The sequence below is a fragment of the Mycobacterium sp. E2238 genome (genome assembly GCF_001672665.1).
Lineage (GTDB): Bacteria > Actinomycetota > Actinomycetes > Mycobacteriales > Mycobacteriaceae > Mycobacterium.
Genome location: NZ_LZKF01000139.1, coordinates 1 through 47,790 on the forward strand (window position 1 = coordinate 1; position 47,790 = coordinate 47,790).

A 47,790-nucleotide genomic window follows, 5' to 3' on the forward strand; every position below is an offset into this window, starting at 1 on the left:
GGCCACGGTGATTGGGGCGTCACAGCGGATCCGGCGCCACCCCCGCCGCCTCCGCCGCCCGAGGGCGGGGGCGCCACGGCCGCCTCCAACGGGCCGCCGGACCCGCAGACCGAGGACGAACCCGCGGTGCCCCCGCTTCCGCCCGGAGCGCCCGACGGGGTGGTGGGCGTGGCCCCGCACGCGACCATCATCTCAATCCGCCAGTCGTCCAGGGCGTTTGAGCCGGTCAACCCTGGCCCGGGGGATCCCAACTCCGACGAGAAGGTCAAAGCCGGCACGCTCAACACGGTGGCGCGCGCGGTGGTCCACGCGGCCAACATGGGTGCCAAGGTGATCAATATTTCCGTCACCGCCTGCCTGCCGGCGGTGGCCCCCGCCGACCAGCGGGCGTTGGGCGCCGCGCTGTGGTACGCCGCCACCGTGAAGGACGCGGTGGTGGTGGCCGCCGCCGGAAACGACGGGGAGGCGGGCTGCAACAACAACCCGATGTACGACCCGCTCGACCCGTCGGATCCGCGGGACTGGCATCAGGTGAAGGTGGTTTCGTCACCCTCGTGGTTCTCCGACTACGTCCTGTCGGTCGGTGCGGTCGATGCCACCGGCGCCGCGCTCGACAAGAGCATGTCGGGCCCGTGGGTGAGTGTGGCGGCGCCGGGCACCCACATCATGGGTCTCTCGCCCCAGGGTGGCGGGCCGGTCAACGCGTACCCTCCGTCGAGGCCGGGTGAGAAGAACATGCCGTTCTGGGGCACCAGCTTCTCGGCCGCCTACGTCAGCGGCGTCGCGGCGCTGGTCCGGGCGAAGTACCCGGACCTGAGCGCTCATCAGGTGATCAACAGGATCGTGCAGTCAGCGCACAATCCGCCTTCGGGAGTGGACAACAAGGTCGGGTACGGGTTGGTCGATCCCGTTGCGGCACTGACGTTCAACATTCCGCCTGGTGACCGGATGCCCCCGGGTGCGCAGAGCCGGGTGATCAGGCCGGCCCCGCCGCCTCCGCCGGCGGACCACCGGGCGCGCAACATCGCCATCGGGTTCATCGGCGCGGTGGCCGCCGGTGTGCTCGTGGCCGCGATCGCGGCGCGGCTGAGGAGGGCGCGGTGAGCTCCACGCTGACCGGCTTCAGCCGGGGCAGCAATCGGCGGGTCCTCGGGGTGTGGGTGGTGTTCTTGCTCGCGGCCGCGAGTTGGGCGGTGGCCGGCTACATCGGTGCGGCGATCGCCGCGGCGGTCGGCGTCGCGACGGTGTTCGTCCGCTGGTGGGGTCAGCCGGCGTGGTCATGGCTGGTGTTGTGGCGGCGGGGGCGGCGCCCGATCCGCTGGGACGCCCCAATCACCGTGGCCAACAACCGATCCGGCGGCGGCGGGGCGCCGTTGGCCGGCGGCGGTCCGGCCGGCGGAGGGAACGCCGGGGTCGGCGGTATGGGCCGCGGCATGGGCAAAGTCCCTTGCGGCGCAGCGGCGATGATCGAGCCCACGATTGTGCCGTGCGCGTCGCAATCCGACAGGCCGTCCTCACCCATGATGTAGTCACCACCGGGTACGGCCGGCAGCCGCGGGTTGGGCGAAATGCCGGTGTCGATGACCGCCACCGGTACGCCGTTGCCGGTGCTGTATTGCCAAGCCTTGCTGATGTTGAGCAGGTTGAAGCCCGGTGCCAGCTGCGCCACGTCGGGATTGCGCACGGTGATGGGCGACGAGCAGCTGTTGGCGCGGCGCATCGGTTGGTCTGGCCTGGGCGGCCCGTCCGGGGGCACCAATCCCGGATCCACCTGTGGGGGTGTAATCGCTTGCGCGGCAGGGATATTCGCGGACAGCGCGACCAGGGTCAGGGCGGCAGTCACCGCCGCCACCCTCTTTAGTGGCGAATCCACGTGAACAGCCCTCCCAGGGCCGCCGCCGCTGGCAGCAGGACGATGAACGCCAACACTTCCACCCATTCCACGGTCAACCGGATGAAGGGCCTGAACCGCACCGTCGGCACCAGAAGCGCCGCGGCCAGCCCGCACGCCGCGAAGGCGGCGATGGCCACCGCTGGCCAAAGCAGGCCGCTCACAACGTCTTTCGGTTCGTAGATGGCGTATTTGACCACTCCGGCGCATACCGCGGCCGCGGCGCCGCAGGCGAGCGCGACGGCCTGGTACTTGGCGGCGAATCCCCGGCCCTGGGTGATGAAGATGCCCACCACAAGCCCGGCGACCACCAGCGCCAGCCACGCCCAGGGACGCCCCGGCGTCAGCACCCCCCACACGGCGCCGGGCAGGACGATCGACACCCCGACGCACACACCGACCTGGACCGCGTTGACCAGCCGCGCCGACGCCGCGATCGCCGCGCCGCGCGCGGTGATGTCGGTCAATTCGTTGTCCTCGTCCTCGGATTCGTCCTCGCTGACGGGAGAGACCGTGTCGACGGGCATGCCCTCGCGGCGCGCGAATAGGTCGCGGCCGGTGATCGATCCGAAGTGAGGTGGCCGCACCCGGGCGACCCACAGCGCGATCAGCGGGGTCATCCTGACCAGGATCAGCAATCCAACCAGCACGCAGATGGCCAGCACCTGAGCCGACGCCGGGCGGAACATCCGAACGACGGCAACGGCGGCGAGGATCCCGCTAACCGTCACCACCGCGGTGACGACGGCGGTCTGCCACCGCTTGCGTGTCATCACGCCGATGGCGATGGCACCCAGGATCACGATCACGAGGCCGATCACCCCGTGCGCCGCCCCCAGGGTGCCCGGCGGCGCGCATGCGCCCGCGACGGCCAGCAACGCCACGGCCAGCCAGCCGAACCCGCTGAACAAGTCGCGGCGCTCCCGCCACCCCCACCAGACCACGGAGGCCCCGACCACCAGCAGGGCCCCGACTGCGCCGGACACCGCGGCCGGAACGGGGCCGTCGGTGAAGGTCCGCGCCCGCAACGTCAGCGCCACCACCACCGCGGCCGCCATCGCGATGATCGCGACGGCGGTGTGCGCGGCCGTCAGCGGCGTCACCGGGGCGAACATCCGGTCCCCGCCGTCGCGGCCGAGCCACTTGCCCATGGCCGCCAAGCCGGTCGACAACGACTCGTACTGCGGTTCAAAGGATTCGCCGGCGACCCGGGGCACCAGCACCAGGGTGTCCCCGTCCTGCACGCCCAGCTCGTCCAGGCTCTTGTTGATGTCCAGCCGGACACCGTTGATCTTGTGCAGTTCGTAGCTGCCCGCAGGCAACGTAATGCCGTCAAAACCTTTGCGCTTCAGATCGGCGTCGAAGAGCTCGACCATTCCCTCGAAGAATCCCTCCACCGGAATTCCGGCCGGGAACACTTGGGAGCAGAGATGCTTCTCGTAGGAAATATTGACCGCGCAGCGCGCCGGGAAAGCGACCTTATGCGCCGATGTCACGGCGCCGTCCGCTCCGCATCCGGAATGTATTTGTCGGCCAGGCCGGCGGTGATTTCAAAAAGCCGCAACCGCGTCTTTTTCTTTAATTCATGAACCGTGTCGATGAGCCCGCCTTTGGCCAGATGCGGATCGAACGGCATCTCTTCGACGGTCGCGCCGACCTTGCTGAACCGCTCGGTCAAGTACGCCAGCGCATCTTTGTCGGCGATCTGATCGGTGTGGTTGATGATCACGGTGCTGCGCGAGACCAGCTCGTGGTAGCCCTGCGACCGCAGGTAGTCCACGGCCCGCAGCACCGGCCGGGAGCGGTCCGCGGTTATCCCGGAAACGAACACGAGCGTGTCGGTGTTCTCCAAAACCGGCTTCATCACCTCGTGTTCCAAATCCGGCGAGGTGTCGACGATCATCACGGTGTGGGTTCGCCGCAACCGCGACAAGACACCCGAGAACATCGCAGGCACCAGCGGCCGGGGCTGATCCGACGTGCGGTTTCCGGCCAGCACGTCGAGTCCGATCGGGTTCTGCCCCAAGTGTTCACGGATGTCCGCGTAGCCCTGGACGTCGGTGTCGTTGATGATGGCGGTGTAGTCGCCCGGCGGCGACTCGTCGATGCGGTCGGCCAGCGTGCCGAAACCCGGGACCGCGTCAATCGCAATCACGTTCTGCGGGCGGCATTCTCGGAACACCCCACCGATGCAGGCGACCATCGTCGAAACGCCGACGCCGCCCTTGCCGGACACCACCGTGATCACGTACTGGCGCCGGATGTGCCGCCGGATACGGTTCTGCAAGTCCCGGTAGTGCCGCTCACTGGGTGATTCACCCGGGTTTATTTTCTTAAAAGAGATGACGTAGATGAATTTCCGCCAACCCGAGCCCGGAGGAATCTTTCGAGGCGCGGCCAGATCGGTAATGCGCATGGTGTCCGACACCGAATCCGGGAAGTTGCGGCCCCCTGACGGATCCCCCCGTCTGAGCGCCCCTTCGTCCGACATATTCGGGTCATTCCAAGGGCTCGTCACGTCGCGATGCTAACACGCTCGGCGATACCGCGTTTACCGATCAAGAAACCCTTCAAGAACGTAAGGGGTTGCTATTCCACGGCATTGGTTAACTGACTTATCTTGCGTCAGTTGAGAAATCGTCCCCCTCCTCAGACCACCCGCCGATACGAGTACCACTCGTCGCCCGCGGGCAAGCGGCGGATGAGCCGCTGCACGGCGCCACTGATGTCGCTGCGCGAACCCGGCGAGACGATCTGGTAGCGCCGCTGCCCCGAGATGACGCACTCGATGCAGACGCGTCCGGACGGGGTGTCGACGATGGACACGGACGAATCGCCGACCGCCACCCGCGCAAGTTCGTCCGGCCCGACCCCGGCCTGCAGCGCGACGATGGACGCGCGCGCCGAGCGCGCCGGGTCGGCGGCAGCGAGCACGAGCTGCAATTGATCGGCGTCGAGGCGCTGGGCGAGCAGAAAGGTCCGCAGGCTGGCGGAGTCGCGCACCGACGCGAGCAATTGTTCGGTGTCCAGGGTGACCGGCCGCAACGGCGCCGCCTCCGCCACACCGCACAACCGCTCGACTTGCCCCACGACGAGTTCGCTGGCCCCACCCTCGTCGTTGGCGGTGCCGGCCGGATACAGGCGAATTAGCTCGTCGTGGCGTTCCAGCACCACCCACCAGCTGGCAAAGCGGCAGATAGACACCCGGGTCGGTTCGCGCCCCGGCACGTCGATGCTGACCATCAGCGCCAAGTCCCGCCGCAACAGCACGGTGAGCCACTCGCGGATCATCGGGTCGACATTGTCGGCCTCGTCGAGGGCGCCGGCAGTCCTCAACTCGTCCGCGATCGGGTGGCTCAGCGCCCGCTCGGCGGTGTCGAGCCTCGGCAGCAACGGGCGCAACCCCAGCTCGGGGCACGTCTGCTCCACCCCTGCAACCGCCTGCAACACCCACAGGCCATCGACCGTCGTCGTCAGCATCTCACTTCGCTTTCAGGGCAGCGCGCCCATCGAACCGGCGGGCCAGACGCCGAAGGGGGGCACATGCGCTCACGCATCTGCCCCACCTTCAATCGCGGTGGTTAGCCGATCTCAGCCGAACAAGTGGCCGATGTTCTGGTCGGTCGCGAGCGCGTTGTCCAGCACGTGCGAGGTCGTCGTCCCGTGCTGGCTCACGGTGTCGATCAGCCCCTGCAGACCGGACAGCATCTGCGCTTGCGCCTCGAAGAATTGCTTCGCACCATGGCCGGCGAAGAATTCCGTCAGCTGGTTGGTCCGGTTCGAGGTGTCGTCATAAATTCCCTGCAGCTGGCCGGCGCGGGAGCCGATGTCGGAGGCGAAATCGGCGACGGCGCCCGGGTTATAAGTGATCGGGTTGGACATTTGCGAGCTTCCTTTCAAAGACCAATAGTGAAATTACGAGCGAGTGGGGCGGTTAGGAGCCGTGGCCGCCGAATAGCGCGCTGAAGGCGTGTGTGGAATCCGCCTCGTGGTGTTCCATCAAGGCCGCCGCCTGCTTGAGGCCCTCGGCCAGGCGGGTTCCGCCGGACAGGACCTTGTTCAGGTCGTTCTGAATTTCGATAGCCGTCGCGTGGGACGCGGTCACCGCTTCACCAGACCAGGTCGAAGGGTTCATCACGTTTTCGTGATTTGCGATGTAGCCCTGAGCGATTGCGATCGCGTGCTCCATGTTCGCCTGAATGTGGTTGGAAGCGTCGCGAAGCACCTGCGACGATACTTGGATTGTTGAACTGTCCACTTGCGGTTTCTCCTAACTACTGCTGCCCTCCCCCGGGAATTACCTGGGGCATGAAACGAAGTGTATGAGGGCTATTTGGACCTGTCGATTCACCCTTGGCCGGGCCGGCTTCACACTCTGGTGTCGACAACCCGCACCGTCGCGGGCTGTTCCGATTTGTCTCGGGATCCGCGCTCTCCTCCCGCCCCATGCCCCACCGGCATGCCGCCCATTGGTGTGCCGCCGCCGACCGTGGTGGTCTGCGGACGGATGGCCTCGGCCCCCAACGCCCCACTCGGCCGCAACCCGACCGGCCGCCCGCTGCTGACGGGCTCGAACGCGCTGACGGGACGGGTGAAGCTGGTCGCGGGCATACCCGCACCGCCCAGGGATGCGGCCCCGCCGCCGCCCGAGGCGCCTACGGCCGACATCTCCGTCGCCGAGACGGCCGAAACTCCCGGCGCCGCCCCTGCCATGGCGCCGGGGTTGGCGAACATGCCCATCATCGATTGCAGCGGCGACATCATCTGCATCGGCGCCTGCATCATCTGCATGGGCGCCTGCATCGCCTGCGGGACCGCGCCCATCATCGATTGCACCGGCTCCATGAACGATCCGGCCTGGCTCATGAAGTCCTGGCCGCCCGATGCCGCCTGGCCCGCGCCCTGCGTGCCCGTCTGCGCGCCCTGAAGAGCGGAGCGCATGCCGTCTCCGGCCGCGACCTGGGCGGCGGACTGACCGATCGCCGAGGCCGCCTCCGCCGGTGCCGCCGGCGACGCACCCATGGTTGCCAGCGGCGGCGGAATGGCGAGGCTTTGGGTCAGCGCGGTGAGAATCGCCCCGTAGCTGGCGCCGACGGCGGAGTTGTTCGGCCACATCGATCCGAAGTACTCGAGTTCCAGCGACGTGATGCGGGGCGTCAAAGCCCCGAGGACGAGGGGGTTGATGCCGTAGTCGGTGGCGCATTCGGTGCGGTTCTCGATGCATTCGGGCGCGGGGCGCATCGAACCGTACGCCATCTGATACGCCGAGACCGCCGTGGAAACCACGGCCGGCTTGACGTCCACCCACCCGGCCAGCCCGTGCAGCGACGCGTTCAGCGCGGTGGCGTTGGCCGCGGAGGCCAGGGAGCCGGTGCCCACCCAGCTCGCCGACGTGGCCACGGTGTTGATCGTCGAGGCGATGCTCGAGCCGTGATGGGTGGCCGCGAGCGCCGTCCACGCAGCCTGGTTGGCCAGATGGGTGATGACGCCGGCGCCCGCCTTGAGCAACAAATCATTGTCCTCAGGCGTACGCGCGGCCCACCCCGGATCGGCCATGCGTACTTCCCCCTTTGTGCGTCGCTGGTCTCAGGCGCCGATCGCCAACGCCAAGCTACGCATGAGCTCGGTGACGACGTACGTTCCCGACGCGAGGCTCTGCGCGCCGGAGAACAGGCCGCGCTGAGCGGCGTGCTCGGAAACCACTCCGAGATAGCTTCCGCCACATGCGTTCAGCGCCGCCGCAAACATCGCCGAGTCGGGGTCCCCGCCCATCGGCAGGACTCCCAACAGCACCGGCGCGGCCGCCGACGCCGCCGCCTGAGTTTCCGCGCTGATGGCCGCCTCCGCGGACGACGACGCCAGCACTGCTTCCGATTGCACCTGCAGCACCATGATTTCCCTCCGATTGCTCAGCGTCTAAAAGACGGGCTTGGCGCATCAGTCTAGTGGGGTTCGACCGTTCGTGTATTCACTAGCTTTACCTCCGGCCACGGGCAGGAAATTACGCGATTGTTCTGACCGCCGGTATTCCCCTTATAAGTCATCCGTCAAACAACCTCGTATGCCACTGCAGACACAGTGGTCACGAAGTCACCGCCGAAAGCTTCAGTGCGAGCGGGTCATGCGAATGCGTGGCAGGAATGGCGGCGCCTAAAAACGGCCGAATTGTCGTCGACTTAACGAAGAATCGGCCAACTGTTTCCACCCGTTCCCGGGGCCGGAAATTGCGACGGACGTTACGCGGGGCCGCGCCCATCGCCGGCCAGGTTGAGCAACAGCCGGGTCCCCCCGAGCGGGCTGGTTTGCAACGCCGCCGTGCCCCCGTGCAATTCGGCCTGCTGGGCGACCAGCGCCAGACCCAAACCGGATCCCGAACGCGAGGCCGTCGAACCGCGCGCGAAGCGTTCGAACACCGTGGCGCGCTCCGATTCCGGCACACCGGTGCCGTCGTCGTCGATCGCTATTTCCACGCCCTCGCTGGAGCTGCTCACCGTGAGCTGGATCTTGCCGGCGTTGCCGTGCTTGACGGCGTTGGCGATGGCGTTGTCGATCACCAGCCGCAGCCCCGTGGGCAACCCCACCATCAACACGGTCGGCGACGGCACCAGCGACACCTCCACTTCGGGGTAGATGCGCAGGGCGTCGTGTGCGGCCCGGTCCAAGAGTTCGGTGATGTCGAACGGGACGAAATCGTCGACGGTGGTGAGCTCGCCCTGCGCCAGCCGTTCCAGCGCCGTCAGGGTGCCCTCGATGCGGCTCTGGGTCCGAATGACGTCACCGATGACCTCCTGGCGCTGTTCACGCGGCAGGTCGAGGGTGGACAGCACCTCCAGGTTGGTGCGCATCGCCGTCAACGGGGTCCGCAACTCGTGCGAGGCGACTGCCGCGAAGTCGCGGGCCGACTCAAGGGCGGCCTTGGTCCGCTGTTGCTCCTTGCCGATGCGCGCGAGCATCCCCTCGACGGCTTCGGCGATCTCCACGGCCTCGCGCACCCCGCGCACCTGGACCTCGTCGGGGCTGGACTGGGCGTTGATGGCGCGGGCCTGCTGGGCCAGCAGCAGGAACGGGTTGACCATGATCAACGAGATCACCCAGCCGACGACCACCGTGCCGCCAATGACGCTGGCACAGATCAACAGCACCCGCAGGTGCAGCTCGTTGATCCGGTGTTGGGCCTCGGCCAACGGTGCGGCCAGCGCGATCGATGCGGGCCCCGCGGAGAAGGTGCGGACGCGGTATTGCACCCCGTTGATGGTGGTGTTCGCGTACCCGTTGGGCAGCTTGGGCAGCACGATATTTCCGGGCGCCGAGACGGTCTCGTCTCCGATCCGTGCGGTGCGCACCAGGTTGCCGTCCGGCATGGGCTGGTCGGGGCTCGCGTGCTCCACGTTGTGCAGCAGTGAATTGATGTCGCCGAGGCTGCTGACCGAGTCGAGCCGGCGGTCGAGCTGGCTGTATTGATCGTTGGTGACACCGACCCACACCCAGGTGCCCAGCAGCACCACGAGGGTGATCACCGACACCGCCGCGACGACGACGATGGTGCGCAGCGACAACACTCGCATCGGGAGATCTACGTGCGGTAACACGCGAATGTCAGGCTCCTCTTGTGCAGCTCGCCGCGCCGGGACGGCGACGGTGTCGACCACCTGACCACAACCTTCACACCGAGATCGATTCGCCGCGCTCAGGCCTCGTGGCGTTTCGCAGAGAATCTAGCGCCAATCTTCGGCCCGGCGTCCCGCGGCTGCGACTGGGGTCATTTTGCCCCTGGGGCAGTGAGTGAGTACTCTCTCACCATGCTCGCCTCCGGACGCGATCGGCTGCTGGCCGAGGCGCTGAAGCTCTTCGCCGCCAAGGGCTACGCGGCGACGTCGGTGGCCGACATCCAGCGGGCATCGGGTCTGGCGCCGGGATCGGGTGCGTTGTACAAGCACTTCGGCTCCAAGCGCGAGCTGCTCGAGGCCGCCGTCGCGCACCGGATCGACAGCATTGTGGCGGCACGCGAGCAGTACGACGCCGGGCAGCCCGGCGGCGTCGAGCAGGCGGTGCGCACGGCCGGCCAGCTGATCTGGAGCAACCTCAAGGAAAGCGAGGACCTGCTCAAGGTCATGTTGCGGGAACCCGACGAGCTCGGCGATCTCGACGAGAAGACCTGGCAGGTCATCACCGACAACGCCTATCAGCGCTTCGCCGACGAACTGGCCGCGTCGAACCGGTCGGGCCGCACCCGCATCCCCGATCCGGAGGCGGCCGCCGCCGTCGCCATCGGGTCGTTGTCCTATGCCGCAACGCTGCAGGCGCTGACCGGCCGCCTGCCGGGCAACATCGACGAGGAGCGGTACTTCGAGGCGTGGGTCAGCCAGACCGTCAGCGTCCTCGCCCAATACGGAAACCGTTGAGAGCACAGATAATTCAGGAGTGAAGCCGTGACTTTTTCATTGCAACTGACCGACGACGTGATCGAGGTGCGCGACTGGGTGCACAAGTTCGCCGCCGACGTCATCCGCCCCGCCGCCTCGGAGTGGGACGAACGGGAGGAAACTCCGTGGCCGGTGATCCAGGAGGCCGCGAAGGTGGGCCTGTACTCTCCCGACTTCTTCGCGCAGCAGGCGGCCGAGCCCACCGGGCTGGGCATGCTCACCGCATTCGAGGAGATGTTCTGGGGCGACGCCGGCATCGCGCTGTCCATCATGGGCACCGGCCTGGCCGCGGCGGCCCTGGCGGGCAACGGAACTCCCGAACAGCTGGGCCGCTGGCTGCCCGAGATGTTCGGTACGGCCGACGAGCCGAAGCTGGGCGCGTTCTGCTCGTCCGAGCCCGACGCGGGTTCCGACGTCGGCGCCATTCGCACCCGGGCCCGCTACGACGAGGCCGCCGGGGAGTGGGTCCTCAACGGCACCAAGACGTGGGCGACCAACGGCGGCATCGCCAACGTGCACATCGTCGTGGCATCGGTCTACCCCGAGCTCGGCACCCGCGGCCAGGCCACCTTCGTCGTCCCCGCGGGGGTCAACGGGTTGGCGCAGGGACAGAAGTTCAAGAAGCACGGGATTCGGGCGTCCCACACCGCCGAGGTGGTGCTGGACAACGTGCGGCTTCCCGAAGACCACATCCTCGGTGGGCGGGAGAAGTTCGAGGCGCGGATCGCCCGTGTCAAGTCGGGCGCCTCGGCGCGGAGCCAGGCGGCGATGAAGACCTTCGAGCGCACCCGGCCCACGGTCGGCGCGATGGCGGTCGGCGTCGCCCGGGCCGCGTACGAGTACGCCCTCGACTATGCCTGCCAGCGTGAGCAATTCGGCCGCAAGATCGGCGAATTCCAGGCGGTGGCGTTCAAGCTGGCCGACATGAAGAGCCGCATCGACGCCGCCCGTCTGCTGGTATGGCGGGCCGGGTGGATGGCGCGCAACAACCAATCGTTCGACGCGGCGGAGGGGTCGATGGCCAAACTGGTGGCCAGTGAAACGGCCGTCTACGTCACCGACGAGGCGATCCAGATCCTGGGCGGCAACGGCTACACCCGCGACTATCCCGTCGAGCGGATGCACCGCGACGCCAAGATCTTCACCATCTTCGAGGGCACCAGCGAGATCCAGCGCCTGGTGATCTCGCGGGCATTGACCGGCTTGCAGATTCGTTAGCGGCCCGCGGTCCAGGCCGCGGCGCGCACGCGACATGATGGCCGGATGACCACCGAGATCCGGGTCCTCGACAGCGAGGACGAGCTTCTGGCGGCCGCCAACGTGTTTCGCGTCGCCATGATCGGCTTCCCGCCGCTGCCGGACCTGCCGCCCGGCCGCATCGCCGGGCTGCTCGAACCCGGCCGCACCGTCGGCGCATTCGCCGACGGTCAACTGGTCGGCACCGCGGACGCGGTGACGAGTCGGATGACGCTCCCGGGCGGCGTGCTGGTCGGGCACGCCGCCGTCACGCATATCGGGGTGCTGCCGTCATTCACCCGACAGGGCATCGCCACGGAGCTGATCCGTCATCAGTTGGGGGACTTCGCGGCCCGCGGTGAAGTGGTCGCGTCGCTGCGGGCGTCGGAGGCGACGATCTATGGCCGGTACGGATACGGTGTCGCCAGTTCGTCGCAGACCGTGGAGGTGCACACCGCGCGGGCGGCGCTGCGGCGCGACGTCGGGGCCGGCGGTCCGGTTCGGTTGATCGACGCCGCGCAAGCATGGGAGCTGTTGCCCCGCATCTATGCCGAGCATCGCCCGTCGCGTCCGGGGACCATCGACCGGCCGGACGTCTGGTGGCAAAGCCTGCGGCTGCGCACCGAGTCCTCACCGCAGCCCTCGTACGTCGCGGTGCACGGTACCCCGGGAGCCGAATCGGGGTTCGCCCGCTACCGTCCCATCGACACCGAGCGGTGGTTCGTCAGCGACCAGCGCACCATCGCCGTCGAGGACTTCTTCGCGCCCACCCCGCAGGCCTACCTCGGACTGCTGCGGTTCCTGCTCGGCCTGGATCTCATTGACCGCGTGATGTTTTGGATGCTGCCGCTCGACGACCCGCTGCCGTGGCTGCTGACCGACCGGCGGGCGGCGCGGGTCGCCGCGGTGCACGACGAGACGTGGCTGCGGATCCTCGACGCGTCGCGGGCGCTGGCGGCACGGCACTACAGCGACGACGGTGCCGTCACCATCGCGGTGAAAGACCCTATGGTGCCGGACAATTCGCGGCGTTTCAGCGTGACCGGCGGCGGCGCCGAACCGACCGAACGGCGGGCGCAGCTGGAGGTCGACGTCGAGGGGCTGGCCGGCGTCCTGCTCGGCGGCACGACCTGGCGCGACCTCGCCATCGCCGGTTTGGTCCGCGCCGATGACCCGTCGGCGATTGCGGTGGCCGACCGGCTGTTCGCGGTGCCGGACGCGCCCCACGCCGGGTTCTTCTTCTAGCCGCGTGGGTATGCCGATCGCGTGATCGTCATCGTCGGCGCGGGGATGTGCGGGCTGGCCGCCGCCTACGAGCTCGCGCGGTGTGGGGAGTCGGCGATCGTGCTCGAACGCGGCCGGCCGTTCGGCGAGCAGTCCACGGGACTGGCCCGCATCTTCCGGACCGCCCACCGGCGCCCCGAGCTGTGCCACCTCGCCTTGCAAGCCCGCACCGGTTGGCAGCGCTGGGAAGCCGAGCTCGGCGCGGGCCGGCTGCTGGGCCCGGAGGGGTTCATCGCCACCGGCGCCTGCGACGAGACCGCGGCGGCGATGACGGAGGCCGGCGCGAAGTTCCGCTGGGCGGACGCCGCCGAGATCGCCACGCGGATCCCATTCGCCGCCCCGCCGTGGGAGGCCGGTGTGCTCGATCCGCTCGGCGGCAGCCTGCGTGTCCGCCGCGCACTGTCCGCGTTGGCGCGGCGGGTCGAAATCCGGCGCGGAGACGTCGTGTCGGTCGCCGACGACGGCAAGGTGATCCTCGCCGACGGGACGGTGCTGCGGGCCGAGCGGGTGCTGATCTGCGCCGGGGTGCGGACGGCGGAACTCTTCGGCCCGCTCGGCATGCACTTCGTCCCGCACACTCGGTTCTCCTACGAGGGCGCCGATGCGACCGGCTCGGCGTGCCTGTCGGCGCCCGAGGGTTACGGTCTGCCGCTGGGCAGGACCGGCCGGTGGGCTTTCGGGCAGGAGGTGCCGGACCCTGCGACGGTGCGCGCGCTGTTCCCGGCGCTTTACCCGGTGGGCCGCGTGGACTGCGTGACGATCCGCGCGCCGTGGCTCGACTCGGGCGGCGACGGCTGGACCGTGGCGCGCCGCGGCCGCGTCGTCGCCTTCGTCGGCGCCAACCTGATGAAATTCGGTCCGCTGCTGGGTGAACTGCTCGCTCAGGCCGTCCGGCAGGACGAGCTGCCCAATTCGCTGCAGAGCGTGTCGGATTGGCGCGCCGATTGATGTTCGCCGCTCATCGGTCGGCGGACAACACCCCCCTTCGGGTCGCGACGGTGCCGCAGACCTTGGAAAGGCTCCCCTTCCCGCGCCGCGTCGCACGAAATCCGCGCGAATTTAGGGACGTTTGACCCTAGGTCGGCTCGCCGCTGCCTCGAAATACTTGGGCGGCTTGATCGCTGGGCCCCGTGGAGGTAATCGATGACGGCTGAAGCACCGCCGGTCAGCGGCCTGGAAGCCCGCCGGCCGTTTCCCGCGCGAACGGGCCCCAAGGGCAACCTGATCTACAAAATCATCAGCACCACCGACCACAAGATGATCGGCATCATGTACATGGTCGCCTGTTTCATCTTCTTCTTCATCGGCGGCCTGATGGCCCTGCTCTTGCGCCTCGAGCTGGCGCGGCCCGGGCTGCAATTCCTCTCCAACGAGCAGTACAACCAGCTGTTCACCATGCACGGCACGGCGATGTTGCTGTTCTACGCGACTCCCATCGTTTTCGGATTCGCCAACCTCGTGCTGCCCTTGCAGATCGGCGCGCCCGACGTCGCATTCCCACGGCTGAACGCGCTGTCGTTCTGGCTCTTCATCTGCGGAGCGCTGATCGCGTTGGGCGGCTTCATCGTTCCCGGCGGTGCGGCCGATTTCGGCTGGACCGCCTACACGCCGCTCTCCGATGCCGTGCACAGCCCCGGCGTGGGCGGCGACTTGTGGATTCTGGGGGTGGGTGTCGGGGGTCTGGGCACCATTCTGGGCGCGGTCAACATGATCACCACCGTGGTGTGCCTGCGGGCCCCGGGCATGACGATGTTCCGGATGCCCATCTTCACTTGGAACATTCTGGTGACCAGTGTTCTTGTCCTGGTGGTCTTCCCGCTCCTGACCGCCGCACTGTTCGGATTGGAGGCCGACCGCCGCATCGGCGCGCACATCTACGACGCGTCCAACGGCGGGGTCATCCTGTTTCAGCATTTGTTCTGGTTCTTCGGGCACCCCGAGGTGTACGTCATCGCGCTGCCGTTCTTCGGCATCATCTCCGAGATCATCCCGGTCTTCTCGCGCAAGCCGCTGTTCGGTTACACGACACTGGTTTACGCGACGCTGGCCATCGCGGCATTGTCGGTCGCGGTATGGGCCCACCACATGTACGCCACCGGAGCCGTGCTGCTGCCCTTCTTCTCATTCATGACGTTCCTGATCGCCGTCCCCACCGGCATCAAGTTCTTCAACTGGATTGGCACGATGTGGAAGGGGCAACTCACCTTTGAGACCCCGATGCTGTTCTCCGTGGGCTTCCTGGTGACCTTCCTGCTGGGCGGCCTGACGGGGGTGATGCTGGCCAGCCCGCCGCTGGACTTCCACATCAGTGACACCTACTTCGTTGTGGCGCACTTTCATTACACACTCTTCGGCACCATCGTGTTCGCCACGTACGCCGGGATCTACTTCTGGTTCCCCAAGATGACGGGCCGGCTGCTCGACGAGCGGCTGGGCAAGCTGCAATTCTGGTTGACCTTCATCGGCTTCCACACCACGTTCCTGGTCCAGCATTGGCTGGGCACTTCGGGTATGCCGCGCCGCTACGCCGACTACCTGCCCACCGACGGGTTCGCGACGCTCAACTTCGTCTCCACCATCGGGGCGTTCATCCTTGCCGTCTCGGTTCTGCCGTTCGTGTGGAACGTGTTCAAGAGCTGGCGCTACGGCGAACCGGTCCTGGTGGACGACCCCTGGGGCCACGGCAACTCGCTGGAGTGGGCGACCAGTTGCCCGCCGCCGCGGCACAACTTCACCGAACTGCCCCGGATCCGTTCGGAGCGACCGGCTTTCGAGCTGCACTACCCGCACATGGTGGAGCGGATGCGGGCCGAGGCACACGCGGGACGCCGAGAACTCGTGAGTGCGGCAGCCGACGCAGACGCCGCCGACAAACACTAGTTTCGCCGGCGCACCTGCGCTTCCCCATCGCGCCAGTGCGGCGCGCGTTCCGAAGGTGCGGCTCACCGCCGCAGTGACCGTCAGCCGTGGGGCGCGTCGGAGATCTTGGTGTCCGGCTTGCCCAACGTCTGGCAGTACGTCAGCGCCGACAGTCGGGTGGCCGAGATCTCAGCGTTGGCGGGGTCCGTGCCGTTCTTGTCCTTCAGCATCTTGCTGACCTCGTCGTTCTGCTTCTTCTCGTCCTGAGAGGTGAAGTCCTTGCACTTGGTGTCGCCGCCGGTGTTGATGACCTGTGAGGCCGAACACGCGCTGGACAGCAGCACGGCGGCGATCGCGAACGTGGCGGCCGCAATTTGCTTCATCGTTTGCCTTCCTGGAGCCGAGTAGTGGTATCAGTACACCAAATCGACCGATTTGAAACCCCGCCGTGCGATTGCGCCGGTGAATCAGCCGTTTGCGCAGCGTGCATCTCGCTGCCGAACGGGAATAACTGCCACGTCCGCGTCGTCGTTTAGGTTTCGTCGGTCCCCACCGCGCCGGGACCCGAGGGGAGGAACGTCCGGTGTCCGGGTCCAACGGGTCAACTCCGCCGTCGGCTTTGGCCACGCTGGACATGGGTGACGGCCCGGCTCCGGTCCGGAGCGCGTTCGCCGCCGTCCTGGTGTTGTTGCTGTCCATCGGCTGGGTGGCCAACCACTTCGTCGCGTTGATGCCCTTGCTCAGCGTTCGGCAGCACCTCAGCTCGGCCACCCTGGATGCGATCTTCGGCATCTACGCGCTGGGCTTGCTGCCCGGTCTGATCGTCGGCGGACGCGCCTCGGATGCCTTCGGGCGTCGGTCGGTGGCACTGGCGGGGACGGCTACCGCCGTGGCGGGGACGGTGGCCATGTTCTATTCGCAGCAGTACGACGTTCTGCTGCTGGGACGCCTGGTAGTCGGGCTCGGGGTCGGGCTGGCCATGAGTTCCTGCACCGCGTGGGCCTCGGACCTGAAAGGCCCCGCCGGCGCGGCCGCCGCGGGCGCGGCGTTGATGGCCGGCTTCGCGATCGGCCCGTTCGCGGGAGCGTTGATCGCCGGCGCGGGTCCGGTCGGCGTCCGGCTGTCGTTCGGGATCGCGGCCGCCGTCGGAGTGGCCGCGATGGCCGTCGCGATCGTCGTCGCGGGGCGAGCGAGGGCCACGGAGCAGGAAACCACCCAGGTTTGGGAGCCGTCGAGCGGCGGCGGGCGGGGTGCGGCGCGGGCGTTGAGTTGGGCGATGCCGCTGGCGCCGTGGGTATTCGCTTCGGCGACACTCGGATTCATCGCGATCCCCAGCCGCGTGCACACCGGGCTCGCGGCTCCGATGGCCGCCGGCCTGGCCACGCTGCTGGTCAACGGGGTCAGCGGGCTTATCCAAGTGCTCGCCCGCGCGCGCCGGTGGGGGCCGCAGGCCGGCACCGCCGGTGCGGTGCTCGCCGCGCTCGGCTACGCGGTCACCGCGCTGGCCCCGCCGGCCATGTCGCCGGCGCTCGGTCTGCCACTGTTCCTGGTGCTGGGCAGCGCCTCCGGTCTGTGTCTGCGCGAGGGCTTGATCGACCTGGAGGCCGCGGCGCCAAAACGCTTGCGAGGCGCGCTCGTTGGCGCGTTCTACGTGGTGACGTACATCGGTTTCGGCCTGCCGCTGATTCTGACGACGGTCGGGTCGACTGTTTCGACGGCCATCCTCGCCGTGATGGCGGCGCTGGCGCTGCTGACGGCCGTGACTCGAGCGGTTCGACTCCGCCGAGGCGCCCACCGCCAGGGCTGACGAGGCCCGACGGTCAGACGAGTTCGCGCAGCGTCTCGATCAGCTTGATCCGCTCGGCGGTTGTGGACGCGATGGGCGAGACATTGAGCGTGGTAACCCCGGCCTCCCGGAACGCGGCCACGCGGTCCTTGACGAATTCGCGGCTGCCGATGAGGTTCACGTCCCGCACGAGTTCGTCGGGGACGACCTTGGCGGCGCCGTCCTTGTCCCCGGCAAGGTAGAGCTCTTGAATCCGATCGGCCTGCGGGCCGTAGCCGTACTTGGTCGCCAGGGCGTGGTAGAAGTTCTTGCCCTTGGCGCCCATTCCGCCGATGTAGAGGGCGAGGTGGGGTTTGACGAATTCCCTTAGTGGTTCCACGTTTTCGCCGATGGCCAGCACCGGTCCGGCGTAGATGTCGAGGTCACCCAGACTGGGGTCGCGCTTGGCCCGGCCGGCGGCCAGCGCCTCTCCCCATACCTGCGACGCCTTCTCGGGCAGGTAGAAGATCGGCTGCCAGCCCTCGGCGATCTCGGCCGCCAGCTCGACGTTCTTGGGTCCCAGCGCCGCCACCAGGATCGGAATACGTTCCCGCACGGGCTTATTGATCAGCTTGAGCGGCTTGCCAAGCCCGGTGCCCTGCCCGGCGGGCAGCGGGATCGTGTAGTACCTGCCTTGGTGTGTGAGCGTCTCGCGCCGCCACACCTGGCGGCAGATGTCGATCACCTCGCGGGTCCGGGCGATCGGCGCGTCGTACGGGACACCGTGGAAGCCCTCGATGACCTGTGGGCCCGAAGCTCCCAGGCCCAGCGTGAACCGACCGTCGGAGACGTAGTCCAGGCCGGCCGCGGTCATCGCGGTCAGCGTCGGCGTTCTGGTGTAGAGCTGCAGGATCCCCGAGGCCAGCCCGACCCGGTCGGTGCTGGCGGCCAGGTAGCCCAGCGCGCTCACCGCGTCGAACGAATACGCCTCGGGGACAAAGACAATGTCGAGTCCGGCGCGCTCGAGGTCGGCCACTTCGGCCGCCACGTCCTTGAAACCGCCCGCGTAGTTGATGCCCAATCCGATTCGCATGCTCGCTACTCCTACGCGGTGGTGAACTCGTCGGCCAGCTCGAGCGCCTCCTGCTGGATTCGGTCGAACTGGGCGCCCATCGCCTCCGACAGCGCCTTCGCGCCGGATAGCGGTCGCACCATCACCACGAAATCGTCGATGAGGTCGTCGTCGTTCAAGTGCAGGAAGTCGCAACCGGTGATCTTGACCCCCGGCGCTCCGGCGATCCCGGTCTCGAACACGAACGCATGGTCGCGACCGCCCCCGTCGTGGATCTCACGGACGTAGCGGAAGTCCTCGAAGACACGCATGACGCCGCGCAGGATCGCGGCGGTGATCGGCTTGCCGACGTACGGCTTGAACGCCACCGGGCTGGTGAACACCACGTCGTCGGCAAGCAGCGCCTGGATGCCCTTCTCGTCGCGTTCTTCGACCGCCTTGCGGAACGGATGCATCCGACACCTCGCCTAGTGAATTCGTTTCAGGAGTGCCGTTGACGCTATGCCGAAGGCCCCGGCATGTCCATAGTGCGATTAATCACTTTGTTGATTACTCATCGCGTTGTAGCCTGTGTCGATGTCGCTGCGGGATGCGGTATTGGCGGCCCTTCTCGAGGGGGAGTCATCCGGATACGACCTGGCCAAAGAATTCGACGCCTCGGTCGCGAACTTCTGGATGGCCACGCCGCAGCAGCTGTACCGCGAGCTCGACCGGCTCGCCGAGCAAGGTCTCATCGCGGCGCGGGTGGTGCACCAGGAGCGGCGGCCCAACAAGCGCCTGTTCTCGCTGACCGATGCCGGCCGCGAGGCGATCCAGGAGTTCACCGCGCGGCCGCCCAAGCCGTCGGTGATCCGCGATGAACTGCTCATCAAGGTCCAGGCCGCAGACGCCGGCGACACGCGGGCGGTGCGTGAGTCCATCGTCGAACGACTGCAATGGGCGACGGCCAAACTGCAACGCTACGAACGGTTGCGGGCGCGCATGCTCGACGGCTGCGACGAGGAGGACTTCCTGGCCCATGCCCAGCGAATCGGTCCCTACTTGACGCTACTGCGCGGAATCGCGTTCGAGGAGGAGAACATTCGGTGGGCCGAGCGCGCGCTGTCCGCCGTCGACCGCCGCCTGTCGGCGCCGGCGAGGAAGACGAGAACCCGCCGTCGGTGAGCCGGCACGCTTGCCCGGGGGTCGTCCACCGACCGCTACCGCCAGGCGAAGACCGGTTGTTCGAGCCCGCCCACCGGGTCGTGACGGCCTTCCAGACACCACCACCGCAGCTGCAGCAGCACGGCGCCGGTCGGGGCGTGAATCAGGTCGTTTCCCAGCGGAATCTGCACCACCGGGCGGGGGCTCTCCGGGATCGTGATGAACCGCGGAGAATCGTCGCGTTGCAACTGGTGTAGACCCACCCGGTACACCGCCACCACCTCCTCGGGCGCCGGCCGGGGATCGAGCCGGCCGCCGCCCCAGATCACCACCGGGGTGATCACGTACCCGGACCGGGTGGGGTAGTCGTCCAGGAGCCCCAGCACGGCCGACTCGGGCAGGCTGATGCCGACTTCCTCGTGCAGTTCCCGCAATGCCGCGTCGACGGCGGTCTCACCCGGGTCGAGCCGCCCACCGGGCAGCGCCCACTGCGCAGCGTGCGAGGTGAGGCGGGATGCCCTGCGGCACAACAGGAATGCCGCGCCGCCGGACACATCGACCATCCGGCCGTCGAGGCCGGCCCCCGGCAAGGGGCGGTCACCGTTCCACTCGTCCACGGGCGCCGGGTCGACCCGGTCCTCGCCCAGGGCCGAGTCGACCAGCACCACGGCGACCGCCGCGTGCCGCTTTGTCGGGTCGGTCACCTCGCGACGCTCATGGTCCGCCAGGTGGCCCCGAATCCGCTCACACAGCGCATCGTCGTACGGGATGGTCACGGATTCGAGACTATGCGGGGGCCGCCCGCGCCGGGTACCCGGTGAACGCCGAGCGCCCCGGTCTCGTGGGTGTCCATGGATGGGAGGAGACGGATGAAGGTCATCGGTATCGAGGAGCACTACAGGTTTGCGGCCATAGCCGAAGAGCACCACAACCAGGGGCTGGATCCGGCGACCGAACTGCTGATGCACGCGGGCTACGGCCCGCACGGAGCGGACGGGGAGTGGCCGCCGGGAATCAACGACCTGGGCGCAGGCCGGCTCGCCGCGATGGACGCCGCGGGCATCGACGTACAGATCCTCTCGCACTCCGTCCCGGGCCCCGAGACGCTGGAACCAGCGGTGGCGGCCGAGTTGGCGCGGCGGGCCAACGAGGAGGTAGCGGCCGCGATCGCCAGGCACCCGGATCGGTTCCGCGGCTTCGCCACCCTGCCGATGCGCGACCCGGCGGCGGCCGCCGCCGAGCTCGAACGCACCGTCCGCGACCACGGCTTCGTGGGCGCCCTGATCAACGGTCACGTCAACGGCCGCTACCTCGACGACACCTTCTTCTGGCCGGTCTTCGAATCCGCCGAATCACTCGGCGTGCCAATCTTTTTGCATCCCACCCTGCCGCCCCTGCCGGTCATCGACGCCTACTACGCCGGTTTTGATCGGAAGATAACGGCACGGTTGGCGGCCGCCGGAGTCGGCTGGCACATCGACACCGGGTTGCATTGCCTACGACTGATCCTCGGCGGCGTGTTCGACCGGTTCCCCCAGTTGCAGGTCATTGTGGGTCACCACTTCGAGGCGCTGAGCTGGATGGGATGGCGGACCGACTATTCATTTCCGCCGGCCGAGACGGGCCTCCAGCGCACCGTGAAGGAGTACCTGCGGGAGAACTTCTACGGCGGCATCCTCGCCGGCGACTTCTTCAGCCAGCGGCCCGGCGCGATGGATCCCAGTTGGAGCCTGTCGTTCAACGCCTACCTGGCGATGGTCAACGTCATCGGGATCGACCGCGTCGTCTTCACCGCCGACTATCCCTATGGAAACATCAAGGCGTGCCGGGAGTTTCTCGATCGGATGCCGATCAGCCAGGCCGATCGGGAGAAGATCGCCCACCGCAACGCCGAGCGCCTGCTGAGGCTTTGAGCCCCGGGGTGATTCGTTTGTCACGCCCGGTACATGGGTAAATGGGCCGGATGATTGGTGCGCGGCTGCAACGCCGTGAGGATTCGCGGCTGGTGCGCGGAGCGGGTGGCTACGTCGGTGACCTGCGCCTCCCCGGATGCCTGGATGCCGCCTTCGTGCGCAGCGGCGTCGCCCACGGGGAGCTGCGCGCGGTGGACGTGGTGACGGCCCGGTCGTTGCCGGGGGTGGCCGCAGCGTGGTCGCACACCGACCTTCCGTTCCTGCCCGACACCCCCCCGATGCTGGACCCGGGGTCCGTGGAGGGCCGGCCATGGCCGGCGCTGGCCACCGAGCGGGTGCGCTACGTCGGGGAGCCGGTGGCGATCGTCGTCGCCGACGATCGGTATCTGGCCGAGGACGCCCGAGACGCAGTGCGTGTCGACATCGCGCCGCTGCCCGTCCTGCTCGACCCGACCGAGGCGGCCGCCAGCGACGTGCGGTTGTTCCCGGGCAAGGGAAATGCCGCCACCGACAAGGAGTTTGGCGATCGCATCGACGAGTCCGTGTGGCGGGACGCGGCCGTGGTGGTGACGGCCGGTTATCGCCAACAACTGGTCTCGCACATGTTCATGGAGCCACGGGCGATTGTGGTGCGCCCGGAGCCGGGCGGCGGGCTGACGGTGTGGGTTTCGCATCAGGCGCCGCACCGGCTGCGCCGCGACCTGGCCGCCGGGTTCGGGCTGCGGCCGGAGCAGGTCCGTGTCATCGTGCCGGACGTCGGCGGCGCGTTCGGCGGCAAAAGTGAGACGTGGCCCGAGTACCTGGCGGTGGTCGCGGCGGCCCGGCGGCTGGGCCGGCCGGTGCGCTGGCTGGAGGACCGTGCCGAGTCGCTGACGGGTGCGCCGCACGGGCGGGGGCAGAACCAGCGGGTCCGCATGGCGGCCAGCGCCGAAGGGCGCATCCTCGCCTACGAGCTGCACGTCGACGCCGACGTGGGCGGCTACCCGCACACCGGCTCGTTCGTACCGACGGCGACGGCGCTGATGGCCACCGGCGCCTACGCGATTCCGCACGTGCACGTGCGGGCCCGCGCCGTGGTCACCAACACCGCGCCCACCAGCCCGTACCGCGGCGCCGGCCGCCCCGAGGCGGCGTCGGCGATCGAGCGGACAATCGAGTTGCTGGCCCGGCGGCTCGGCATAGATCCGGTCGAGCTGCGGCGGCGCAATTTCATTGCCCCCGAGGCGTTTCCGTATGCCGCCCCGACCGGGTACACCTACGACAGCGGTGACTACGCCGCCGCCCTGGACCTGGCCGTGCGCGAGGTCGACTACCACGGGTGGCGCGCCGAGCAGGCCCGCCGCCGCGCCGCCGGTGAGCCGCCGATCGGCATCGGGCTGTGCACTTACGTCGAACGTTCCGGGGCGGGTGACGAATTCGGCGCGGTCGAAGCTTGCCCGGACGGCACGTTTGTGGCGCTGTCCGGCTGCTGCTCGACGGGCCAGGGCCATGAAACCTCCTTCCCGCAGGTGGTCGCCGCGGTGCTCGACGTGGACGCGGAGCGGGTGCGGCTGGTCGAGGGGGACACCGCCGTGATCCCCCAGGGCATCGGCTCATTCGCCAGCCGGTCGATGCAGACGGGCGGCGCCGCGTTGCACCGGGCGGGCGGCAAGTTGATCGAGACCGCCCGGCAGCGCATGGCGGAAATCCGCGCCGTCCCGGCCGCCGACGTGGAATACCGCAAGGGCGAGGTGCACGCCGGCGGCCACGCGATGAGTCTGGCCGACCTGGCCGCGGAGGGACAATTGCGCGCCGACGAGATATTCGCGCCGCCGGAAGGGTTTCCGTTCGGCGCGTACATCGCCGTGGTCGAGGTCGACACCGAGCTTTGGGAGATCGCCGTGCTGAAGGTCGTCGCCGTGGACGACTACGGCGTCGTGGTGAATCCGTTGATCGTCGACGGGCAGGGTTACGGCTCGACGGTGCAGGGGCTCGGGCAGGCCATGTGCGAGGAAGTGCGCTACGACCCGGACGGTCGCCCGGCCACGGTCAGCCTGCTCGACTACCTGATCCCGACCATCTCGGAGCTGCCGCCGCTGCGGTTCGCGGAGACCTGCACGCCCAACCCGAACACACCGCTGGGCGCGAAGGGCGCCGGCGAGGCGGGCTGCATCGGAACGCCCCCCGCAATCGTCAACGCCGTCGTCGACGCGCTCGGAATCGACGACCCCTCCCGACTGCAGATGCCGCTCACCGCGTACAACTGCTGGCGGGCCACCCGATGAAACCCGCGCCGTTCGACTACGTCGCCGCGCGCAGCGTAGACGAAGCCGTGGCCGCGCTCGCCGACGGCGATGCGCACGTTTTGGCCGGCGGGCAAAGCCTGGTGCTGGAGATGAATTTCCGCGCCATCCGGCCCCGGCGGCTGGTCGACATCAACGGCGTCGCGGGTTTCGACCGCATGACGCGCGACGGCGCGGTGCTGCGGGTCGGCCCGCTGGTCAGGCACCGTGCGTTCGAATCCGGTTGCGCGCCAGGGCCACTGGGTGAGCTGTTGGGCCGCGTCGCCCACCACATCGCCCACCCTCCGATCCGCGCCAGGGGCACGATGCTGGGCAGCCTCGCGTACGCCCACCCGGCGGCGGAGTGGCCGACGATCGCGGTGGCGCTGGGGGCCGAAGTCGACCTGCTCGGCTCGGGCGGGCGGCGCACGGTGCGCGCGGAGGATTTCTTCACCGGCCCGTTCACCACGGTCCGGCGCCCCGACGAACTGCTCGCCGAGGTGCGCCTGCCCCTGCTGCCGGACGGCACCGCCGTCGGCTTCGTCGAACATCGGCGCACCCACGCCAGCTTCGCCGAACTCGCGGTGGCGGTGGCCGTGACCGTCGCGGACGGCCGCGTCGCATCCGCCTCGGTGGGACTGGTCAACGCGGCGGACCGACCGTTGCGCGCGGCCGCGGCCGAGGCCGCGTTGATCGGGCGTCCGTTCGACGACTCCGCCATCGCCGCCGCTGCGCGCGCCGCCGCCGAGGAGGACGCCGCGCCGATCCCCCAGCCGCACGCGGACATCGGATACCAACGGCACGCGGTGGGCGTGCTCACCCGCCGCGCCCTCGTCCAGGCCCGAGCCCGAGGATGATGCCGTGCACATCGAGTTGACGGTCAACGGGCGCCAGTACGTCATTGACGTGCCGCCGCGTCGCACGCTCGCCGACGCCCTGCGCGAGGACTGCGGGCTGACCGGCACCCACCTCGGCTGCGAACACGGCGTCTGCGGGGCCTGCACGGTGTTGGTCGACGGCGACGCTGTGCGCTCCTGCCTGATGTTCGCCGTTCAGTGCGGCGGGCGCGAGATCCGCACGGTGGAGGGTCTCGCCGCACCGGATGGCACCGATCACCCGTTGCAGCAAGCGTTTTCGGCCGAGCACGCGTTGCAGTGCGGTTTCTGCACTCCGGGTTTCCTGATGCTGGCGGCGGGTGCGCTGGACGCCGACCCCGGCATCGTCGACGACGCGGAGCGGCTGCGGGAGCTGCTAACTTCCAATCTCTGCCGCTGCACCGGGTACGAGGCGATCCGGCGTGCCGTCGTCAGGGCCGCCCGAAGCGGCGAGTGTGGTTAACTGCGATCGTGCAAAGAGAGCCGGCGCTGGCGCGGCGCTTCTTCGACCGGTTCGAACCGCTACATGCGGTGACGTATTTCGCTCCGGAGGCACGGGCGGCGCTGGACGGTCTGGGCTACCGCGGCTTCTGGATGGGCTACTTCGCCGCCCGATCGGCGCCGCTGGGCCCGGTGCCCCGGCAGGTGGTCACCGCGATCTTCTACAACTTCGCTCCCGAGCGCGTCGCCAAGGCGCTGCCGGCGGCGTGGGAGGTCGCCGGCCCGGCCGCGGCGTTGCGGGCCCGGCAGGAATCCGCCGTCGCGGCGCTGCGCCGCTACGGGCTGGGCGATGACGAAAACATCCGTACCGCAGCGGAATTGGCGGGCAAGGCGGCCCGGCACGCCCCGCTGGACGCGCGCCCGCTGTTCGCCGCCAACCTGGCCTTGCCGTGGCCGGACGATCCGCTGGCCGCGCTGTGGCACGCGACGACGCTGCTGCGCGAGCACCGGGGCGACGGGCACGTCGCTGTGCTGGCGGCCGCCGGCATCTGGGGACGAGAGTCCAACGTGTTGCATGCCGCGGCCGGCGGAGTTCCGCGCGAGTACATCGCGCGGACCCGTGACTACGACGAGGCCGCGTGGCAGCACCACGAGCAGCGGCTGACCGAACGGGGACTGCTGGACGATGACGGCTCGCTCACCGCGGCCGGCCGGGAACTGAAGGACCACATCGAACGCTCCACCGATGCGCTCTCGCTGTCCGCGCTCGACGCGCTCGATGACGACGAGGTGGAGACGCTGTTTCGGGCGCTCACGCCCCTCACCCGCGCGGTGGTCGCCGGCGGGGACGTCCCAGACCTCACACCCATGGGCCTGCGCCGCGACGAATTACACGACGACAGCGCACATTTGAGCCTGAACGGCGGGTTAGCCTAACCCCATGAGCAGCCAGCGAATACCCGGCGGGGTGGTGCACAAGCTCCCGGCGGACCTGCGCGAGTCGTTGATCGGCAACGCCACGGCCCTCGCCGCGTGGAAGGACATCACGCCGCTGGCCCGCAACGAGTTCATCTGCTGGGTCGAGGACGCGAAGCAGGAAACGACCCGACAGCGCCGCATCCGCCGGACGCAGGAGGAGCTGGAAGAAGGCAAGCGCCGCCCATGCTGCTGGCCGGGGTGCAAGCACCGCGAGCGCACCGGCAAGTAGTTGTCAGCGGGCGAGCGGTTTGTAGAACACCAGACCGTTGCCCTTGTTGTCGTAGACCACGGCGCGGCGTTCGTGCGCGTCGTCGTACGGGGCTTTGACGATCCCGCCGCCGCTGGCCTCCACCGCCTTGGCCGCGGCGTCGACGTCGGCGGTCTTGATGCCGACGACGACCTGACCGGGTATGGGATGGTCCACGGAGGTCGCCAGCGCGAGCGTTACCGGTCCGCCGTCGAGGGCGGCGAAGTGCGCCCCGTCGCGGAATTTCAGCGGCATGCCCAAAGTCTCGCTGTAGAACCGGATCGACTCATCGAGGTCGTCGGTGGACAGGATGATCATCTTTACTTCCTGCTCGCCCATGGGCCCTCCTCTGGCTGGATGGCACAGAGACTAGCCCGGCAGGGCTGTTCGTGGAAGGCGCCGAGCGGCAGATTCTTTGCGCCAGGAAGGATTCAGGTGCGGCCGACCGGAACTATCTGACCGTCAAGGTAATCCATCGGCGGCCCGTCGCCGCGCCCGGCGTTGCGATCGGCCACCGCGGTGGCCAGGACGGTGCCATTCTGAATGGTTCCGACGATCTCAACACTGTCGTTGAGCGTGAAATGCGTAGCGGCAGCAGCGGATTGGCCGCCGCGACCGATGAGCGTGGTGTTGGGGGTGACCAGATAGGTCTGGGTGTACCCGTTGGCGCTGCGCGCGGTGACCGAGCCCGCCGTCACGGCGATCACCGTGCCCACTTGCCGCACGGGCTGCGCAGCCGCAGGCGGCTCCTGGCTCACCTCGATCGTTCGCTTTTCGCTGTGCGGGACATTGAGCACCAGCACCGCACACGCCGCCGCGCACAGCGTCGACGCGGAAACGACATCACATATCGTGGCGGCACCCGGCCTGCGCCGCGCGGTTGAGCCGGCCCGCGGTCTTTGCTCCAGGGTCGCGGTCATTCGATGCTTGGCACCCACGATCAGTCCTTCCCTGCGGTTTTGCGCCGACGACGGTCGACGCGCACCGAAACAGGTTGTTGCTCGTGGATTTACCCCGCGCGGGGTGCCGATAAACCGACCCGCCGGGCCAGTTATGTCCTCCCGGATGGGAGCCGGGGTCGTCAGCCCTTGGTCAGGGTGAACTGCGCGACGTCCGTGTAGCCCTCGCGGAACAGGTCGGCGCAACCGGTCAGGTATTTCATGTACCGGTCGTAGACCTCTTGGGACTGGATCGCGATGGCCTCCTCGCGGCGCGACTCGAGCGCGGCCGACCAGGTGTCGAGGGTGCGCGCGTAGTGCAGGCGCAGCGGCTGGTAGAGCTTGAGGCTGAAGCCGGCGCGGGTCGCGTGCTCTTCGACGGTCTTGGCGGCGGGCAGGTCTCCGCCCGGGAAGATCTCGTCCATGATGAATTTCATGAACCGCAGTTTGGTCATGGTGATGGGCAGGCCCCGCTCCTCGAACTCTTCCTGGCTGGGCTGGATGATGGTGTGCAGCATCATCACGCCGTCGTCGGGCAGCGCCTCGTAGGCCATCTTGAAGAAGTCGGGATAGCGGTCGCGCCCGAAGTGCTCGAAGGCGCCGATGGACACGATGCGGTCCACCTTTTCGTCGAACTGCTCCCAGCCCTGCAGCAGCGCCCGCTTGCTGCGCGGGCTGGGATGCTGGTCCAGGCGCTGCTGCACGTGTGCCTGCTGGTTGCGGCTCAGGGTCAGGCCGACGACGTTGACGTCGTACTGTTCGAGCGCCCGGACGATGGTGGTGCCCCAGCCGCAGCCGATGTCGAGCAGCGTCTGGCCGGCTTGCAGCCCGAGTTTGCCGAGCGACAGGTCGACCTTCGCGAGCTGCGCCTCTTCCAGGGTCATGTCTTCGCGCTCGAAATACGCGCAGCTGTAGGTGCGAGTCGGGTCCAGGAAGAGCGCGAAGAATTCGTCGGACAGATCGTAGTGCGCCTGAACGTCGTCGAAATGCGGCTCTAGGCTCACGGGCTCGCTGCGGTTCTCAGGCACAAAACAACCTCTGATTGTGGTGGATTTTTGCGGCGTGCGATCAAGGGCGATCGACACACTGGTGCCCTAGTGTATCCGCACGGTGTATGCAGCCCTTCTGGAGCATTCCCGGCCGGTTGACTGGCCCGCCGCTATGGGACACCATGGCCGCGAACCGTAGCGGTGAGGGAGGTGGGGCGGCGCGATGGCTGACATCACCATGTTGATCCTCGCTGATCATGAGTGGTTCCGCGAACAGTTCGCTCAGCTGGATTACCTGCAGGCGCAGACACCGACTGACGAACGCGCGCTGGAGCGGGTGTGGCGTCCCCTCGCCGACAAGCTGGACGTGCACGCCTACATCGAAGAGAAGATCTTCTACCCGCAATTGCTGAAGCGGGGCACCGACGACGCCGAGGGCGAGACGCTCGACGCCATCGGGGACCACAACGACATTCGCGACGGGGTGCGCGACGCCAACGCGGCCCGGGCCGGCACCGAGCAGTGGTGGGCGGCCGTCGGCCGCACCCGGGAGGCCAACGACGAGCACATGGGCGAAGAGGAGCGCGAAGGGTTGTCCGACTTCCGTCGCGCCGCCCCCATCGGCCTCCGCGAAGCGCTCGGTCGGCAATACAGCGATTTCATGGCCGAACACCCCACGACCGAGGGATTACCGATCGTCGACCGCGACCCGCGACGCTACGTCGAGGAAATTGAGGCCACCACGCAGTCGACGCCCCAGGAGCAGTCGACACCCAAGGATTTCTCGCTTCGCATCGGCAGCCTGAAAGGTCAGTGAGTTCCCGCCGACCTTGCCGTGGCCGTTACGATCGGCCACCGGTCGATGGAGACGACAGAGCCGGTTGGGAGTTGTGATTTGTTCGGCCCGCGAGACTTCTGGGTACGCAATCCGTCGATGAATGCACGGGGCCGCCGGAGGAAATGGGCACGCAAGGACATCAGGGTCGCCGACCCGGCCATGCGCCAAACCATCATGGGGACCGCGATCGGCAACTTCATGGAGTGGTACGACTTCGGCGTCTACGGCTACATCGCCACCACCATCGCCCAGGTTTTCTATCCCGGTAAGAGCGTCAGCGGCGTCCACCTGATCGCCACGTTCGGCACGCTGGCCGCGGCGTTCGTGGTGCGCCCGCTCGGCGGGTTCATCTTCGGCCCGCTCGGCGACCGCATCGGACGACACCGGGTCCTTGTCGTCACCATTCTGATGATGACGGTGAGCACCACCGTGACCGGTTTGCTGCCCGGCTACAGCACCATCGGGATCTGGGCGCCGATCCTGCTGGTCATCGCCCGCATATTCCAGGGCTTATCGACCGGCGGCGAGTATGTCGGCGCGATGACCTATCTGGTTGAGCAGGCCCCCGACCACAAACGCGGCATGATGGTCGGGTTCTTGCCGATGGGCAATCTGGTCGGCTTCGTGCTCGCCGGGATGATGGTGACCGGGCTGCAGACCTGGCTCCCCGACGACGCCATGCTGGCCTACGGCTGGCGGATCCCCCTGCTGCTGGGCGCGCCCTTCGGCCTGTTCGCGCTGTTTCTGCGGTTGCGGCTCAAGGAGTCATCCGCCTACCAGAACGCGACGGAGGGGGCGCAGCACTCGGGCGGACGGAAACAACAGTTTCGGCGCACCGTCGTGGATCAGTGGCGGGGCCTATTGATCTGCGCGGCTCTGGTGCTGACCTCTCAGGTCGCCGACTTCATGTTGACCGGCTACCTGCCGACGTACCTCAAGCTGTTCGTGCGCGTCGGCCACACCGCCGGGCTGGTGATGATCGTGGTGACGTTGGCGATCCTGATGGTCACCGTGGTGCTCGTCGCCGCGTTGTCCGACCGCATCGGCGTCAAACCGATCATGTGGACGGGCTGCGCGCTGCTGGTGGTGGGTTCCATTCCAGCGTTTCTGCTCATCCGCTTCGGCGCCATCTACCCGGTGATCTTCATCGGGGTGCTGCTGATCGGGCTGATGGAGCTGTGCTTCGACAGCACGGCACCCGCGATGCTGCCCGCTCTCTTCCCCACCAACGTGCGCTACGGGTCGCTGGCCATCTCGTACAACATCTCGATATCGGCGGTGGGCGGCACGACGCCGCTGATCGCCCAGGCGCTGGTGTCGGGCACCGGCAACGTCATGGCACCCGCCTACATGCTGATCTTCGGCGGACTGGTGGGCGCCGTCACGCTGCTCTTCACGCCCGAGGTCGCCAGGAAGCCGCTGCCCGGGTCCGGCCCCGCGGTGGAAAGCGAGCGGGAGGCGCGCGAGCTGGCCGACGATGTCAGGTAGCCGCCGGACGGACCGAAAGGCGTAGAGGGCGAACGGCTTTCGCCGACCGCTCTCCGGCAATCGGCGATACAGCACGCTGCGACGTTTATTTCGCGCGTTTCGGCCTACTTCTATTGCATGAGAAGCGCATTTCACCACCGGTTGGACTCGCTCACCGAACAACTCGGGGCGATGTGCGCGATGGCCGGGGACTCGATCGGACAGGCCACCCAGGCGCTGCTGACGGTCGACCTGGTGCTGGCGGAACGGGTCATCGCGGGCCAGGGAGACCTCGTCGACGTCAATGCTCGCGTCGAGGAGACCGCGTTCGCCCTGCTGGCATTGCAGGCACCGGTGGCCACCGATTTGCGTGCCGTGGTCAGTGGCATTCGGATCGCCGCGGACGCCCAGCGGATGGGGGCGCTGGCCGTGCACGTGGCCGAGATCGCCCGCATGCGCCATCCCCGCAATGCCGTGCCGGAGGACGTGCGCCGACACGTCGCCGAGATGGGTGCGGTGGCCGAGCAGTTGGCGGGCGGCGCCCGAGAAGTGTTGCTGGCCCAAGACCCTCGTCGAGCGGCACAGATTCGTCGCGACGACGACGCGATGGACGAACTGCACCACCAATTGCTGGCGGTGCTGATGGATCCCGGATGGCCGCACGGTGTCGCCGCCGCGGTGGACGTCACCCTGTTGGGGCGCTTCTACGAGAGATTCGCCGACCACGCGGTTCAGATTGCTCGGCGGGTCATCTTCCAGGCCACCGGGTACTAGGCGAAAGCGGCTGCAGCTTAACGGGTTTCGGTGGCCTGTGTGAGAAGCCCCGGCTTGGGTATATAAGCGATGTGCTTCCTCGTCATCTTCGTCCCATCTCCCCCGTCGGCTCCACACCCGGGCCGGCGCGCTGATGGCGAATCCGAAGCCGGTTCCCGATGACCTGCGTCGGTTGGCCGCGGCCCACGGGGTGGCCACTTCCTACCGCAACGAGCGGCGCGAACCCGTCGAGGTCGACGCCGACGTCGTGATCCGGGTGCTCGGCCTGCTCGACGTCGACGCCGGCAGCGAGGCCGACCGTCGCCGCGAGTTGGCCAAGCTGGCCGAGCGCGACCGCGCCGGCGCCCTGCCACCGACGGTTTCCGCGCGCCTGGACGGGCGGCCCCGGCCGCTGCCCGGAGCGGCCGTCTTGGTGAGCGAGGACGGCGACCGCACCGAGCTGCGCGACGAGCTGCCCGGCGACCTCACACCGGGCTGGTATCGGCTGCAGCTGCGCGACGGGCAGGAGGCCACCCTGGTCGCGGCACCACCCCAGGTGCCCGCCGCCCCGGCCACCTGGGGCTGGATGCTGCAGCTCTACGCCCTCCGGTCGGCCCGCTCCTGGGGTATCGGTGACCTGGGCGACCTGCGGGAGTTCATGAACTGGACCGTCGCCGAGCACGGTGCCGGCGCGGTGCTGCTCAACCCGCTCAGCGCCCCCGGGCCGACGCATCCGGTGCAGCCGTCGCCCTACACCCCCTCCAGCCGGCGGTTCGCCAACCCGCTGGCGCTGCGCGTGGAGGACCTGGACGCCTACCGCCGGGCCGACCCGGACACCCGCGCCGAGGTGGATGCGCTGCGGGTGTCCGCAACGACCGAACGGATCGACCACGACCTCGTGTGGGCGGCCAAGCGGTCGGCGCTGGAACTGCTCTGGCGCGCCGAGGGCCGGCCCAGTCCGCTGGACGAATCGGCCGCCGGCACCGGCCTGCGCGACTGGGCCACGTACTGCGCGCTGGCCGAGCGGCACGGTGGCCGGTGGAGCCGCTGGCCGGAGCCGCTGCGTGACGTCGCCGGGCCGGCCGTCGCGGCGGCGCGGCGAGAGCTGGCGCCCCGGGTGGCGTTCCACGCCTGGGTGCAGCAGCGCTGCGGCGAGCAGCTGGTCGCCGTGCGCGACACCGCGCGAAGCGCCGGGATGACCCTGGGGGTGTTGCACGACCTCCCCGTCGGAGTCGACGCCGAGGGCGCGGACGCGTGGGCGCTTGCCGATGTGCTCGCCACCGGGGTGAGTGTCGGGGCGCCCCCCGACAACTTCACTCCCCGCGGGCAGGACTGGGGGCTGCCGCCGTGGCGCCCCGACCGCCTGGCCGCCACCGGCTACGCCGCCCTGCGCGACATGCTGCGCGCCGTCGTGACCTACGCCGACGGTCTGCGGATCGACCATGTCGCCGGCCTGTGGCGGTTGTGGTGGATTCCGCCGGGCGACGGCCCGGATCGCGGCACCTACGTGCACTATGACGCCGACGTCATGCTCGCCGTCCTCGCGCTCGAGGCGCACCGGGCCGGCGCCACCGTCGTCGGGGAGGACCTCGGCACCGTCGAACCGGAGGTGACGGAGGCGCTGGCCGACAACGGGATGCTGGGGTGCGCGGTGTCCTGGTTCACCCGCGACGAGTCCGCCCCGGGGGAACCGCTGCTGAGGCCGGCGCAATGGCCGTCGCGGGCCGCCGCCAGCCTGTCCACCCACGACCTGCCCACGGCCGCGGGCTTCCTGCGTGCCGAGCATGTGCGCGCCCGCGCCGACCTCGGGCTGCTCGACGACGTGGCGGGCGAGCAGTCGGTGGCCGACAAGGAGCGGGCGGAGTGGCTGGAGCTGCTGCGGTCCGAGGGGCTGCTGACCGGTCCAGATCCGGACGAGGCGGCGATCATCACCGCGATGCACCGGTTGCTGGCGGCGACGCCGAGCCGCCTGAAGTTGATTTCGCCCTACGACGTGTTGGCCGAACCCCGGCAGCCCAATCTGCCGGGCACGATCGACGAGTACCCGAACTGGCGGCTCCCGCTCCCGGAGACGCTGGAGGAGCTACGGGTCGACCCGAGGGTCGCCGAGATCACCGCCGCCTTCCGCGAGTCGCCGTAACGGATTCTCACTCGTGCCGCAGCACCAGCAGCTCGCTGGTCAGCGTCCCCTTGTCGAGCAACCGCCCGATCTGCGCACTCTGGCGTTCGGCCAATTGCCAGGCCTCCGTGTGCCCGTGCCGGTCGCTCAGGGCGTCCGTCACGGCGTCGACCCGCTCGTTCCACGCGTCGGAGATCGGCGGCAGGTCGGTGGTGCCGAGCCGTTCCTCGACGTGCAGCGACGCGCGCCGGACCAGCTCGACTAGCCCGCCGAGCGTCGGGAAATGGTTGCCGTCCAACGTCTCGTTCGCTTCGTTCCCGTGGGATAGAAAGACGAGCAGACCGATCCGGCCGCCCGGCCGGACGACGCGGCGCAGCTCCTCGAGCACCGCGAGGTGATCCGGTGTCGTGCTCAACACGCCAAGTGCCCACGCGGCGTCGAAGCTCGAGTCCGCCACCGGTAGGGCCGACCCCACCGCGCACGCCACCGGGAAGCCGAACAACTTCTTCGCCGCGCGGCATGCACCCGTCTCCGGCTCGACGAGTACCGGCCGCACCGAGCGCTCTCGGGCCGCGTAGGCCGCGGGGCCCCCGACGCCCGCCCCGGAGTCCAGCAACGTGGCACCGGGCGCCAGGGCCATCTCCGCTATCAACCAGTCGAGGGCGGCCGGACTGCCGCTGCCCCGGCAACCGGCGGGCACGTAATAGTCCGGCCCGAGGTCGGCCGCCACTTGCGCCGTCCACTCGGCGACGGTGTCGAACTCTGCCTCCATCGCTTCTGTCACGACGACGCCCCCACCCTTATTCGACGACCGACCTCCGCCTTGATTTCCGCCCCCGCGCGCCCGCCCGACGCGGACGCCAGACCCGACACGTTGACTCCGTCGACGCCTTCGATCGAGAGCAGCGCGCGGGCCTCGGCCACCGCCGCCGCGATCCCCGCGGCCACCGGATCCGGCGCGCCCAATACCCGCTCCGTCACCGCCTGATCGAGTTTCAGGCCGGGCAAGCCCTCTAGCACCGCCGCGGAGGCGTTGTCGGTGAACACTGCGACCGCCGCGATCACCGGGATCGCCAGACCCACGGCCCGCGCCATGGTCATGAAGTCGGCGACGATCTCCGGACGGGGCACGTGGTTGAGGACCGCCAGGCTCGCTCCTGCCCGTTGTTTCTCGACCAACCGGGCGGGCCGGGCGTGTACGGGCGGGGCGGTAGGCGTTTCGGGCACCGCGGCGACCACGCCCGTCGAAGCGGCCAGCGAGGCCAGGCGGGGACCGTCGAGGTCGAAGGTCTGCGTGACGTCCGGACGCACGTCATAGCCGCGCCCGTCGCCCGTCACGCACAACACCGTCTCCACGTTGATGCTGCGCAACCCCCGTAGTTCCTGCTCGAGCAGCACGCGGTTGCGGTCTCGGCACGACAGCGTGATCCACGGCGTCACGCCGGCGTCGAGCAGCAGTGACCCCATGAGCGTCGGCGGGAAATCGGGCTTGTTCTGATGCTCCCCGACGAGGACGGCATCGCATCCGGGCGCCAGCGCGGCCGCGGTCGCCGCGACGTCGCGGCGATCGAACGGGGAGCAACTGAAGTCGGTGAGCACCAACGGCGCACGAGCGGGACGCGCCGCGGGTTGAGGGCCTGACCACGCCACCACGTCGTCGAACGCGCACGCACCCGGCCGCATCTCGCATTGGCCGTCGGGTCGCACCCCGCCGCACGGTCCGAACTCCATCCGTTTCGGACACTCCAAACCCGCCGACATTCAACTCCCCGTGCGCCAGTGTTCGCATCCATGTACCCAAACGACGGCGCCCGCAAGCCCTTCGGCCCGGGACCGGATTCGGAATCGCCTTTCGGGATTAGCAAACGCTCACCGCGGCTACTAGGAGATGGGCGTGTACCGCGCGGACGGTGCAGCGAAATGAACGGGGTTGACCATGGAACCGATATCGCCGACGGATGCGCTGTTCCTCATCGGGGAGTCCCGCGAGCACCCGATGCACGTGGGATCGCTTCAGCTTTTCGAGCCGCCCGAGGACGCCGGGCCCCATTTCGTGCGTGAGGCCTATCAGGCCATGCTCGAATGCACTGACGTGCAGCCACTGTTCCGCAAGCACCCCGCCTTCTTCGGCGGACTGACCAACCTCGCGTGGTCGTTCGACAACGACGTCGAGCTCGACTATCACCTGCGCCGCTCGGCGCTCCCGGAACCGGGGCGGGTCCGCGATCTGCTGGAGCTGGCGTCCCGGCTGCACGGCAGCCTGCTCGACCGTCACCGCCCGATGTGGGAAGCCCACCTCGTCGAGGGGCTCCAGGACGGCCGGTACGCCGTGTACACGAAGTACCACCACTCCCTGATGGACGGCGTATCCGCGATGCGGCTGGTGCAGCGCGCGTTCACCCCCGACCCGCACGACGACGAGGTGCGCGTCCCGTGGACCCTGGGGCCGCGCAAACGCAGCAAGGGTCAGAAAACCCAGTCGCTGCTCGAGCGTGCCGGCCGCACGGCGGGGTCGGCGCTCGCCTTGGCGCCATCCACGCTGAAGCTGGCCCGGGCGGCGCTGCTCGAACAGCAACTGACCCTGCCGTTCCGGGCGCCGCGCAGCATGTTCAACGTCCGGATCGGCGGTGCCCGGCGGGTGGCCGCGCAGTCCTGGTCGCTGGACCGGATCAAGGCGATCAAGTCGGCGGCCGGGGTGACGGTCAACGACGTCGTGCTCGCCATGTGCTCCGGGGCGCTGCGGGCCTACTTGCTGGACCAGGATGCCCTGCCCGACGCGCCGCTGACCGCGATGGTGCCGGTCAATCTGCGCAAGACCGACGACGACCGCGGCGGCAACCTGGTCGGAACGTTCCTGTGCAACCTCGCGACCGACCTCGATGACGCGGGGCGGCGCCTGGAGATCGTCAGCACGTCGATCCGCGACACCAAAGAGGTATTCCAGCAACTGCCACCGGTCCAGCAACTGGCCCTGTCGGCGTTCAATATCGGCGGCCTGTTCTTCGGGCTGATCCCCGGGTACCTGTCGGCGGCCTCACCGCCCTTCAACATCGTCATCTCCAACGTCTCGGCCGGTCCCTCCGAGCCGCTGTACTGGCGTGGCGCCCGGTTGGACGGCAACTATCCGCTGTCCATCCCGCTCGACGGGCAGGCGGTCAACATCACGGTCACCAACAACGCCGACAACCTCGACTTCGGTCTGGTGGGTTGCCGCCGCAGCGTCCCGCACCTTCAGCGGCTGCTGGGCCACTTGGAGACCTCGTTGAAGGACCTCGAGCGCGCCGTCGGCGTGTGAGCTAGGGCCTGGTGGAGTAGTCCAGGTACACCGTCGTGCCGTTCGGCCGGGCGTTGATGGTGCAGTGGTCGGCGAGCGCATGCATCAGCATCAGGCCGCGGGATCGCCGCGGATCGTTGAGCCGCTGCGGGGAGGGGTGCTGCCAGGATCCACGATCGCTGACACAAACGCTGATCGATTGGGCGGCAGGATCGTAGCTGGCCTGCAGTTTCATGGTGCCGACCGTGTTCTGGGCGCGGTATGCGTGCTCGACGCAGTTGGCCAGCGCCTCGTTGACGCCCAGAATGATGTCGTCGCGCACCTCGGCCGGGGCCTCGGTCACTTCCTGGAGCCACCGGCGCAGGGCACGGCGCATTCCCGCCGCCGTGACCGCGTCGGCGGAGCCGGCGCAGGTCAATCGCGCGGGCGTCACGACCCTGGGTGGAAGTAGTGAGGTCATGCTAAGGGCATACCCAAGTGCGGGTGGGGTGCTAAACCCGTTCGCGTCTCGCTTTGGCCACAGGCGGGTACACGTTCGGAATCGGGTTGCCGTACAACGACATACAGAGGGATCCTATGGAATTCCGTGCCTTCATCGAACCGCAACAGGGCGCCGGTTACGCCGATCAGGTCGCCGTAGCCCAAACCGCTGAGCAGCTGGGCTTCGCGGCGTTTTTTCGGTCCGACCACTACCTGGCGATGAGCGGCGACGGACTGCCGGGTCCCACCGACTCGTGGGTGACCCTGGGCGCGATCGCGAGGGAGACGTCAAGCATCCGGCTGGGCACCCTGGTGACCTCCGCAACGTTCCGCTATCCGGGTCCGCTGGCCGTCGCGGTGGCGCAGGTGGACGACATGAGCGCGGGGCGCGTCGAATTCGGCCTGGGCAGCGGTTGGTTCGAGAAGGAGCACCAGGCATACGGGATTCCCTTTCCCCCGCTGCGGGAGAGGTTCGACCGGCTCAGTGAACAGCTCGCCATTGTCACCGGGCTGTGGACGACGAAACCTGGAGAGACCTTCGACTACGCCGGCGACTACTACACCATCACCGGGTCGCCGGCCCTGCCCAAACCGACGCAGCACCCGCATCCACCGATTGTGATCGGCGGTCTCGGTGCCAACCGCACCCCGCAACTGGCGGCGAAGTACGCGGCCGAGTTCAACATCCCGTTCGCGCCGATAGACGTGGCCGAGAAGCAATTTCAGCGGGTAGCGGACGCCGTCGCCGAGGCGGGCAGACCGGCCGGCTCGATGGTCTACTCGAGCGCGTTCGTGCTCTGCGCCGGCCGTCACGACCGTGAGGTGGCCCGCCGCGCCGCCGCGATCGGCCGCGACCTCGACGAGCTGCGCTCGAACAGCCCGCTGGTCGGCACTCCCGCGGAAATCGTGGACAACTTGGGCGCGTGGAAACTCCTCGGCGTGCAACGCGTCTACACCCAGCTGCTGGACCTAACCGATTTGGCGCACCTTGAACTGCTGGCGAGTGAGGTTATGCCGCAACTGCTTTGAGGATCAAAGCGACTCGGCGTCTGCGCGTTCCTCCTCGAGCCGATCCTTGCTGCGCAGCAGCCGCAGCAAGGTCACGAACAGCAGCCCGCCGATCATGTTGCCCACCACGGTGTAGCCGAACCAGCCCAGCCAAGTCAGGTAACCGAAGGGCGCGTTCCCGGTGACCAGCGCGCCGAAGATCAGCAGCGAATCAAGAATCGAGTGGAACAACCGCAGCCCGGCGAGCAGGAACGCGGCGGCGACGGCCGCGGCGATCTTGGCCGGCACGGAATCGGTGCCGTGCTGCATCCGGGTCATCAACGTGATGACCATGCCGCCGAGGATCGCCAGGACCATGCTCTGCGCCGACACCGGCGCGGTGGCGAAATGGGTGCCGGACTCGATGGTCTGGGCGTGCAGCTCGGGGAAACCGGTCATGATCAGCCACATGATCACCCAACCGCCGACGAGGTTGGCGAGCATGGTGCCGCCCCACAGCTTGGCCAGCTGCCCGAAGCTGGCGCGTTTGGCGGCCACGGTCACGACGGGAATGATGAAGCCCTCGGTGAACAGCTCGCTGCGGCCCAGAAGCAGGGCCAGGAAGCCGATCGAGAAAGCCAATCCGGCCAACAGTGGCCGGTGTGTCGCGTCCAGCACCGACAGGTAGGCGAGCACTCCGATCCCCACCTCGGTCCCGCCGAAAAAGCCGGTGACCAACACGCCGCGCCAGGTGCGGTGCAGACGCTGGGTGCCCTCGCTGAGCATCCTGCTGAAGGCATCCTCAAGCTCGTCCTCGATGGGACTGTCGGTGTCTCCGAGCTGGCGTTGGGTCGTGTCACTCATGGTGGATGGCCTAGTACCCGTTAATCGGGTGCCGGACCATCTGGTGTGAGGCATCTGACAGAGGCGCACCCCCGCTGTCACTTGCGCGGTCGCAGCACCGGTGTCACCAGCTCACCGGTGTCGAGGTAAGTCTCCAGGTTGCGGATCGCCAGCAGCGCCATCGCCCTGCGAGTCCTTGCGGTGGCGCTGCCGATGTGTGGGAAGAGCACCACGTTGTCCATGTCGAACAGCTCGGCCGGCACGTGGGGTTCGTCGACGAAGACGTCCAGCCCCGCGCCGGCCAGGGCACCGCCGGCCAGCAACTCCACCAGCGCGTCCTGGTCGACGACGCTGCCGCGCGCGATGTTGACGAGGTAACCCTCGGGCCCCAACGCTTCGAGGACGCTTCGGTCGACCAGATGGCGCGCGTTGGGGTCGCCCGTGGTGGCCACGACGAGGACGTCGACCGATTCGGCCAGCTGAAAGGGTGAGTCGGCATAGCGGTACGGCGATCCGTCGATGCGATGGCGGTTGTGATAGGCGATGGCGCAGTCGAATCCGGCCAGCCTGGCCGCTATGGCCGAACCGATGCGGCCCAGGCCCAAGATCCCGACCTGCAGGCCGCTGACGTCGCGGGCGTAGGGGAATGGGCCGTCGCGCACCCAGCTGCCCGCCCGCACGTAGCGGTCGGCGGCCCCGAAACGGCGCAGCGTCATCAGGATCAGGCCCAGGGCGGTGTCGGCCACGGTGTCCGACAGCACGTCGGGGGTGTTGCTGACGCCGATGCCGCGACGCCGCGCCGCCGGCAGGTCGATCAGGTCTACCCCGGCGCCGTTGTTGACGATCGCCTCCAGGTGGGGCAGCGCCGCGATCGTGTGGGCGTCGACGCCGGGCGACCCCGACGTGAGCACCACCCGAACGTCGGCCGCGTGCTCGGCCAGGAAATCGGCTCGCCCCGGGCCGTCGGGGAGCTTCGGAATCTCGTAGCGCGCGGTCAGCTCGGCTTCGAACGTCGGCTCGAAGTCACCGATCCGCAGCGCGTCCCTGATCTTTTTCGTTGTCACCCGACCATCATCGGGTCTCGGCGAAATATTCGGGCGGCACCCTTCGTTGAAGGACCCGACGGTGTCGGACATTCCCCCGGGTACCACCTCAAAACCGTCGCTTCGAGCGACCACTTGCCGAGAGGCGCGAAGACGGCACCGTCCCAGACTTTTTCATCGCGCGCGGGAAGCAATTCCGCTGCGGCTTGGTTGCACCGCCAATGCGCATAGGAGTTGTGTTCCCGCAAACCGAGCTCGGCGGAGACCCCGCGGTCGTGCGCGCGTACGGCGAGGGCGTCGAAGGACTCGGATTCACCCACATCCTCGCCTACGACCACGTGGTGGGCGCCGACCCGAACGTGCACCAGGGGTGGGACGGCCCCTACGACATCGACTCGACATTTCATGAGCCGTTCGTCATGTTCGGCTACCTGGCCGCGATCACGTCGCTCGAGCTCGTCACCGGCGTCATCATCCTGCCGCAGCGACAGACGGCGCTGGTGGCCAAGCAGGCCGCCGAGGTGGATCTGCTCACCGGCGGCCGGTTCCGGCTCGGCGTCGGATTGGGCTGGAACGCGGTCGAATACGAGGCGCTGGGCGAGAAGTTCACCAATCGCGGCAAGCGCTCCGAGGAGCAGCTCGAGCTGTTGCGCCGGTTGTGGACCGAACGATCGGTCACGTTCGACGGGCAGTACCACACGGTGACCGCGGCGGGGCTGGCCCCGTTGCCCACCCAGCGCCCGATTCCCGTGTGGATCGGCGCGGCCTCCGACCGGGGACTGGAACGTGCGGGCCGGCTTGCGGATGGCTGGTTCCCGATGACGGCTCCCGGCCGCGGGCTCGACCACGCGAGAGAACAGGTGCGGCGCGCGGCCGCGGCCGCCGGCCGCGACGCGGAAAGCCTTGGCATGGAAGGTCGCGTGAGCTGGACCGGCGACCGCGAAAAGACCGCCGCCGACATCGCGGCCTGGCGGGCCGCGGGCGCCACTCACTTGTCGGTCAACACGATGAACGCCGGGCTGGCGACCGTCGATGATCACCTTGCCGTGCTGAAGCGGATCGCCGCCGACCTGACGTAGCGGAACCCTACGGCCTACGCGTCCTGAGCGTGGCGACGGAGCTAGCCAGTGTCCGCTTCGACCAAGCTGAGGTGAACCGCGCGACGGTTGGCCTTGGACGGCTTACGCACGCCCCCATAGGATTCCATCGGTCCGCTGTCAACCGTCACCGCTCCCCCCGTGGCACAGTGCCGACGCTGCCAGTCGCTGATGGCTTGGTGGGCAGCGTGATCGAGGTAGTTGGCCGTCAGGTGGACGGTGACCCTGGTGCGTTCGGGGATCGTCGCGAGAACACCCGTCAGCCGGGGCAGGGCCAGGAACGTGCACGCCCCTTCGATGAACACATGCCATTCGTCGCCCACATGCCTGGCCTCCACCCTGGCCCGAACCACCCGCCATCCGGTCACCACGATCGCCACGGCCAGCCCGATCATGACGCCGTGCAACAGGTTCAGGAAAACGACACCGGCAATGGTCACCAGATAGACCATGAGATCGCCGTTGCGCAAGGCTGTCTCGATGTGAGCAGGCTTGAGCAGCTCGATACCGATGACGATGAGCAAGCCGGCGAGCGCCGCGGTCGGGATCTGTTCGACCAATCCCGCGAACGGGACGGCAAACAGCAGAATCCAGACCCCGTGCATGATCGTCGAGGCGCGGGTTTTGGCTCCAGCGTTGACATTAGCCGCGCTGCGCACGATCACGCCGGCGATGGGAAGCCCGCCGATTGCGCCGGACGCCATGTTGGCCGCGCCCTGTCCGATCAGCTCGCGGTTGAAATCGGTGCGCTGCCCAGTGTGCATGCGGTCGATCGAGACCGCGGTCAGCAGGCTCTGAACGCTGGTGATCAGCGTGACAGTGATCACCGCGATCACGACGGCTCCCCAATTCCCATCCGGGAGTTGCGGCAGCTGCAGCGCCTCCAGCACCGAGCCTTCCAACCTGATGCGGGATACGTTGAACGGCAACGTGACCGACATGATCGTAACGACGACGATGGCGACCAGTGGGCCAGGGATCTTGGCCAATCGCGCCGGCGCCCGCCGCCAGGCGATCAGAATGGCGATGACGAGCAGGCCCAGCACGAGCCCCGGCAGGTGCGCGCCGACGATCTGCGCAGGCAGGCCGACGACGTTTGTCCAGGCCGAGCTCTGCGATTCGCCGCCCAGCAATACGTGCACCTGCTGCAGCGCGATGGTGATTCCGATGCCGGCCAGCATGGCGTGCACGACAACCGGTGAGATCGCCAAGGCGGCGCGCGCAATCCGGCTGATTCCAGCATGACCTGCAGTCCTCCCGCGATCACCGTGATCAAACAGGTTACCGCCCAGCCAAACTGGGAGACCAGGTCGGCGACGACCACCGTGAGCCCAGCGGCCGGACCACTGACCTGCAACGGTGATCCGCCGATACACCCGGCGACGATCCCGCCGACGATCGCCGCTATCAAGCCGGATAGTACTGGCGCGTCCGAGGCGATCGCGATCCCGAGTGACAACGGAAGCGCCACCAGGAAAACCACTAACGAGGCCGGCAAGTCGTATTGCATGGCCGCACGCCACCGGTCAGCTCGAGTTGGTTGACCTGTTTCGGAGTCTTGTCGACCCGCCGTCCCGGCGTGTTGCATCGGCCCTCCCTGGAGATGTGCATGAGGAAGCGCGCCGGATATCAGCCCGTGATGCGCCCGGATCGTTGCGATGTAAAGCCCTGTGGCACTGGCAATTTCTGATCTCCACAAACGTCGTTGTTGTGCCAGGCGTGTGCGGCCTTATGCATATCGAACGTATGGGGCAGTCAAGCGGGTCGCAACCTGACGGCCCGCCCGCATATCGAATGCAAATCTTTTGCCGTGGGCGGCGGCGAAATATCCGGCGGCGCTATTTACCGAAACAGGTTGACGCGCGGTTCATTACTCCAGCACGAAGACCGGTATCTGCCTCGTCGTCTTGGTCTGATATTCCGCGTAGGGCGGATAGGCTTCGACGGCCCGCTTCCACCACTGCTCGCGCTCCAACCCCGCGAGCTCGCGTGCCCTCAGCGCGACGGCCCTCTCGCCATCCTGCAACGTGACCTCGGGATTGGCTTTCAGATTGAAATACCACGACGGATGCGCGGGGGCGCCGCCTTTCGACGCGACCATCGCGTAACGACCCTCGCTCTCGACGCGCATCATTGGCACGTAACGCTTTTTGCCGGACTTCGCCCCGGTGACCGTCACCAGGACGACGGGCCGATCGAGAATCTCGACCCCATCGGTCGTGCCCTGTTTCAAGATTTGCTCGGTCTGCTCGCGTACCCAGTCCCTCGGGCTCAATTCGATGTCGTCGGCCATACCTGATCTCAACACGTCGTCGCGCCTTCGTCACCCCCGGGCGCATCGGCGAATGGTCGGTCCAGGAAGCGTAGAGTGGGCTTAGTCGCTTAAATGAGCTAACTAATAGCGGAGAGGAGACGGGTAGTGGCCCGCACCGAGAACGACACGTGGGATTTGGCCTCCAGCGTCGGAGCGACCGCGACGGCGGTCGCCGCGCAACGGGCGATCGCCTCGCAGGGGCCGGACCCCCTGCTGAACGACCCCTTCGCCGATCCCCTGGTTCGCGCCGTAGGCAGCGACGTCTTCGTCAAGCTCATCGATCACGAGGTCGACCGGTCCGACGATCCCCTGCTGAACCGCCGGGCCGTGAACGAACAGATTACGGTGCGCACCCGCTACTTCGACGACTTCTTCACGCAGGCAACCGAATCCGGTATTCGGCAGGCGGTGATTCTGGCGTCCGGACTGGACACCAGGGCCTATCGGCTGGCCTGGCCGGCGGGAACAATTGTCTACGAGATCGACCAGCCCGAGGTGATCGAGTTCAAGACGCGGGTACTGGCCGAGCTGGGTGCCGAACCCACCGCTGAGCGCCGCACGGTGGCGATCGACCTGCGCGAGGACTGGCCGGCCGCGCTGGTCGAGGCCGGACTCGACGCGACGGCGCCGACGGCCTGGAGCGCCGAAGGCCTGCTGGTCTACCTACCGCCCGAGGCGCAGGACCGCTTGTTCGACAACATCGTCGCCTTGTCGGCGACGGGCAGCCGGATCGCCACCGAGCACATGGATCTGCGCAACATTCCGTCGGACTGGGCGCAGAAGCTGACCGAACGGTCGCAGCGTCTCGGCTCCAAGATCAACCTGGCCGAACTCTTCTACACCGGCGACCGCAACACCGCGGCCGAGTACCTGGCCGGGCATGGCTGGCGCGTCGACATCCGGACAACCGACCAGGCCTTCGCCGCCCATGGGTTCCAGGTGCCCGATGACGAGCTGGCTTCGTTCGGCGAAGACTCCGGTTACCTGACGGCGACCCTCGGGTAAGTCCGGATTGGCACGCATCAGGGTCGTTGACATATATCAGTCTCGTTGATATAAAGGTCGTATGTCTCAGCCGACTCAAGATATGTTCGAATCCGCCTACCGGGGCGAGGCCCCCGAGATGGGTGAAGGCAATCGGCCGCCGTGGAGCATCGGCGAGCCGCAACCGGAGATCGCGGCCCTCATCGAGGCCGGCAAGTTCCATGGCGACGTGCTCGATGCGGGGTGCGGGGAGGCGGCGGTGTCGTTGTTCCTCGCCGAGCGCGGATTCACCACGGTGGGCCTGGACCAGTCACCCACCGCCATCAAACTGGCACGCGAGAAGGCCGCCAGGCGCGGCCTGGCCAATGCCACGTTCGACGTCGCCGACATCAGTGCTTTCGGCGGTTACGACGGACGCTTCGGCACCATCGTCGACAGCACCCTTTTTCACTCGATGCCCGTCGAGTTGCGCGAGGGCTATCAGCAGTCCATTGTGCGTGCCGCCGCACCGGGCGCCTCCTATTTCGTGCTCGTCTTCGACCGCGCGGGCATGCCGGCCGACGGCCCGGTCAACGCGGTCACCGAGGACGAGCTACGGGACGTGGTCTCCAAGTACTGGGTGGTTGACGACATCCGGCCGGCCCGGATTCACGCCAACGTGCCCGACAGCTTCCTGGAAGGCTTCCAGGCCTTCGGGGGTGCAAACATCCGCGACGAGGGCAACGGCCGCAAGTCGATGGGGGCCTGGCTGCTGTCCGCGCACCTCGGCTAGCCGGCCACGGACATCCGACAGGTTTCGGTGCGTGGGATTCGGGAGACCCTGACTGGAGCACGCAGACGCTCAGAGGAGATCCCCCGTGGACCAGCAAGTCAATTTCGACCCACCACCCGCCCCCGAGGACGCCAGGCAGGCGACCGAGGAACAGCGCAAGTTGCAGGAGCAACTGGATCACCAGGACGATGACCCGGACGCCCCGGGATTGCACCAGTCCCGGCGTGACCTGCCTGACGAGAGCACACGGTAGGTGGTTTTGCCAGGGGACCGGGCTGTCGCGCCGGCGCGATCATCGCCATCTGTTCTCCGTGGGAGATCACGGATCACGCAGGTGGTCAGCCATTGGATGATCAGTAACGACTTCGGTGCGCCGCCGGTCGTGTGCGAGTGCCATCGTGGCCAGCCATGTCAGTGTGAGGCCGCTTAAGGCTGCCGTGGGGATTGCCCACGCGCGCCGGATCGTCAGCGCGTCATCACATCGTGCAACGTAATTCGAGCGCGAGGCGCCGGTTGATCGGACCACATGATCTGGTCCGCTGTCGGCACTCGACGCTTGGGTCAGGTCGGTGGTGAATCCGCTGCCGCACTTGACTTGCCAGCCGTACTGGTCGTACGCGTCGATGAAGACCGGAAAGCGCAGCGCGAAAAGTCCTGCGGCCAAGGCCACTATGGCCACCGAGAAAACCAGGGGCCCGCGTCTAGTCATGTCGATTCTTACGTCATGCAGACGTTGGCAAACAGCAGCACGGGCCAGGACACGATTGAGCCGAGAAAGGACACCACCAAATCGATCCCGTGCATGTCACGTAGATGGCTCGTATGGGTGGACGACCAGATCACGCCCACGATCAGATACGGCGTGCCCAGCAGGACGGCCAGGCCCAGTAGCTCGGCGATCGTCAACTGGTAGTCCAGTAGTTGGCGAAGCCTGTGCAGCATCGGCGTGCCTTTCGCGCGGCAACCTCCCCCGGGCGCGTCGGCGCAAGAGCAAGGTGGAGAGTCCGTGATGCCCGGTACGGATGGCGACTATGTTAATCATGATTCGAGATATTGGGTAGCGTTCGTTGCCATGGAGCCATTCATCCGGTCGAGAGGTTTTCCTGAGCGGCATGGTGTTAGGGACAGCCTGGCGTGCCGTCACGCTTTAGTGACGCCAGAACAAGTGCAGCGTCATTCCGACCTGAAGTCGGCGTGCATCCCCGTGGACTCAGCGGCGTTGCGTCCCGCCCCTAGCGGCCTTGCGGGGAGTTGTGTCAGATTCGCCAAGCAACGTGATTTCCATCAGGCGGCGCACCGTCATGCGTGCGGGCTCGCTCGGGCCGGGCATCACGAGCTGGCCGATGTCGACGGCGAGTGCGAGCGCAGCGTGTACGGCGTATCGAGCGCGGCCGAGCGTTAGGTCGGGTCGCGCCGCTACGGCCAGCCGGGCCCAGGACTCGACGGTGGAGCGGTTGATGTTGTAGAGGAGTACCGCGTCCGTGTCGGGCAGGTTGTTGCGCTCCGTGTAGTAGACACGGGCCAATTCTGGGTTGGCGAACGAACGCGTGACGAAGGCATCGATCAGCTGCGTGAGCGAGTGCTCCGGATCACCGCCTGCGGCCAAAATAGTGGACAGGTCACCGGAGACTTGGTCGGCGCCGCGCCGGTATGCGACTGCCAGTATCGCGGCCTTGCTTGGAAAGTACTGGTAGATGCTCGCTACCGGTATGCCCACAGCCGTGGCGATGTCCTCCATACCGGTTTCGCGGAACCCCCGTTCGTTGAACAACCGGATCGATTCGTGCAACAGCAATTCGTAGCTACCGACCGCGCTCGTAATCGTCGCTGCCCGTTGGGATTTCGGCCTGCTAGCCGGTGGCACCGGCACGTCGGACCTCATCACGGCGGCCGCGATGTCGGCCAACGTCGCCCGAATCTCGCCGTCGCCCAGCCGGGAACGATGGTCGGTGATGCTGCCGACGACACTCAGCGCCGCCACCGAGAGCACCCAACGCTCCCGTGATTGCAGTTTGGGCCGGAGGCTGATCAACGGCCGCTGCAGACGCCGGTTGACCAGCTTGACCTGCTCGGACAACACTCTCTGGTCTTCGGCGTGCAGGTAGCGACCTTCCCACCGGTAAAGTCCCCCCGCGGTGCGGTTCACAATCGCGGTGTCGATCAGCGATCCGATCAGTGCACGTAGCGTCTCCCCAGGATCGGCGTCGTCGGGCAGGTGATCGGCGAACTCCGTGGCGTCCACGAGCCGCTGCCCGAGTTCAAGGACCGCGGAGCGGAACAGGTCGTATTTGCCGTGCGAGTGCCGGTAGAGCGCCGCCGCCGAGACCCCGACGCGAGCGGCGATGTTTTCCATGCTGACCGCGTGGTAGCCGAGCTCGCTGAAAGCGTCTGAGGCGGCCCGGGCGATCTGCGCCTTGCGGTCTTTGGGGCGGCGCTTTACCGGCTTTGCGGAGGAACGGCTGGCCGGCGTCATAGAGATCACCGTAGCCGCAGTGTGCGGGGCC

The 47,790-nt window shown here is 67.9% G+C and carries 48 protein-coding genes and 2 pseudogenes; 24 read left to right on the forward strand and 26 right to left on the reverse strand.

Annotated elements, in window-relative coordinates; genetic code table 11:
* A partial coding sequence (gene mycP / locus A5711_RS11415) for a type VII secretion-associated serine protease mycosin (protein WP_067946474.1) occupies window positions 1-1,104 on the forward strand: 1,104 nt, incomplete at its 5' end.
* 188 nt (window positions 1,105-1,292) lie between these two features.
* Here mycP and A5711_RS11420 read toward each other — a convergent pair.
* The 9 genes and pseudogenes from A5711_RS11420 to A5711_RS11460 all read right to left on the reverse strand — a co-directional run.
* Window positions 1,293-1,873, reverse strand: a pseudogene (locus A5711_RS11420) (type VII secretion-associated serine protease); the annotation flags it as partial.
* Window positions 1,858-3,387 carry a type VII secretion integral membrane protein EccD gene (eccD, locus tag A5711_RS11425; RefSeq protein WP_082953545.1) on the reverse strand — a complete coding sequence of 510 codons (1,530 nt, stop codon included), beginning with the start codon at window positions 3,385-3,387 and terminating at the stop codon, window positions 1,858-1,860. The pseudogene A5711_RS11420 and the gene eccD, both read right to left, overlap by 16 nt.
* Window positions 3,384-4,409: a MinD/ParA family protein gene (locus tag A5711_RS11430; RefSeq protein WP_156622511.1), complete on the reverse strand. Its 1,026-nt coding sequence runs from the start codon at window positions 4,407-4,409 to the stop codon at window positions 3,384-3,386. The genes eccD and A5711_RS11430 overlap by 4 nt, the downstream gene beginning before the upstream one ends.
* Before the next feature lie 131 nt (window positions 4,410-4,540).
* Window positions 4,541-5,371: an ESX secretion-associated protein EspG gene (locus A5711_RS11435; protein ID WP_067946476.1), complete on the reverse strand. Its 831-nt coding sequence runs from the start codon at window positions 5,369-5,371 to the stop codon at window positions 4,541-4,543.
* A gap of 111 nt (window positions 5,372-5,482) precedes the next feature.
* Window positions 5,483-5,773 carry a WXG100 family type VII secretion target gene (locus A5711_RS11440; protein ID WP_067207998.1) on the reverse strand — a complete coding sequence of 97 codons (291 nt, stop codon included), beginning with the start codon at window positions 5,771-5,773 and terminating at the stop codon, window positions 5,483-5,485.
* A 52-nt stretch (window positions 5,774-5,825) separates the two neighbouring features.
* Window positions 5,826-6,149, reverse strand: a complete 324-nt coding sequence (locus A5711_RS11445; RefSeq protein ID WP_066953556.1) for a WXG100 family type VII secretion target — start codon at window positions 6,147-6,149, stop codon at window positions 5,826-5,828.
* A 110-nt stretch (window positions 6,150-6,259) separates the two neighbouring features.
* The gene (locus A5711_RS11450; RefSeq protein WP_067946478.1) at window positions 6,260-7,447 is read right to left on the reverse strand and encodes a PPE family protein; all 1,188 of its coding nucleotides are present in this window, start codon (window positions 7,445-7,447) and stop codon (window positions 6,260-6,262) included.
* Between the two features lie 30 nt (window positions 7,448-7,477).
* Window positions 7,478-7,783: a PE domain-containing protein gene (locus tag A5711_RS11455; protein WP_067946481.1), complete on the reverse strand. Its 306-nt coding sequence runs from the start codon at window positions 7,781-7,783 to the stop codon at window positions 7,478-7,480.
* Window positions 7,784-8,127: 344 nt separating this feature from the next.
* Window positions 8,128-9,456, reverse strand: coding sequence for a sensor histidine kinase KdpD (locus A5711_RS11460; RefSeq protein ID WP_067946482.1), 1,329 nt, complete (start codon window positions 9,454-9,456; stop codon window positions 8,128-8,130).
* 234 nt (window positions 9,457-9,690) lie between these two features.
* On the opposite strand from A5711_RS11460, the gene A5711_RS11465 reads away from it, so the two are divergent.
* From A5711_RS11465 to ctaD, 5 genes are all read left to right on the forward strand, one after another.
* On the forward strand, window positions 9,691-10,293 hold the full coding sequence (locus A5711_RS11465; protein WP_067946484.1) for a TetR/AcrR family transcriptional regulator: 603 nt from the start codon (window positions 9,691-9,693) through the stop codon (window positions 10,291-10,293).
* 27 nt (window positions 10,294-10,320) lie between these two features.
* A complete protein-coding gene (locus A5711_RS11470) occupies window positions 10,321-11,532 on the forward strand; it encodes an acyl-CoA dehydrogenase family protein (RefSeq protein ID WP_067946487.1) in 1,212 nt (403 codons plus the stop codon).
* Window positions 11,533-11,577: 45 nt separating this feature from the next.
* Window positions 11,578-12,795 (forward strand): GNAT family N-acetyltransferase, encoded by a 1,218-nt coding sequence (locus A5711_RS11475; protein WP_067946489.1) that lies wholly within the window; start codon window positions 11,578-11,580, stop codon window positions 12,793-12,795.
* 21 nt (window positions 12,796-12,816) lie between these two features.
* Window positions 12,817-13,782, forward strand: a complete 966-nt coding sequence (locus A5711_RS11480; protein WP_067946491.1) for an FAD-binding oxidoreductase — start codon at window positions 12,817-12,819, stop codon at window positions 13,780-13,782.
* 195 nt (window positions 13,783-13,977) lie between these two features.
* Window positions 13,978-15,714 carry a cytochrome c oxidase subunit I gene (gene ctaD, locus A5711_RS11485; protein ID WP_067946493.1) on the forward strand — a complete coding sequence of 579 codons (1,737 nt, stop codon included), beginning with the start codon at window positions 13,978-13,980 and terminating at the stop codon, window positions 15,712-15,714.
* A gap of 80 nt (window positions 15,715-15,794) precedes the next feature.
* Here ctaD and A5711_RS11490 read toward each other — a convergent pair whose 3' ends face one another.
* Window positions 15,795-16,076 (reverse strand): hypothetical protein, encoded by a 282-nt coding sequence (locus A5711_RS11490; RefSeq protein WP_067946495.1) that lies wholly within the window; start codon window positions 16,074-16,076, stop codon window positions 15,795-15,797.
* A 251-nt stretch (window positions 16,077-16,327) separates the two neighbouring features.
* Here A5711_RS11490 and A5711_RS11495 point away from each other — a divergent pair, with 251 nt between their 5' ends.
* Window positions 16,328-17,500 carry an MFS transporter gene (locus A5711_RS11495; RefSeq protein ID WP_067946558.1) on the forward strand — a complete coding sequence of 391 codons (1,173 nt, stop codon included), beginning with the start codon at window positions 16,328-16,330 and terminating at the stop codon, window positions 17,498-17,500.
* A gap of 13 nt (window positions 17,501-17,513) precedes the next feature.
* Here A5711_RS11495 and A5711_RS11500 read toward each other — a convergent pair whose 3' ends face one another.
* Together A5711_RS11500 and A5711_RS11505 are read right to left on the reverse strand one after the other, a co-directional pair.
* Window positions 17,514-18,551 (reverse strand): LLM class F420-dependent oxidoreductase, encoded by a 1,038-nt coding sequence (locus tag A5711_RS11500; RefSeq protein WP_067946497.1) that lies wholly within the window; start codon window positions 18,549-18,551, stop codon window positions 17,514-17,516.
* An 11-nt stretch (window positions 18,552-18,562) separates the two neighbouring features.
* Entirely contained in the window at window positions 18,563-18,985 is a 423-nt protein-coding gene (locus A5711_RS11505) for a nuclear transport factor 2 family protein (protein WP_067946499.1), read from the reverse strand.
* Between the two features lie 121 nt (window positions 18,986-19,106).
* Between A5711_RS11505 and A5711_RS11510 the strand changes: the two genes are divergently transcribed.
* Window positions 19,107-19,694, forward strand: a complete 588-nt coding sequence (locus A5711_RS11510) for a PadR family transcriptional regulator (RefSeq protein WP_067946560.1) — start codon at window positions 19,107-19,109, stop codon at window positions 19,692-19,694.
* Window positions 19,695-19,729: 35 nt separating this feature from the next.
* Here the strand turns inward: A5711_RS11510 and A5711_RS11515 are convergent, their stop codons facing one another.
* Complete coding sequence (locus A5711_RS11515) at window positions 19,730-20,449, reverse strand: CoA pyrophosphatase (RefSeq protein WP_067946501.1); 720 nt, start codon at window positions 20,447-20,449, stop codon at window positions 19,730-19,732.
* A gap of 93 nt (window positions 20,450-20,542) precedes the next feature.
* Between A5711_RS11515 and A5711_RS11520 the strand changes: the two genes are divergently transcribed.
* The 6 genes from A5711_RS11520 to A5711_RS11545 are packed head-to-tail and all read left to right on the forward strand — an operon-like array spanning window position 20,543 to window position 26,370.
* A complete protein-coding gene (locus A5711_RS11520) occupies window positions 20,543-21,586 on the forward strand; it encodes an amidohydrolase family protein (RefSeq protein ID WP_067946503.1) in 1,044 nt (347 codons plus the stop codon).
* Window positions 21,587-21,627: 41 nt separating this feature from the next.
* Complete coding sequence (locus tag A5711_RS11525) at window positions 21,628-23,850, forward strand: xanthine dehydrogenase family protein molybdopterin-binding subunit (protein ID WP_197520785.1); 2,223 nt, start codon at window positions 21,628-21,630, stop codon at window positions 23,848-23,850.
* Window positions 23,847-24,704 carry a xanthine dehydrogenase family protein subunit M gene (locus tag A5711_RS11530; protein ID WP_067946505.1) on the forward strand — a complete coding sequence of 286 codons (858 nt, stop codon included), beginning with the start codon at window positions 23,847-23,849 and terminating at the stop codon, window positions 24,702-24,704. The genes A5711_RS11525 and A5711_RS11530 overlap by 4 nt, the downstream gene beginning before the upstream one ends.
* Before the next feature lie 4 nt (window positions 24,705-24,708).
* Complete coding sequence (locus tag A5711_RS11535) at window positions 24,709-25,185, forward strand: (2Fe-2S)-binding protein (RefSeq protein WP_067946508.1); 477 nt, start codon at window positions 24,709-24,711, stop codon at window positions 25,183-25,185.
* A gap of 8 nt (window positions 25,186-25,193) precedes the next feature.
* Complete coding sequence (locus A5711_RS11540; RefSeq protein ID WP_067946510.1) at window positions 25,194-26,099, forward strand: hypothetical protein; 906 nt, start codon at window positions 25,194-25,196, stop codon at window positions 26,097-26,099.
* 4 nt (window positions 26,100-26,103) lie between these two features.
* A complete protein-coding gene (locus A5711_RS11545; protein ID WP_067946512.1) occupies window positions 26,104-26,370 on the forward strand; it encodes a YdeI/OmpD-associated family protein in 267 nt (88 codons plus the stop codon).
* Window positions 26,371-26,373: 3 nt separating this feature from the next.
* On the opposite strand, the gene A5711_RS11550 is transcribed toward A5711_RS11545, so the two are convergent.
* From A5711_RS11550 to A5711_RS11560, 3 genes are all read right to left on the reverse strand, one after another.
* Window positions 26,374-26,727: a VOC family protein gene (locus A5711_RS11550; protein ID WP_067946514.1), complete on the reverse strand. Its 354-nt coding sequence runs from the start codon at window positions 26,725-26,727 to the stop codon at window positions 26,374-26,376.
* A 92-nt stretch (window positions 26,728-26,819) separates the two neighbouring features.
* Window positions 26,820-27,326: a hypothetical protein gene (locus tag A5711_RS11555; RefSeq protein ID WP_067946516.1), complete on the reverse strand. Its 507-nt coding sequence runs from the start codon at window positions 27,324-27,326 to the stop codon at window positions 26,820-26,822.
* Window positions 27,327-27,469: 143 nt separating this feature from the next.
* Window positions 27,470-28,354: a cyclopropane mycolic acid synthase family methyltransferase gene (locus A5711_RS11560; RefSeq protein WP_067946518.1), complete on the reverse strand. Its 885-nt coding sequence runs from the start codon at window positions 28,352-28,354 to the stop codon at window positions 27,470-27,472.
* A gap of 184 nt (window positions 28,355-28,538) precedes the next feature.
* Between A5711_RS11560 and A5711_RS11565 the strand changes: the two genes are divergently transcribed.
* The 4 genes from A5711_RS11565 (at window position 28,539) to malQ (ending at window position 33,513) form a co-directional block, all read left to right on the forward strand.
* Window positions 28,539-29,132: a hemerythrin domain-containing protein gene (locus A5711_RS11565; protein WP_067946520.1), complete on the forward strand. Its 594-nt coding sequence runs from the start codon at window positions 28,539-28,541 to the stop codon at window positions 29,130-29,132.
* Between the two features lie 180 nt (window positions 29,133-29,312).
* Entirely contained in the window at window positions 29,313-30,641 is a 1,329-nt protein-coding gene (locus A5711_RS11570; protein WP_067946564.1) for an MFS transporter, read from the forward strand.
* Between the two features lie 117 nt (window positions 30,642-30,758).
* Window positions 30,759-31,394: a phosphate signaling complex protein PhoU gene (gene phoU, locus A5711_RS11575; RefSeq protein ID WP_067946522.1), complete on the forward strand. Its 636-nt coding sequence runs from the start codon at window positions 30,759-30,761 to the stop codon at window positions 31,392-31,394.
* Between the two features lie 133 nt (window positions 31,395-31,527).
* Entirely contained in the window at window positions 31,528-33,513 is a 1,986-nt protein-coding gene (malQ, locus tag A5711_RS11580) for a 4-alpha-glucanotransferase (RefSeq protein WP_067946524.1), read from the forward strand.
* 7 nt (window positions 33,514-33,520) lie between these two features.
* On the opposite strand, the gene A5711_RS11585 is transcribed toward malQ, so the two are convergent.
* Both A5711_RS11585 and A5711_RS11590 read right to left on the reverse strand, forming a co-directional pair.
* On the reverse strand, window positions 33,521-34,276 hold the full coding sequence (locus A5711_RS11585; protein WP_231987466.1) for a class I SAM-dependent methyltransferase: 756 nt from the start codon (window positions 34,274-34,276) through the stop codon (window positions 33,521-33,523).
* On the reverse strand, window positions 34,273-35,223 hold the full coding sequence (locus tag A5711_RS11590) for a methylenetetrahydrofolate reductase (RefSeq protein WP_369806147.1): 951 nt from the start codon (window positions 35,221-35,223) through the stop codon (window positions 34,273-34,275). The genes A5711_RS11585 and A5711_RS11590 overlap by 4 nt, the downstream gene beginning before the upstream one ends.
* 205 nt (window positions 35,224-35,428) lie before the next feature.
* Between A5711_RS11590 and A5711_RS11595 the strand changes: the two genes are divergently transcribed.
* A complete protein-coding gene (locus A5711_RS11595) occupies window positions 35,429-36,787 on the forward strand; it encodes a wax ester/triacylglycerol synthase family O-acyltransferase (protein ID WP_067946530.1) in 1,359 nt (452 codons plus the stop codon).
* A 1-nt stretch (window position 36,788) separates the two neighbouring features.
* Here A5711_RS11595 and A5711_RS11600 read toward each other — a convergent pair whose 3' ends face one another.
* A complete protein-coding gene (locus A5711_RS11600) occupies window positions 36,789-37,226 on the reverse strand; it encodes an ATP-binding protein (RefSeq protein WP_067946533.1) in 438 nt (145 codons plus the stop codon).
* Window positions 37,227-37,342: 116 nt separating this feature from the next.
* Here A5711_RS11600 and A5711_RS11605 point away from each other — a divergent pair, with 116 nt between their 5' ends.
* Window positions 37,343-38,275 (forward strand): LLM class F420-dependent oxidoreductase, encoded by a 933-nt coding sequence (locus A5711_RS11605; RefSeq protein WP_067946535.1) that lies wholly within the window; start codon window positions 37,343-37,345, stop codon window positions 38,273-38,275.
* A gap of 3 nt (window positions 38,276-38,278) precedes the next feature.
* Here A5711_RS11605 and A5711_RS11610 read toward each other — a convergent pair whose 3' ends face one another.
* Entirely contained in the window at window positions 38,279-39,097 is an 819-nt protein-coding gene (locus A5711_RS11610; RefSeq protein WP_067946537.1) for a formate/nitrite transporter family protein, read from the reverse strand.
* Between the two features lie 77 nt (window positions 39,098-39,174).
* Window positions 39,175-40,212 (reverse strand): 2-hydroxyacid dehydrogenase, encoded by a 1,038-nt coding sequence (locus A5711_RS11615; RefSeq protein WP_197501088.1) that lies wholly within the window; start codon window positions 40,210-40,212, stop codon window positions 39,175-39,177.
* Window positions 40,213-40,340: 128 nt separating this feature from the next.
* On the opposite strand from A5711_RS11615, the gene A5711_RS11620 reads away from it, so the two are divergent.
* Window positions 40,341-41,198 carry an LLM class F420-dependent oxidoreductase gene (locus tag A5711_RS11620; protein ID WP_067946540.1) on the forward strand — a complete coding sequence of 286 codons (858 nt, stop codon included), beginning with the start codon at window positions 40,341-40,343 and terminating at the stop codon, window positions 41,196-41,198.
* Window positions 41,199-41,239: 41 nt separating this feature from the next.
* On the opposite strand, the pseudogene A5711_RS11625 reads toward A5711_RS11620, so the two are convergent.
* Window positions 41,240-42,726 (reverse strand): annotated as a pseudogene (locus tag A5711_RS11625) (SulP family inorganic anion transporter).
* 360 nt (window positions 42,727-43,086) lie between these two features.
* Window positions 43,087-43,509: a nitroreductase family deazaflavin-dependent oxidoreductase gene (locus tag A5711_RS11630; RefSeq protein ID WP_067946542.1), complete on the reverse strand. Its 423-nt coding sequence runs from the start codon at window positions 43,507-43,509 to the stop codon at window positions 43,087-43,089.
* A 126-nt stretch (window positions 43,510-43,635) separates the two neighbouring features.
* Between A5711_RS11630 and A5711_RS11635 the strand changes: the two genes are divergently transcribed.
* The 3 genes from A5711_RS11635 to A5711_RS27215 all read left to right on the forward strand — a co-directional run bounded on the left by A5711_RS11635 (window position 43,636) and on the right by A5711_RS27215 (window position 45,539).
* Window positions 43,636-44,535 carry a class I SAM-dependent methyltransferase gene (locus tag A5711_RS11635; protein ID WP_067946544.1) on the forward strand — a complete coding sequence of 300 codons (900 nt, stop codon included), beginning with the start codon at window positions 43,636-43,638 and terminating at the stop codon, window positions 44,533-44,535.
* 61 nt (window positions 44,536-44,596) lie between these two features.
* Window positions 44,597-45,286: a class I SAM-dependent methyltransferase gene (locus A5711_RS11640; protein WP_067946547.1), complete on the forward strand. Its 690-nt coding sequence runs from the start codon at window positions 44,597-44,599 to the stop codon at window positions 45,284-45,286.
* Between the two features lie 85 nt (window positions 45,287-45,371).
* On the forward strand, window positions 45,372-45,539 hold the full coding sequence (locus A5711_RS27215; RefSeq protein ID WP_197520119.1) for a hypothetical protein: 168 nt from the start codon (window positions 45,372-45,374) through the stop codon (window positions 45,537-45,539).
* 66 nt (window positions 45,540-45,605) lie between these two features.
* On the opposite strand, the gene A5711_RS11645 is transcribed toward A5711_RS27215, so the two are convergent.
* The 3 genes from A5711_RS11645 to A5711_RS11655 all read right to left on the reverse strand — a co-directional run bounded on the left by A5711_RS11645 (window position 45,606) and on the right by A5711_RS11655 (window position 47,759).
* A complete protein-coding gene (locus A5711_RS11645; RefSeq protein ID WP_067946549.1) occupies window positions 45,606-45,995 on the reverse strand; it encodes a hypothetical protein in 390 nt (129 codons plus the stop codon).
* A gap of 8 nt (window positions 45,996-46,003) precedes the next feature.
* The gene (locus A5711_RS11650) at window positions 46,004-46,228 is read right to left on the reverse strand and encodes a hypothetical protein (RefSeq protein ID WP_067946551.1); all 225 of its coding nucleotides are present in this window, start codon (window positions 46,226-46,228) and stop codon (window positions 46,004-46,006) included.
* A 268-nt stretch (window positions 46,229-46,496) separates the two neighbouring features.
* Window positions 46,497-47,759, reverse strand: a complete 1,263-nt coding sequence (locus A5711_RS11655) for a TetR/AcrR family transcriptional regulator (protein ID WP_067946554.1) — start codon at window positions 47,757-47,759, stop codon at window positions 46,497-46,499.
* Between the last annotated feature and the right edge of the window lie 31 nt (window positions 47,760-47,790).

Excerpts from the sequence above, each read along its gene's own strand:
- A5711_RS11440 (WP_067207998.1), bottom strand. The coding sequence starts at position 5,773 with ATGTCCAACCCGATCACTTATAACCCGGGCGCCGTCGCCGATTTCGCC.
- A5711_RS11545 (WP_067946512.1), top strand. The coding sequence starts at position 26,104 with ATGAGCAGCCAGCGAATACCCGGCGGGGTGGTGCACAAGCTCCCGGCG.
- A5711_RS11460 (WP_067946482.1), bottom strand. The coding sequence starts at position 9,456 with ATGCGAGTGTTGTCGCTGCGCACCATCGTCGTCGTCGCGGCGGTGTCG.
- A5711_RS11510 (WP_067946560.1), top strand. The coding sequence starts at position 19,107 with ATGTCGCTGCGGGATGCGGTATTGGCGGCCCTTCTCGAGGGGGAGTCA.
- A5711_RS11465 (WP_067946484.1), top strand. The coding sequence starts at position 9,691 with ATGCTCGCCTCCGGACGCGATCGGCTGCTGGCCGAGGCGCTGAAGCTC.
- A5711_RS11590 (WP_369806147.1), bottom strand. The coding sequence starts at position 35,223 with ATGGAGTTCGGACCGTGCGGCGGGGTGCGACCCGACGGCCAATGCGAG.
- A5711_RS11495 (WP_067946558.1), top strand. The coding sequence starts at position 16,328 with ATGGGTGACGGCCCGGCTCCGGTCCGGAGCGCGTTCGCCGCCGTCCTG.
- A5711_RS11630 (WP_067946542.1), bottom strand. The coding sequence starts at position 43,509 with ATGGCCGACGACATCGAATTGAGCCCGAGGGACTGGGTACGCGAGCAG.
- A5711_RS11650 (WP_067946551.1), bottom strand. The coding sequence starts at position 46,228 with ATGCTGCACAGGCTTCGCCAACTACTGGACTACCAGTTGACGATCGCC.
- A5711_RS11530 (WP_067946505.1), top strand. The coding sequence starts at position 23,847 with ATGAAACCCGCGCCGTTCGACTACGTCGCCGCGCGCAGCGTAGACGAA.
- malQ (WP_067946524.1), top strand. The coding sequence starts at position 31,528 with ATGGCGAATCCGAAGCCGGTTCCCGATGACCTGCGTCGGTTGGCCGCG.
- A5711_RS11595 (WP_067946530.1), top strand. The coding sequence starts at position 35,429 with ATGGAACCGATATCGCCGACGGATGCGCTGTTCCTCATCGGGGAGTCC.
- A5711_RS11615 (WP_197501088.1), bottom strand. The coding sequence starts at position 40,212 with ATGTCCGACACCGTCGGGTCCTTCAACGAAGGGTGCCGCCCGAATATT.
- A5711_RS11565 (WP_067946520.1), top strand. The coding sequence starts at position 28,539 with ATGGCTGACATCACCATGTTGATCCTCGCTGATCATGAGTGGTTCCGC.
- A5711_RS11570 (WP_067946564.1), top strand. The coding sequence starts at position 29,313 with ATGCGCCAAACCATCATGGGGACCGCGATCGGCAACTTCATGGAGTGG.
- A5711_RS11645 (WP_067946549.1), bottom strand. The coding sequence starts at position 45,995 with ATGACTAGACGCGGGCCCCTGGTTTTCTCGGTGGCCATAGTGGCCTTG.
- A5711_RS11490 (WP_067946495.1), bottom strand. The coding sequence starts at position 16,076 with ATGAAGCAAATTGCGGCCGCCACGTTCGCGATCGCCGCCGTGCTGCTG.
- A5711_RS11600 (WP_067946533.1), bottom strand. The coding sequence starts at position 37,226 with ATGACCTCACTACTTCCACCCAGGGTCGTGACGCCCGCGCGATTGACC.
- A5711_RS11450 (WP_067946478.1), bottom strand. The coding sequence starts at position 7,447 with ATGGCCGATCCGGGGTGGGCCGCGCGTACGCCTGAGGACAATGATTTG.
- A5711_RS11655 (WP_067946554.1), bottom strand. The coding sequence starts at position 47,759 with ATGACGCCGGCCAGCCGTTCCTCCGCAAAGCCGGTAAAGCGCCGCCCC.
- A5711_RS11475 (WP_067946489.1), top strand. The coding sequence starts at position 11,578 with ATGACCACCGAGATCCGGGTCCTCGACAGCGAGGACGAGCTTCTGGCG.
- phoU (WP_067946522.1), top strand. The coding sequence starts at position 30,759 with ATGAGAAGCGCATTTCACCACCGGTTGGACTCGCTCACCGAACAACTC.
- A5711_RS11610 (WP_067946537.1), bottom strand. The coding sequence starts at position 39,097 with ATGAGTGACACGACCCAACGCCAGCTCGGAGACACCGACAGTCCCATC.
- A5711_RS11505 (WP_067946499.1), bottom strand. The coding sequence starts at position 18,985 with ATGCATCCGTTCCGCAAGGCGGTCGAAGAACGCGACGAGAAGGGCATC.
- A5711_RS11500 (WP_067946497.1), bottom strand. The coding sequence starts at position 18,551 with ATGCGAATCGGATTGGGCATCAACTACGCGGGCGGTTTCAAGGACGTG.
- ctaD (WP_067946493.1), top strand. The coding sequence starts at position 13,978 with ATGACGGCTGAAGCACCGCCGGTCAGCGGCCTGGAAGCCCGCCGGCCG.
- A5711_RS11520 (WP_067946503.1), top strand. The coding sequence starts at position 20,543 with ATGAAGGTCATCGGTATCGAGGAGCACTACAGGTTTGCGGCCATAGCC.
- A5711_RS11640 (WP_067946547.1), top strand. The coding sequence starts at position 44,597 with ATGTCTCAGCCGACTCAAGATATGTTCGAATCCGCCTACCGGGGCGAG.
- A5711_RS11435 (WP_067946476.1), bottom strand. The coding sequence starts at position 5,371 with ATGCTGACGACGACGGTCGATGGCCTGTGGGTGTTGCAGGCGGTTGCA.
- A5711_RS11550 (WP_067946514.1), bottom strand. The coding sequence starts at position 26,727 with ATGGGCGAGCAGGAAGTAAAGATGATCATCCTGTCCACCGACGACCTC.
- A5711_RS11455 (WP_067946481.1), bottom strand. The coding sequence starts at position 7,783 with ATGGTGCTGCAGGTGCAATCGGAAGCAGTGCTGGCGTCGTCGTCCGCG.
- A5711_RS11620 (WP_067946540.1), top strand. The coding sequence starts at position 40,341 with ATGCGCATAGGAGTTGTGTTCCCGCAAACCGAGCTCGGCGGAGACCCC.
- A5711_RS11525 (WP_197520785.1), top strand. The coding sequence starts at position 21,628 with ATGGGCCGGATGATTGGTGCGCGGCTGCAACGCCGTGAGGATTCGCGG.
- A5711_RS11605 (WP_067946535.1), top strand. The coding sequence starts at position 37,343 with ATGGAATTCCGTGCCTTCATCGAACCGCAACAGGGCGCCGGTTACGCC.